Annotated in this window: 56 protein-coding genes, 1 tRNA gene and 1 pseudogene (2 of these 58 running past the window's edge); 24 read left to right on the forward strand and 34 right to left on the reverse strand. The window is 67.1% G+C overall.

What is annotated here, in order from left to right; all coding sequences use genetic code 11:
- From KXD98_RS20905 to KXD98_RS20920, 4 genes are all read left to right on the forward strand, one after another.
- A protein-coding gene (locus KXD98_RS20905; RefSeq protein WP_260760191.1) for a diguanylate cyclase crosses the window boundary here: on the forward strand, positions 1-890 show its 3' portion. Its footprint begins 232 nt before the window's first position; 890 of the gene's 1,122 nt are visible here — the last part of the coding sequence; its start codon lies beyond the left edge, outside the window; the stop codon is at positions 888-890.
- Between the two features lie 43 nt (positions 891-933).
- Positions 934-1,359, forward strand: coding sequence for a cupin domain-containing protein (locus KXD98_RS20910; RefSeq protein ID WP_260760192.1), 426 nt, complete (start codon positions 934-936; stop codon positions 1,357-1,359).
- Between the two features lie 64 nt (positions 1,360-1,423).
- Positions 1,424-1,909 carry a MarR family winged helix-turn-helix transcriptional regulator gene (locus KXD98_RS20915; protein WP_260760193.1) on the forward strand — a complete coding sequence of 162 codons (486 nt, stop codon included), beginning with the start codon at positions 1,424-1,426 and terminating at the stop codon, positions 1,907-1,909.
- A gap of 20 nt (positions 1,910-1,929) precedes the next feature.
- Entirely contained in the window at positions 1,930-2,349 is a 420-nt protein-coding gene (locus tag KXD98_RS20920; RefSeq protein ID WP_260760194.1) for a DUF5313 domain-containing protein, read from the forward strand.
- A gap of 20 nt (positions 2,350-2,369) precedes the next feature.
- Here KXD98_RS20920 and KXD98_RS20925 read toward each other — a convergent pair whose 3' ends face one another.
- The gene (locus KXD98_RS20925; RefSeq protein ID WP_260760195.1) at positions 2,370-3,590 is read right to left on the reverse strand and encodes a cytochrome P450; all 1,221 of its coding nucleotides are present in this window, start codon (positions 3,588-3,590) and stop codon (positions 2,370-2,372) included.
- Positions 3,591-3,777: 187 nt separating this feature from the next.
- On the opposite strand from KXD98_RS20925, the gene KXD98_RS20930 reads away from it, so the two are divergent.
- Positions 3,778-4,332 (forward strand): TetR/AcrR family transcriptional regulator, encoded by a 555-nt coding sequence (locus tag KXD98_RS20930; RefSeq protein WP_260760196.1) that lies wholly within the window; start codon positions 3,778-3,780, stop codon positions 4,330-4,332.
- 19 nt (positions 4,333-4,351) lie between these two features.
- Here KXD98_RS20930 and KXD98_RS20935 read toward each other — a convergent pair whose 3' ends face one another.
- Entirely contained in the window at positions 4,352-5,881 is a 1,530-nt protein-coding gene (locus KXD98_RS20935; protein ID WP_260760197.1) for an FAD-dependent monooxygenase, read from the reverse strand.
- A 193-nt stretch (positions 5,882-6,074) separates the two neighbouring features.
- Here KXD98_RS20935 and KXD98_RS28590 point away from each other — a divergent pair.
- A pseudogene (locus KXD98_RS28590) lies at positions 6,075-6,206 on the forward strand (helix-turn-helix domain-containing protein); the annotation flags it as partial.
- Positions 6,207-6,221: 15 nt separating this feature from the next.
- Positions 6,222-6,755, forward strand: coding sequence for a GbsR/MarR family transcriptional regulator (locus tag KXD98_RS20950; RefSeq protein WP_396883264.1), 534 nt, complete (start codon positions 6,222-6,224; stop codon positions 6,753-6,755).
- 8 nt (positions 6,756-6,763) lie between these two features.
- Here KXD98_RS20950 and KXD98_RS20955 read toward each other — a convergent pair whose 3' ends face one another.
- A complete protein-coding gene (locus KXD98_RS20955) occupies positions 6,764-7,423 on the reverse strand; it encodes a TIGR02206 family membrane protein (protein ID WP_260765330.1) in 660 nt (219 codons plus the stop codon).
- Positions 7,424-7,686: 263 nt separating this feature from the next.
- Between KXD98_RS20955 and KXD98_RS20960 the strand changes: the two genes are divergently transcribed.
- Positions 7,687-8,886: an IS481 family transposase gene (locus KXD98_RS20960; protein WP_260759232.1), complete on the forward strand. Its 1,200-nt coding sequence runs from the start codon at positions 7,687-7,689 to the stop codon at positions 8,884-8,886.
- 21 nt (positions 8,887-8,907) lie between these two features.
- Here the strand turns inward: KXD98_RS20960 and KXD98_RS20965 are convergent.
- The 5 genes from KXD98_RS20965 to KXD98_RS20985 all read right to left on the reverse strand — a co-directional run bounded on the left by KXD98_RS20965 (position 8,908) and on the right by KXD98_RS20985 (position 13,120).
- A tRNA-Ala gene (locus KXD98_RS20965) sits at positions 8,908-8,983 on the reverse strand.
- Positions 8,984-9,037: 54 nt separating this feature from the next.
- A complete protein-coding gene (gene glpR, locus KXD98_RS20970) occupies positions 9,038-10,045 on the reverse strand; it encodes a gephyrin-like molybdotransferase receptor GlpR (RefSeq protein WP_260760198.1) in 1,008 nt (335 codons plus the stop codon).
- Positions 10,046-10,195: 150 nt separating this feature from the next.
- Positions 10,196-10,849, reverse strand: a complete 654-nt coding sequence (locus KXD98_RS20975; RefSeq protein WP_260760199.1) for a GNAT family N-acetyltransferase — start codon at positions 10,847-10,849, stop codon at positions 10,196-10,198.
- A 6-nt stretch (positions 10,850-10,855) separates the two neighbouring features.
- On the reverse strand, positions 10,856-12,124 hold the full coding sequence (glp, locus tag KXD98_RS20980; RefSeq protein ID WP_260760200.1) for a gephyrin-like molybdotransferase Glp: 1,269 nt from the start codon (positions 12,122-12,124) through the stop codon (positions 10,856-10,858).
- Between the two features lie 72 nt (positions 12,125-12,196).
- Positions 12,197-13,120, reverse strand: a complete 924-nt coding sequence (locus KXD98_RS20985) for a UTP--glucose-1-phosphate uridylyltransferase (RefSeq protein ID WP_260760201.1) — start codon at positions 13,118-13,120, stop codon at positions 12,197-12,199.
- A 65-nt stretch (positions 13,121-13,185) separates the two neighbouring features.
- On the opposite strand from KXD98_RS20985, the gene KXD98_RS20990 reads away from it, so the two are divergent.
- The 3 genes from KXD98_RS20990 to KXD98_RS21000 all read left to right on the forward strand — a co-directional run bounded on the left by KXD98_RS20990 (position 13,186) and on the right by KXD98_RS21000 (position 14,911).
- Positions 13,186-13,776 carry a 5-formyltetrahydrofolate cyclo-ligase gene (locus tag KXD98_RS20990; protein ID WP_260760202.1) on the forward strand — a complete coding sequence of 197 codons (591 nt, stop codon included), beginning with the start codon at positions 13,186-13,188 and terminating at the stop codon, positions 13,774-13,776.
- 72 nt (positions 13,777-13,848) lie between these two features.
- On the forward strand, positions 13,849-14,193 hold the full coding sequence (locus KXD98_RS20995) for an FmdB family zinc ribbon protein (RefSeq protein ID WP_260760203.1): 345 nt from the start codon (positions 13,849-13,851) through the stop codon (positions 14,191-14,193).
- Between the two features lie 61 nt (positions 14,194-14,254).
- On the forward strand, positions 14,255-14,911 hold the full coding sequence (locus tag KXD98_RS21000; RefSeq protein ID WP_260760204.1) for an SAF domain-containing protein: 657 nt from the start codon (positions 14,255-14,257) through the stop codon (positions 14,909-14,911).
- 48 nt (positions 14,912-14,959) lie between these two features.
- Here KXD98_RS21000 and KXD98_RS21005 read toward each other — a convergent pair whose 3' ends face one another.
- Positions 14,960-15,379 (reverse strand): hypothetical protein, encoded by a 420-nt coding sequence (locus tag KXD98_RS21005; protein WP_260760205.1) that lies wholly within the window; start codon positions 15,377-15,379, stop codon positions 14,960-14,962.
- A gap of 181 nt (positions 15,380-15,560) precedes the next feature.
- A complete protein-coding gene (locus KXD98_RS21010; protein ID WP_260760206.1) occupies positions 15,561-15,851 on the reverse strand; it encodes a hypothetical protein in 291 nt (96 codons plus the stop codon).
- 214 nt (positions 15,852-16,065) lie between these two features.
- Here KXD98_RS21010 and mscL point away from each other — a divergent pair, with 214 nt between their 5' ends.
- Positions 16,066-16,500 carry a large-conductance mechanosensitive channel protein MscL gene (mscL, locus tag KXD98_RS21015; protein ID WP_260765331.1) on the forward strand — a complete coding sequence of 145 codons (435 nt, stop codon included), beginning with the start codon at positions 16,066-16,068 and terminating at the stop codon, positions 16,498-16,500.
- Positions 16,501-16,568: 68 nt separating this feature from the next.
- Here mscL and KXD98_RS21020 read toward each other — a convergent pair whose 3' ends face one another.
- The 9 genes from KXD98_RS21020 to rpmF all read right to left on the reverse strand — a co-directional run bounded on the left by KXD98_RS21020 (position 16,569) and on the right by rpmF (position 24,105).
- Entirely contained in the window at positions 16,569-17,219 is a 651-nt protein-coding gene (locus KXD98_RS21020) for an MspA family porin (protein WP_260760208.1), read from the reverse strand.
- 251 nt (positions 17,220-17,470) lie between these two features.
- Positions 17,471-18,121, reverse strand: coding sequence for an MspA family porin (locus KXD98_RS21025; RefSeq protein ID WP_260760209.1), 651 nt, complete (start codon positions 18,119-18,121; stop codon positions 17,471-17,473).
- Between the two features lie 177 nt (positions 18,122-18,298).
- Positions 18,299-18,949, reverse strand: coding sequence for an MspA family porin (locus KXD98_RS21030; protein WP_260760210.1), 651 nt, complete (start codon positions 18,947-18,949; stop codon positions 18,299-18,301).
- Between the two features lie 390 nt (positions 18,950-19,339).
- A complete protein-coding gene (locus KXD98_RS21035) occupies positions 19,340-19,498 on the reverse strand; it encodes a hypothetical protein (protein WP_260760211.1) in 159 nt (52 codons plus the stop codon).
- A 98-nt stretch (positions 19,499-19,596) separates the two neighbouring features.
- Positions 19,597-20,094, reverse strand: coding sequence for a molybdenum cofactor biosynthesis protein B (locus tag KXD98_RS21040; protein ID WP_260760212.1), 498 nt, complete (start codon positions 20,092-20,094; stop codon positions 19,597-19,599).
- 77 nt (positions 20,095-20,171) lie between these two features.
- Complete coding sequence (locus KXD98_RS21045; protein ID WP_260760213.1) at positions 20,172-21,530, reverse strand: S1C family serine protease; 1,359 nt, start codon at positions 21,528-21,530, stop codon at positions 20,172-20,174.
- Positions 21,531-21,716: 186 nt separating this feature from the next.
- Positions 21,717-23,171, reverse strand: a complete 1,455-nt coding sequence (locus KXD98_RS21050) for a cell wall metabolism sensor histidine kinase WalK (protein WP_260760214.1) — start codon at positions 23,169-23,171, stop codon at positions 21,717-21,719.
- Positions 23,171-23,860: a response regulator transcription factor gene (locus tag KXD98_RS21055; protein WP_260760215.1), complete on the reverse strand. Its 690-nt coding sequence runs from the start codon at positions 23,858-23,860 to the stop codon at positions 23,171-23,173. Before KXD98_RS21055 ends, KXD98_RS21050 begins: the two co-directional genes overlap by 1 nt.
- A gap of 71 nt (positions 23,861-23,931) precedes the next feature.
- Positions 23,932-24,105 (reverse strand): 50S ribosomal protein L32, encoded by a 174-nt coding sequence (rpmF, locus tag KXD98_RS21060; protein WP_067953617.1) that lies wholly within the window; start codon positions 24,103-24,105, stop codon positions 23,932-23,934.
- A 309-nt stretch (positions 24,106-24,414) separates the two neighbouring features.
- Here rpmF and KXD98_RS21065 point away from each other — a divergent pair, with 309 nt between their 5' ends.
- From KXD98_RS21065 to KXD98_RS21095, 7 genes are all read left to right on the forward strand, one after another.
- A complete protein-coding gene (locus KXD98_RS21065) occupies positions 24,415-26,052 on the forward strand; it encodes an acyclic terpene utilization AtuA family protein (protein ID WP_260765332.1) in 1,638 nt (545 codons plus the stop codon).
- On the forward strand, positions 26,049-27,197 hold the full coding sequence (locus tag KXD98_RS21070) for an acyl-CoA dehydrogenase family protein (RefSeq protein ID WP_260760218.1): 1,149 nt from the start codon (positions 26,049-26,051) through the stop codon (positions 27,195-27,197). Before KXD98_RS21065 ends, KXD98_RS21070 begins: the two co-directional genes overlap by 4 nt.
- Positions 27,194-28,816, forward strand: a complete 1,623-nt coding sequence (locus tag KXD98_RS21075; protein WP_260760219.1) for an acyl-CoA carboxylase subunit beta — start codon at positions 27,194-27,196, stop codon at positions 28,814-28,816. The genes KXD98_RS21070 and KXD98_RS21075 overlap by 4 nt, the downstream gene beginning before the upstream one ends.
- 92 nt (positions 28,817-28,908) lie before the next feature.
- Complete coding sequence (locus KXD98_RS21080) at positions 28,909-30,864, forward strand: biotin carboxylase N-terminal domain-containing protein (RefSeq protein WP_260765333.1); 1,956 nt, start codon at positions 28,909-28,911, stop codon at positions 30,862-30,864.
- Entirely contained in the window at positions 30,861-32,021 is a 1,161-nt protein-coding gene (locus KXD98_RS21085) for an acyl-CoA dehydrogenase family protein (protein WP_260760220.1), read from the forward strand. Before KXD98_RS21080 ends, KXD98_RS21085 begins: the two co-directional genes overlap by 4 nt.
- Positions 32,021-32,788, forward strand: coding sequence for an enoyl-CoA hydratase family protein (locus KXD98_RS21090; RefSeq protein WP_260760221.1), 768 nt, complete (start codon positions 32,021-32,023; stop codon positions 32,786-32,788). The genes KXD98_RS21085 and KXD98_RS21090 overlap by 1 nt, the downstream gene beginning before the upstream one ends.
- A 121-nt stretch (positions 32,789-32,909) precedes the next feature.
- Complete coding sequence (locus tag KXD98_RS21095; protein ID WP_260760222.1) at positions 32,910-33,488, forward strand: DUF1707 domain-containing protein; 579 nt, start codon at positions 32,910-32,912, stop codon at positions 33,486-33,488.
- A gap of 12 nt (positions 33,489-33,500) precedes the next feature.
- Here KXD98_RS21095 and KXD98_RS21100 read toward each other — a convergent pair whose 3' ends face one another.
- From KXD98_RS21100 to sfnG, 8 genes are all read right to left on the reverse strand, one after another.
- Complete coding sequence (locus KXD98_RS21100; protein WP_260760223.1) at positions 33,501-35,477, reverse strand: VWA domain-containing protein; 1,977 nt, start codon at positions 35,475-35,477, stop codon at positions 33,501-33,503.
- Positions 35,470-36,861 carry a sigma 54-interacting transcriptional regulator gene (locus KXD98_RS21105; RefSeq protein ID WP_260760224.1) on the reverse strand — a complete coding sequence of 464 codons (1,392 nt, stop codon included), beginning with the start codon at positions 36,859-36,861 and terminating at the stop codon, positions 35,470-35,472. Before KXD98_RS21105 ends, KXD98_RS21100 begins: the two co-directional genes overlap by 8 nt.
- Before the next feature lie 133 nt (positions 36,862-36,994).
- A complete protein-coding gene (locus KXD98_RS21110; protein ID WP_260760226.1) occupies positions 36,995-37,855 on the reverse strand; it encodes a DUF559 domain-containing protein in 861 nt (286 codons plus the stop codon).
- 206 nt (positions 37,856-38,061) lie between these two features.
- Complete coding sequence (gene purH, locus KXD98_RS21115; protein ID WP_260760228.1) at positions 38,062-39,633, reverse strand: bifunctional phosphoribosylaminoimidazolecarboxamide formyltransferase/IMP cyclohydrolase; 1,572 nt, start codon at positions 39,631-39,633, stop codon at positions 38,062-38,064.
- Positions 39,630-40,259: a phosphoribosylglycinamide formyltransferase gene (gene purN / locus KXD98_RS21120; RefSeq protein ID WP_260760229.1), complete on the reverse strand. Its 630-nt coding sequence runs from the start codon at positions 40,257-40,259 to the stop codon at positions 39,630-39,632. The genes purH and purN overlap by 4 nt, the downstream gene beginning before the upstream one ends.
- Positions 40,260-40,279: 20 nt before the next feature.
- Positions 40,280-41,668, reverse strand: coding sequence for a DUF6350 family protein (locus KXD98_RS21125; RefSeq protein ID WP_260760230.1), 1,389 nt, complete (start codon positions 41,666-41,668; stop codon positions 40,280-40,282).
- Between the two features lie 60 nt (positions 41,669-41,728).
- Positions 41,729-42,592, reverse strand: coding sequence for a DUF5336 domain-containing protein (locus tag KXD98_RS21130; RefSeq protein ID WP_260760232.1), 864 nt, complete (start codon positions 42,590-42,592; stop codon positions 41,729-41,731).
- Positions 42,593-42,741: 149 nt separating this feature from the next.
- Positions 42,742-43,872: a dimethylsulfone monooxygenase SfnG gene (gene sfnG / locus KXD98_RS21135; RefSeq protein ID WP_260760233.1), complete on the reverse strand. Its 1,131-nt coding sequence runs from the start codon at positions 43,870-43,872 to the stop codon at positions 42,742-42,744.
- Between the two features lie 153 nt (positions 43,873-44,025).
- Here sfnG and KXD98_RS21140 point away from each other — a divergent pair, with 153 nt between their 5' ends.
- Complete coding sequence (locus KXD98_RS21140; protein WP_260760234.1) at positions 44,026-44,874, forward strand: LLM class F420-dependent oxidoreductase; 849 nt, start codon at positions 44,026-44,028, stop codon at positions 44,872-44,874.
- Between the two features lie 7 nt (positions 44,875-44,881).
- Here the strand turns inward: KXD98_RS21140 and KXD98_RS21145 are convergent, their stop codons facing one another.
- The 3 genes from KXD98_RS21145 to sucC all read right to left on the reverse strand — a co-directional run bounded on the left by KXD98_RS21145 (position 44,882) and on the right by sucC (position 48,675).
- On the reverse strand, positions 44,882-46,414 hold the full coding sequence (locus KXD98_RS21145; protein ID WP_260760235.1) for an acetyl-CoA acetyltransferase: 1,533 nt from the start codon (positions 46,412-46,414) through the stop codon (positions 44,882-44,884).
- Positions 46,415-46,596: 182 nt separating this feature from the next.
- Positions 46,597-47,499, reverse strand: coding sequence for a succinate--CoA ligase subunit alpha (gene sucD, locus KXD98_RS21150; protein ID WP_260760236.1), 903 nt, complete (start codon positions 47,497-47,499; stop codon positions 46,597-46,599).
- 12 nt (positions 47,500-47,511) lie between these two features.
- Entirely contained in the window at positions 47,512-48,675 is a 1,164-nt protein-coding gene (sucC, locus tag KXD98_RS21155; protein ID WP_260760237.1) for an ADP-forming succinate--CoA ligase subunit beta, read from the reverse strand.
- Positions 48,676-48,928: 253 nt separating this feature from the next.
- Here sucC and KXD98_RS21160 point away from each other — a divergent pair, with 253 nt between their 5' ends.
- The 3 genes from KXD98_RS21160 (at position 48,929) to KXD98_RS21170 (ending at position 51,663) form a co-directional block, all read left to right on the forward strand.
- Positions 48,929-49,972 (forward strand): M23 family metallopeptidase, encoded by a 1,044-nt coding sequence (locus KXD98_RS21160; protein ID WP_260760238.1) that lies wholly within the window; start codon positions 48,929-48,931, stop codon positions 49,970-49,972.
- A complete protein-coding gene (locus KXD98_RS21165) occupies positions 49,973-50,545 on the forward strand; it encodes a hypothetical protein (protein ID WP_260760239.1) in 573 nt (190 codons plus the stop codon).
- A 125-nt stretch (positions 50,546-50,670) separates the two neighbouring features.
- On the forward strand, positions 50,671-51,663 hold the full coding sequence (locus KXD98_RS21170) for an IS481 family transposase (RefSeq protein ID WP_260758906.1): 993 nt from the start codon (positions 50,671-50,673) through the stop codon (positions 51,661-51,663).
- Here the strand turns inward: KXD98_RS21170 and KXD98_RS21175 are convergent.
- The gene (locus tag KXD98_RS21175) at positions 51,660-52,070 is read right to left on the reverse strand and encodes a RidA family protein (protein ID WP_260760240.1); all 411 of its coding nucleotides are present in this window, start codon (positions 52,068-52,070) and stop codon (positions 51,660-51,662) included. The two genes, KXD98_RS21170 and KXD98_RS21175, sit on opposite strands and share 4 nt — an antisense overlap.
- 33 nt (positions 52,071-52,103) lie before the next feature.
- A complete protein-coding gene (gene pcrA / locus KXD98_RS21180) occupies positions 52,104-54,434 on the reverse strand; it encodes a DNA helicase PcrA (protein ID WP_260760241.1) in 2,331 nt (776 codons plus the stop codon).
- A 242-nt stretch (positions 54,435-54,676) separates the two neighbouring features.
- Between pcrA and KXD98_RS21185 the strand changes: the two genes are divergently transcribed.
- Positions 54,677-54,943 (forward strand): chorismate mutase, encoded by a 267-nt coding sequence (locus KXD98_RS21185; RefSeq protein ID WP_260760242.1) that lies wholly within the window; start codon positions 54,677-54,679, stop codon positions 54,941-54,943.
- Positions 54,944-54,991: 48 nt separating this feature from the next.
- Here the strand turns inward: KXD98_RS21185 and KXD98_RS21190 are convergent, their stop codons facing one another.
- Both KXD98_RS21190 and KXD98_RS21195 read right to left on the reverse strand, forming a co-directional pair.
- The gene (locus KXD98_RS21190; RefSeq protein WP_260760243.1) at positions 54,992-57,007 is read right to left on the reverse strand and encodes an acyltransferase family protein; all 2,016 of its coding nucleotides are present in this window, start codon (positions 57,005-57,007) and stop codon (positions 54,992-54,994) included.
- 166 nt (positions 57,008-57,173) lie between these two features.
- A protein-coding gene (locus tag KXD98_RS21195; protein WP_260765334.1) for an NAD-dependent succinate-semialdehyde dehydrogenase crosses the window boundary here: on the reverse strand, positions 57,174-57,671 show its 3' portion. It continues 951 nt past the right edge of the window; the window shows 498 of its 1,449 coding nt (coding positions 952-1,449); its start codon lies beyond the right edge, outside the window; the stop codon is at positions 57,174-57,176.

Here is a 57,671-nt window from a genome sequence, read left to right on the forward strand (position 1 = left end):
GGTGGCCCACCCGCGCTCAGTCCATGTTGTTCGCGGCGTTGACCTCGGCGTCGATCGCGGCCATCTGTCTGGCTTATCCCGATCCGCTGGCCGCGCTCCTGGGTTGCATCGCGTTTGCGACCAACGGGGCCTACCTGGCTTTCTTCCACTCCACGCGCCTGGTGCTGATCAACTTCGTGGTGGCCGCACTGGTCGGCACCAGCAAGGCGATGATGATCGCCGCCGAGGGTCGCACCGCGCTGGCCGTGGTGGATCTTTTTCTGGTGCTGCAGATCAACATCGTGATGCCGCTGGCCATTCAGGTGCTGTTGCGCGCACTGGAAGGCGATCTGAAGTACGCCGATCTCGACCCGCTGACCGGCTTGCTCAACCGGCGCGCCTTCCGCAGGCAGACGCTGAACATGATCGCGCGGCGCGGCGACGAGGATCACTACCTGATCGTTGCGTTGGCCGACCTCGACGATTTCAAGTCCGTCAACGACACCCACGGCCACCTGGCCGGTGACCGCGCTCTGGTCGCCGTCGCAGAAGCGTTGCGGGCCAATGTGACACCGACCGCAGTGGTCGCCCGCACCGGCGGCGAGGAGTTCCTGATCGCCGATGTGGCGCCGTCTCACCGGACCGTCTCCACCTACCAGGACATCTGCGACGCCATCGCATCGTTGAGCGCGCAGATCACGGCAAGTGTCGGGACGGTCTACACCGCGCTGGACTCCGTGTCGCGACGCCCCATGGAGGCGGTGGTCGACCATCTGGTGGCCGCCGCCGACGTCGCCATGTACACCGCCAAGCGCAAGGGTGGCAACCAATGTCACCACCACGGCGCCTGGCCGGGTCCGGAGTCGGCGTGGATGGCTCCGGACCCGGCAACCGGAGCCACACCGCCCTGACGGATGATCGTCAGCAGCCCTGCACCTCTGCGGAAGGAACGCCGTGCGCACGCTGATCACCGGAACCGACGCCGCCGGCAGGTCCTGCGTGGTCAGCGACGGCGAGCTGACACTGGACGAGCTGGCGCCCGGATTTGCGATGGGCGTGCCGTACGCGACAACGGCCAGCCCGCCCCCGGCCCGGCCCGCCGGTTCCGCACCGCTCATCGATCAGGGCATCGCACCGGGGCTGGTCCGCTGGATGGTCGTCGATCTCGGCGCCGGCTCGGAGACGCCGATGCACCACACCGACACGCTCGACCTGCAGACGGTGATGTCGGGCACCGTCGAGTTGATCCTCGACGACGGCGCGCACCCGCTCGAGCCGGGCGACCTGGTGGTGCTGACGGGCGTGGACCACGCGTGGCGCGCGGGACCGGACGGGTGCCAACTGAGCGCGGTACTGGTCGGTACGCCGTCACCGCAATGACGCCCGGCCCGGTGTGAGCAACCCGATATTGTTTGTGCGCTAACTAATCGGGCACGATGGAAGCATGTCGGCCAGCCCGACGGCTGCGGCCGATCCCCTCACCCTCGAACGCCAGGTGTGCTTTGCACTGGCGGTCACCAACCGGGCAGTGCTGGCCGTGTACCGTCCGCTGCTGGAGCCGCTGGGCCTGACGCATCCGCAGTATCTGGTGATGCTCGGTCTGTGGGATCACCACCGGAAATCGCCCGGTGACGCGTTGTCGGTCAAACAGATCGCCGCGCTGTTGCAGCTGGATTCGGCCACCCTGTCCCCGATGCTCAAGCGGCTGGAAGCGTTGGGGTTGCTCAGCCGGTCCCGCAGCATCACCGACGAGCGCGCGACCGAAGTCAGACTGACCGACGCCGGGGTCGCGCTGCGCGAACGGGCTGTGGGTATTCCGGCGGCAGTCACCGAGCGCCTCGGTGTCGATGTCGAAGAACTCGAGCAGTTGCATGTGGTGCTGAGCCGAGTCAACAAGGCCGCGCTGGCCGCCGGAGCGCTACCGCCGTGAACCACAACGAAGGAGTCGTGATGAGCACCGCCGCCAAGCCGAACCTGTGGCAATACCTCACCTATTGCTACGGGCGGCGCCTGCCGGCGTCGATGAGCCGCTGGGTTGCCGAGGACCTGGCCGGGCAGGGCGCGATCCGCCGTCACATGATCCGCTATGCGATTCCGCCGGCGTTGGTGTTGGCACCGTTCTGGCTGATCCCGGTGCCGTTCTACATGCGCATGGAGATGACCGTCCCGATCTACGTGTGGGCGCTGTTGATGGCCGTCGCGTTGAACAAGGTGTGGCGTCGGCACCGGCTGGCTCAGCACGGCCTGGATCCCAATCTCGTCGACGTGATCAAACGCAAGAAGCAGGCGCGCATGCACGAGGACTACGTCCGCAAGTACGGTCCGCGACCGGCGGAGGCGCGTTACCAGTCCAACAGCAGTCCGTTCTGAGTTCGGGCCCGCGGCGGGGGTCAGGCGAACGTCAGGTCCAGACGTTCCAGCCGGCGCACGAGCAGGCTCGGTAGCCACCGTCCGATCTCGGCGGCACGGAAATCGGCGGTGGATTCCAGAAGGTGGGTGAGCACCACCCTCGCCTCGAGCCGGGCCAGCGCGGCTCCGACGCAGAAATGGATTCCCTTACCGAACGCGATGTGACTCTTGGCCGCTGGGCGGTCCAACAAGAACCGGTCGGGATCGTCGAAGTGCTGCGGGTCCCGGTTGGCAGCACCCCACAGCAGCAGCAGGCGTGAGCCGGCCGGTAGTGGCACCCCGCCCAGCTCGGTGTCGTGGCGCACATGGCGGTAGTGACCCCGGAAGGGCGGCTCGTAGCGCAGCACCTCTTCGAGGAACGAACCCACCTGCTCCGGGTGCTGACGCAGCTGCTGCTGGATCTCCGGCCGGGTCGCGAGAACCCATGCGGCCGAACCGATCAGAGATGCCGTGGACTCACCGCCGGCACTGAACAGGGTGATCATCATGGTCAACGCGGCGACATCATCGAGGACGCCGGTCGCACAGGCGGTGGCGAGGTCGCCGAGCAGGTCGTCGTGCGGGTCGGCTGCGGCCTGCCCGAACTTCTCGACGATGTAGGCGCCGAGTTCCATCACCGATACCCGGGCGATATCGAGCTGATCCTGGGTAACGAGTCCTTCCACCACCAACGTCGCCGAATACCCCCACCGGGCCAGCGTGTCGATGTCGTCGTCCGGGACACCGATGATGCGTCCGACGATCATCATCGGCAGCCGGTTGGCCATGGCGCTCATCCATTCGATCCGGCCGGACTGCGCGTGCTCGGCCCAGATGGTGCTCGCGGTCTCGCCGACGAACGGTTCGAAGGCCCGGATGCGCTTGGCCGCCAGCTGCGGGAGCAACAGCTTGCGATGCAGCGCATGGGCTGGGTCATCTGCCGTGGCCAGAGCGTGAATCGCAGCCCCTAGTTCCCCGACAGGGAACGCCTCGACGGTTCCACCCGGTTGATACGTCATCGTCGCAGTCAGATTGGACGAGAAGTCGTCACAGCGGGTGACAGCCTCGTTGACGGCCTCCCAGCTGCTCACCGCATAGAACCCGGAGGCCCCGATCCGGTGGACCGGACCGGCGTCGTGCATGCGCGCATAGAGCGGATACGGATCTTGGATGTGCTCATCGTCGAACAATGCCAATCCGAGTCCGGGGTCCACCGAGGTCATGGCTCCACGCTGGGCGGCTGTCGCTGCCAGGTCAACAGCTGACGACAGATCAGCGATCAGGCGGGCGGCGCTGGCATGCGCATCGTCTCAACTGGAGTATCTGACCTCCTATGATGTGATCTCTGAACGTCCGGATTGTCTCAAGGTTGAGAAGATGTGGTGGCTGGTGAGGAGGTGGACCGGACCGATGACTCGAGACGACTGGGTGGTGGGCGGCGACCGGCGAACGGCGGCAGCGAACCGCATCTACGCCGCGGCGACCGACCTGGTGTTACGTAAGGGACTGGAGGCTCTCGACGTCGACACCCTGGCCGAGCAGGTGCACTGTTCGCGGGCCACGATTTACCGCTATGCGGGCGGCAAGGCCCAGATCCGCGATGCGGTCCTGATTCGCCTCTCTGCGGGCATCACCGAAGCCGTCCGACACGCCGTCGAGGGACTCAACGGTCCCGAGCGTGTCGTCACCGCGGTCACGGTGGCACTGGAGAAGATCCGGACGGACCCGATGCGGCGCTTGATGCTCACGTCTCGCAACGCTCCCGGGCTCGACGAACTGCATTCGTCGCCGATGCTGGCTCACCTCGCCGCCGAGCTGACCGGCATCACCGACGACGATCCCCATGCGGCGCGGTGGATTGTGCGCCTGGTGGTGTCGTTGGCCTATTGGCCTGCCGGCAACAGCCGCACCGAACGTCAGATGCTGCAGCGCTTTGTCGCACCGGCGTTCGCAGAGCTGGCCTGAGCGCGAGCTGCCCCGGCCGTTACAGCCGGCCGCCCAGCGCATAGCTGCACGCCGTCTTCAGATCTGCCGCGGAGCCGGTCCGGGCCCACGCCACGTGCCGGTCAGGGCGCACCAGGATCCAGCCGCTGTCGGCGCCGAGCACGTCGCGCAAGGCCTGGCTCGCGTCGTGGTATCCGCTCGCACCGATGCGCAGCACTGCGGGCAGATCGTCCGCGACGCGGTCGCCGGTTCCGATGTCCAACAGCGCGGGTCCGTCCGGCAGCACGTCATAGATCCGGGTCGCCTCACCGGAGACGCCACCCAACTCGACGTTCGGCAGTCGCACGCCCGCGGCGCGCTCCCCCGACGCCAACAGCGGGGACGCGCCGTAGTCGCGGTCGAGCATTGCCAAGCTGCGCAGGGACTTTCGGCGAAGTGGTGGGATTGCCAGTGCCCACCGGATCGAGTGCAGTACGGCCGACCGGATGAACGCCGGCGCTTGGATGCCCACCCGGGTCACCCGCGTCACATAACGGGACACCTCTCCGATGACGCCTCGGCGCTCGTCGTCGTAGGAGTCGAGCAGCCGGTCGGTGTCCCCGCCGCACACTGCTCGGGCGAGCTTCCAGGCCAGGTTGTGGGCATCCTGGATTCCGGCGTTCATGCCCTGGCCCATCGCCGGCGGAAAGACGTGGGCCGCGTCTCCGGCGAGCAGGACCCGGCCGACCCGGTAGCGCGGACTACCCCGTCGCTGCAATTGAAATCGGTTCGCCCAGGTCACTTTTGCCGGTCCGGAGCCGAGCACCTCAGCGGCCCGGGCGCGGACCTCGTCGTCGGTGACCGCTTCGTCGACGTCGGCTCCACCAGGCTCGATGCCGATGATTCGCCACAGACCGGGCGCCAGGCGCATCGCGCTGGTGATGCCCTCGGCGCTGTTGCGGTTACGCGGCCAGGGCAGTGCATCGCGTTCGTCGTCGATACGGACGTCGGCAAGCATTGGACGCACCGGCAACGTCACCCCCGGGAACGGGAGGTCGAGGGCATTGCGGACGAAACTGCCCGCCCCGTCGCAGCCCACGGCGAACTGTGTGGTCAGCCGATGTTGCGCACCGTCTTCGCGGAAGGTCAGCGTCACCGCGTCGGCGTCCTGACTCACCCCGGTGACCTCGGCGCCAAACCGCACGTCGCAGAGGCCGGTGTCGCGCACCGCCTTCAGTAGCAACCGCTCGGTCTGGCCCTGCTCGAGAATCAACAGCCCGGGACGGTGCGCCTCGGAGTCCAGGCACGAGAAGTCGAACGGAATGTGCAGCGTCCGCCCGGTGGTCACCGAGTGCACGGTCATCGTCTCAAGCAGCGTGCCGGCATGCACGAGTGAATCCTCGACGCCCCACTGCCGCAGGATCTCTCGGCTGCGTTGATGGATGGCCGGCGCTTTGGATTGCGCACTGGTGGCCGCTTCGCGTTCGAACAGCACCGAGCGCACGCCGTAGCGCCCCAGGCCGAGCGCCAACGCCAATCCGACAGGTCCCGCCCCGACGATCGCGACGTGCGCTGAATCTGGTGGCGTCATGTCCGCGACGGTAGTCACCTTTTGCAAACTGGTAAACACAAATCTTCGCCGCCGGGAAACTCGAAAACGCTCAACTACCCAGTAAAACAACGATGTTTACCGGTAGCACACCACGTCGATCACGACAGAGATTGCAATGATACTCGGCTCGTCCTATGTTCATTGCAAACATCCACATCGAAGGTGAGAGTCGGTGCCGGGAGCGCGTCTGACACCCGCCGAGCGCCAGAGCATCGGCGCGGGGCTGCGGTCTGGACTCGGCTACGCCGAGATCGCGCGCCGTCTCGGCAGACCGACGTCCACCATCAGCCGTGAGGTCGCGCGCAACGGAGGACGTCACATCTACCGCGCCGGGTCGGCCGAATACGCGACGCGGCAACGGGCCCGCAGATCCGCCGACACCTCGGGTGGCCCGACGAAGCGAGCTGGCCCTCCCACGAATCCGCAAGTCCGTCAGTTCGTCGACAGGTTCGCCGAGATGATGCGAGCCACCGGTATGCCCCGGACACCGGCGCGCGTGCTGGCAGCCCTGCTGGTCAGCGACTCCGGCGCGCTCACTGCTGCCGAGCTGGGCGAGCAACTGGAAGTGAGCCCCGCTGCGGTATCCAAAGCAGTGCGCTTCTTGGAGGCGTTCGCACTGGTCAGCCGAGAACGCCCAGTCGGTCAGCGCCGCGAGGTCTACCGTTTCACCGGTGACTGGGCCGAGACGTTCGCTCGGCGCGACGCACTGTTCGCGCCCTGGGAGATGGGCGCGCGCGAGGGTGCCCGGTTGGTCGGGGCCCAGACACCAGCCGGCCACCGGCTCGCCGAGATGGCCCGATTCATGCGACACACCCGTGACACCATTCGCCGGGTCCGACGCGAATGGCGTTGACGTCCGACCTATCCGGGCACCTGTTCGGATTGGCCGCGACGCACGCGCTGCCACGGCCACGTCATCAACGCCCAGACGACCAGGACCAGTGCCGCGGCGACGAGGATGTACACCGGCCACGGCCCCAGCGCGTCCAACAGCGTCGTGGTGGCCGGCTTTTCGTTGAGGAAGCCGTAGTTGGCGCCCGTCGCCAGATTGACCAGGAAGGTGACAACCGCCCACACCACCGTGACACCGGCCACCAACCGGTAGCTGTGCCACGTCGGTCTCATCCCGCGTCCCCAGGTCAGGTAGATGGCCGCCCAGACAACCAGCAGGTGAATCGCCCAGAACGCCAGATATTCCACGCTCGGGAAATCGGGCGCGTGCAACACCGGAGACACCAGTGCCTGCGCACTGAGGACCAGCCCCCAGTAATAGGTGATCGCGAAGGCCCAATGTCGTTGTGACCACCAGGCGACAGCGGCGACGATGGTGGCGATATCGGTCAGGCGCAGCGGTATCGCGTCGGTGACACCGGGGTCGAGCACCATGTAGATCAACACCGCGGCATAGATGACCCCCGTCACCGCTCCAACGACACGCCCGAACAGCCGTGCCTGGCGTTCGCTCTGACGGCGGCCGAGCCAGATCAGGCCTACCGCGCCGACGACGAACAGGGCGATCATTGCCCAGTGCGACGGCCCATAGAGAGTGAACTCTCGTTCCACGTTCACCGCCTGCTGCGGATTGTCCGACGCACTTCCATGGTGGCTATGTTCCCCGGCGGGCCCGCCCGAAACGGACTGGCGCCGCGGCCAGCGGTGCGCACGTCACATGTGGTGGAGCTAAGGGTGTGTGAAACCACGACATAGGTGACAGATGAGTCGCGTCATGGGTTACACCTGCAAGAGTCCTCGATGAGTCGCGTCATAGGTGACAGTCGTGGTCCATGTCCAAAGCGCGTGTGGTCGTCCTCGAAGTCACCAGCGGCCACCTGACAGTCACCGAAGCGGCAAACCAGTACGGGCTGTCGCGCCAACACATCTACCGGCTGCTCGCCCGCTACCGCGACGGCGGCCTGGCGGCTGTCGACGCCCGCTCACGGCGCCCGACCAGCAACCCTCGCGCCGTGTCCGACGACGTCATCATCGCCATCGTCACGCTGCGCGAAGCGCTGACCGCCGACGGCCTCGACGCCGGACCCCTGACCCTGCAGTGGCATCTGGGCCAACGTGGGCTGCCGGTGCCCTCAACCTCGACCATCCGGCGCATCCTGCACCACCACGGCCTCATCACCGCCCAGCCGCGCAAGCGTCCTAAAAGCTCCTACCGGCGCTTTGAAGCCTCCCAGCCCAATGAATGCTGGCAATCCGACTTCACCCACTGGGCCCTGGCCGACGGCACTGACACCGAGATCTTGTCCTGGCTCGACGACTGCTCTCGCTACCTGCTGACCTGCACCGCCTACCCCCGCGTCACCGGCGCAGACGTCGTGGCCAGCTTCACCGACACCGCCGCCACCCACGGACTGCCCGCCGCCACGCTGACCGACAACGGCGCGGTCTACACCTCACGATTCACCCACGGCCACAACGACTTCGAGCGCCTCCTCAACAGCCTCGGCGTCACCCAAAAGAACGGCCGCCCAGGCCACCCGCAAACCCAAGGAAAGATCGAACGCTTCCACCGAACCCTCAAGCTCTGGCTCAGCCAACACCAGCGCCCCTCGACACTGGCTGAGCTACAACAGCTGCTCGACACCTTCGCCATGATCTACAACACCGAGCGTCCCCACCGCGCCCACCGCCACAGCGCCACACCGCACACCGTCTACCACGCCCTGCCCAAAGCCCACCCCGCCGGCGTCACCGAGCACTTCCGTATCCGCCACGACACCGTGGACCAATTCGGCAAGCTCACCCTGCGCTACAGCAGCCGCCTACACCACCTCGGCATCGGCCGCCAACACGCCCACACCCCAGTCCTGATCCTCGTGACCACCCAAACCGTCACCGTCATCAGCAAAACCAGCCACCAACTCATCGCCAGCCACCACATCGACCCCGACCGCAACTACTGGCGCAACCAACAGAAAAACCCCGGCCGATGGCCGGGGCAATCTGTCACCGATGACGCGACTCAGGTGTAACCGATGACGCGACTCATCACATGGTGGAGCTAAGGGGAATCGAACCCCTGACCTACTCGATGCGAACGAGTCGCGCTACCAACTGCGCCATAGCCCCTCCGAACCGGTACAGGTTATCAGCCTGTCCGCACCGGCAGAAATCGCGAGGTGACTACTGACCGGCTGCCCGCGGCAGGTCGTAGTGGCGGGCGAATGCGACGTAGTCGAGGTGTTCGAACTCGGGGTCTTCGTCGTCGATCTCCAGGACCGCCGCACCCGGTCGGCGCAGCCGCGACGGTACGACGTCGAACTCCCGATCACTGGTGTTCTCCACACCAAGCCGCGACCTGGCCATCCGCTGCGCCCGCCGGCGACGCACCTGCTCCTCGATGCGGGTCTGGCGGCGCAGGTAGGCCAGATACAGCGCGGCGACCACACCGACGGTGCCACACACCCACCACATCGACGACGACCACGTCATCGCCGCGACCGCGCTGGTCAGCAGCAACACCGCCATCACCGTCAGGGTGCGGGTGCGGAATCGGTACTTGCGCGCCGACACCGCTGCCGCAGTGTCGGATTCCCGCCGACGCCGGCGCGATGCTCCGATCGAATCCGCGATGCGCAGGTCGGCTTCCGAGGGCGCCTCCAGGCCGGACGAGTCGTCGACGTACTCGTAGCCTTCATCGTCGTCAGCGTCGTCTTCTGCGACAGCCTCGCCGTCACGCGCGTCATCGATGTCCTCGATCTCGTCGACGTCATCGATCTCGTCAAGTTCATCGATCTCGTCAACGTCAACGGTCTCGGCCGCCCCGCCTACCGCGAGTGCGCCCGAGTCCTCGACGACGTCGACGTCGAGATAGTCGGGCTCGTCGACGGCCGCCTTCGGCTCGGCAGCCACCATCACCACCGATCGACTCGGCTCGGCAGCGATGTCCTCGTCGTCGATCTCGTCGTCATCGGTGTCGGCAGGCTGCCAGTCCGGATCGCTGCGGTGACCTGCGGCCGGCCCTCGACGGCGCAACCGCGCGCTGCCGGCGCTGTTGAGCACTCGAGTGGCCAGCGCCACGTCACTGGTGCGGCGCACCGCGTCACGTTTGCTGATCAACATCGGCACCAGCACGAACAGCCAGAGCACGACAAGTGAGATCCAGAGGAGAGACTGGGGGATGCTTGGCATGGCGCCTGCTCCTTTCCCCTTCAGGCTAGGTCTGTCGACCAGCGCATCCGTGGGCGGCGCGCCGAGACAATTACACACCTGTAATTCATCGTGAGCAAGCACCAAACGTCACTTGTGTCACATCTGCAACACCAGTTGCGGGCGACCCTGTCACGCCCACGAGGCACGGCCCGCGCGGACCAACCTCGAGCTCACCGAACCGTCGACTTCCTCGACCGTCATCGCCACCAACAGGTGGTCCCGCCACGCGCCGTCGACGTGCAGGTAGCGCCGCAACAGCCCCTCTTCACGGAATCCCGCCCTGGCCAACACCGCACGGCTGGCGGCGTTTTCCGGGCGGACGGTCGCTTCCACCCGATGCATCATCACCGGACCGAAACAGTGGTCCAGTCCCAACGCCAATGCCGCGGTCGCCACCCCACCCCCAGTCGACCCGCTGGCCACCCAGTACCCGATCCACGCCGAACGCAGGGCCCCGTGCGTCACATTGCCGATGGTGAGCTGCCCGACGAACTGGCCGTCCACGTCGATGATGTAGGGCAGCATCCGCCCCTTACGGGCCTCGGCGCGCAGCCCCGAACACACCGAGGGCCATGCCGCCACCGAGTGGCGGACCTCCCAGGCCATCTCCGTCGACGGTTCCCACGGTTCCAGGTGCTGCCGATCGGCCAGCCTGATCCGGCTCCACTGCGCTGCGTCACGCAGTCGCACCGGACGCAGCCGCACCACCCCGCCGCGCACCCGCAGCGGACCCACGGCCATCGGCCACCCGGGATGCTGGGAACGCGGGCTCAACAGGTTCACCGCTGTTTAGCCGCGTTGGGCCAGGAACGCGACGTCGACGAGCTCACCGGTGCGAACCTGCTCGGCCTCACTGGGCACGATCACCAGACAGTTCGCCTCGGCCAGCGTCGCCAACAAGTGGGAGGCGCCCGGCGCGGCGCCGAGCGCCTGCACCAGGTACTCGCCGGTGTCCTGGTCACGCATCAGCTGCCCGCGCAGGTACCCCTTACGGCCCTGCACCGACGCGATCGGCGACAACGCCCGAGCCCGGACGATGCGCCGCATCGGCTGCCGCTTACCCAGCGAGAGCCTGATCAACGGACGGACCATCACCTCGAACACCACCAGCGCGCTGACCGGATTGGCCGGAAGCAGGAACACCGGAACCCGGTCATCCCCCAGCTGGCCAAACCCCTGCACCGAGCCCGGGTGCATCGCGATACGGGCGACCTCCATCTCACCGAGGTCGGCGAGCACCCCCCGCACGCCTTCGGCGGCCGCTCCCCCGACCGCCCCGGCGATGACGACCACCTCAGCACGGTTTAGCTGTCCTTCGACCACCTCGCGCAGCAGCTTCGGATCGGTGGGCACAATGCCGACGCGGTTCACCTCGGCGCCGGCATCGCGGCCCGCGGCGGCCAGCGCGTAGGAGTTGACGTCGTAGACCTGGCCGTTGCCGGGAGTCCGCGAGATGTCGACGAGTTCGCCGCCTACCGACATCACCGACAGCCGAGGCCGGGGATGGACCAGCACGCGCTCGCGACCGACCGCGGCCAACAATCCGACTTGTGCGGCCCCGATGATGGTGCCGGCGCGCACCGCCACGTCGCCGGGTTGCACATCGTCGCCGGTGCGACGCACGTAGGCCCCGGACCGGACGCCGCGCAGCACGCGCACCCGGGACTGACCACCGTCGGTCCAGCGCAGCGGAAGGACGGCGTCGGCGAGCGTCGGCATCGGCGCCCCGGTCTGCACCCGGGCGGCCTGGCGAGGCTGTAACCGACTCGGTGTGCGCGCACCCGCCTCGATCAGACCCATCACCGGCAGGCTGATCTCCCGGTCCCCGGTCTCAGCATCGTCCTCATGGTCCTCGTCGTCCTCACCGCCGCCGAGGACGTCGACGCTGCGCACCGCGTAACCGTCGATGGCCGCCTGGTCGAACCCCGGCAGCGGACGCTCGGTCACCACTTCTTCGGCGCACATCAAACCCTGGGCTTCGGCGATCGCGACCCGAACCGGTCGCGGTGCGACCGCAGCCGCCACTACCCGCGCCTGTTGCTCCTCCACCGAACGCACGACATGCCTTTCTCCCGTCAGACCGGCCGGCGACCACCGGCTCCGATGCGAATGCGCTCGACGCTGCAGCCGCTAGTGCTCGGTCGTCTCGGGAGCGAGCCCTAACCGCTCGACCAACCATTGACGTAGCTCGGGGCCGTAGTCGTCCCGCTCCAACGCAAAGTCAACCGCAGCCTTCAGGTAGCCCCCGGGATTTCCCAGATCGTGTCGAGACCCCCGATGGACCACCACATGCACCGGATGGCCCTCGTCGATCAACAATGCGATCGCGTCGGTGAGCTGAATTTCGCCGCCCGCCCCGCGCGGGATGCGCCGCAGCGCGTCGAAGATCGCCCGGTCGAGCAGGTAGCGACCGGCTGCGGCATACGGCGACGGCGCGTCCTCGGCCTTGGGCTTTTCCACCATGCCCTTGACCTTCAGCACATTCGGGTTCACGGCGTCGGGAACCGTCTCGACATCGAACACGCCGTAGGCGCTGATCTTGTCCGGCTCGACCTCGATCGCGCACAACACCGAACCGCCGCGCTTGGCGCGCACCTTGGCCATCGTTTCCAGCACACCGGTGGGCAGCACCAGATCGTCGGGTAACAGCACGGCAATGGCGTCCTCGTCGGGAGCCAGGCTGGCTTCCACACAGCCGACGGCGTGTCCCAGCCCCAGCGGCTCGGCCTGCACCACCGATTCCACCTTGATCAGTGCTGCAGCCCGACGCACCTTCTCCAGCATCGACTTCTTGCCGCGGGCCTCGAGAGTGCCCTCCAACACCAGGTCCTCGACGAAGTGCGCGACGACGCCGTCCTTGCCTTCGGAGGTGATGATGATCAGACGCTCGGCCCCGGCCTCGGCGGCCTCGGCGGCCACCAGCTCGATACCGGGGGTGTCGACAACGGGCAACAACTCTTTGGGGACGGTCTTGGTGGCGGGCAGAAACCGCGTTCCCAGACCCGCCGCGGGCACGACAGCGGTGTGCGGAATAGGGACGTCAGACCGACTCATCGTTCACACATTAACCTCTCTCAAGCAGTTGTTCTCCGCCTACCCGCCGTTCGGAGGCTTACCCGGTGCCACGCACGAAAACACAGGTGCGCGGCACAATTCTGGCTGCGCGGAGGTCCTTGACCGAGCAACAACGCCGGCTCGAGAGCAGCGCGCTGGGCCGCCATCTGGAGAACCTGACCGACGCTCCGTCGACGGTGTGCGCCTACGTGCCGGTGGGCACCGAACCCGGTTCGCTGGCCGCGCTGGACACCTTGACCGACCGCGGCGTGGTCATCCTGCTTCCGGTCGCCCGTGCTGACGCCGACGGCACGCCGCTGCCACTGCGCTGGGGGCGCTACCGTCCCGGCGCTCTGGTGGAGGCTCCATTCGGCCTGCGTGAGCCCGCTGCCCCGTGGTTGCCCGCCGAACACGTCGCAACCGCGTCCACGGTGCTGGTGCCGGCCCTCGCGGTGGACCGACGGGGAACCCGCCTGGGACGAGGTGCGGGCTTCTACGACCGGACGCTCCGGCTCGCCGACCCGCAGGCCCGACTGATCGCCGTGGTCCGCGACGACGAGGTGGTCGCGCAGCTGCCCGCAGAGCCGCACGACGTCGCGATGACGCACGCGCTGACGCCCGGCAGCGGTGTGATCGAGCTCGCCCACCGGGAATGACTGCGCGCGGCTGGCGGTTCTAGCACTTGAGCCGGTAGAGTGCTAATCACTTTGACCACCTCGGAGGTTTCTGTGCCCACCTATTCGTATGCATGCACCGAATGCAGCAACAAGTTCGACGTGGTGCAGGCGTTCACTGACGACTCGTTGACCGCGTGCCCGCAGTGCAACGGCCGGCTGCGCAAGGTGTTCGGCAAGGTCGGCGTGGTGTTCAAGGGCAGCGGGTTCTACCGCACCGACAGTCGCGAGTCGGCCAAGAGTTCGAGCGGCTCCAACGGCAGTTCGGTCGCCGCGTCGGCTTCCTCGTCCGACTCGTCCGCGACCTCGTCCGACTCCTCGGCGTCAGCGTCATCATCGTCGTCGTCGAGTTCGTCGAGTTCGTCGAGTGCCCCCGCGACCGCCGCCGCGTCCAGCTGAGTTATCCACAGGCCGCTGATCATCTTCTGACCAGCCGCTCGCGCGGCAATACCGTGTCCGCATGGGGGATTCGCTGAGTCCGTCGGCCATCAGCCGTCTGGCCATCGCACTTCGGCCGGACTGGTCGCGGACCGTGGCGGCCCGACGGGCGCTGGCCGCGGTACTGGTCGTATTGGCCGCAGTCGCGGCATGGCGTGACGATCCCCATGCCGATCGCGCCGACGTGGTGATCGCCGTGCACGATCTGGGCCCGGGCGTGCAACTGAGCGCGGCCGACGTTCGACGCGAAAGTCGCAGGGCCCGTGACCTTCCCGAAGGTGCACTGATCCGGGTCGACGAGGTCGTCGGCGCCACGCTGGCCGGCCCAATGCGTCAGGGAGAGATCGTGACCGATGTCCGGGTGCTGGGGCCGCGGCTGGCCGAAGCCACTCTCGGTCCGGACACTCGCATCGTGCCGTTGCCGCTGGCCGATGCGGCCGTGGTCGAGTTGGTCCGCGTCGGTGACGTCGTGGATATCGTGGCCGCACCGCCGTCCGCCGACGTCGGAACCCAGGCGCGGCTGATCGCCACCGACGCGGTGGTCGTGCTGGTATCTCCTGAGGGCAGCGGGCCCACCTCGCGCAGTAATCGAGTCGTCCTCGTCGCTCTGCCCGCCGCCGCGGCCCGGACGGTCGCGGGAGCTGCTCTGGTTCAGGCCGTCACGGTGACGTTGCATTGACACGAAAAACCCCGGTGCCAGGCACCGGGGTTTCTTCGTTTATGTCTGTCAGAAGCCGCTGGCAGTGACCGGCGAGCATTGCGGACCCGTTCCCACGTTGCGTGGGTCGAAGGCGCCACCCCAAGCGTTGGAACGCGAGGTGCCTTGCGCCTGCCAGCCTTGCGAACCCACCCACGAGGGGCCGGCTTCGGTCGCGGTCTGCTTGGGCGTGCTGACGTCGGCGACCCGCACGTCGGAGGTGCCTGAGGTACCCGTGGACGTGACGCACCGGTCGCCACCCGCGATGCTGGCAGCCTGCCCCGACCGGACCACGCCATCGGGGGCGAACTGCTGATGCGCCGGGTCGTTCGGATCGGCACCGGCGGTCCCCGCGCCGAAGGTCAGAGCGGCTGCGGCGAGGGCGACTGCGCCCACTCCGAAAACACCGTATCTCGCCTTGCGAGTGACGGTGCGGGCATCTACGGCCATGCGGCTGCTTCTTTCTGTGACGGTTGTAGTCCAGCGAACTGGAAGTGGGGGTGAAGCTGATAGCAGATTATCAGCACGACCCCTACCACGCACGGCATAGCAACCACGAGATAGCTAACACTGAGCTGTCCGGCAAGCGAAGGGCGGCGAGCAAGCCGGTGGACTCAGTTCAGCGCATCTGTCAACAGAATTGGCCCCAATCCTCCCGGCATCGATAGTCGTTCTCACCCATTCCGCCGAACGCGGACGCCCTGGTCTTCGGGGCCGCCTTCAGTGAGGACCGAACCTGGCCCTGCAACCCGTCTGCGCGCACCTCACCTTGCCCGGCGCTGGACCCGCCGACCCCGGTCGAACTGGGCGTTTCGGCGCCGGCCGCAGTGGCCGTCACGATCGACACGACCGCCGCGGCAACTCCGACGACGACCCGCATCGTCGGACCGAGCCGGACTGTCGTCCGCGTTCCCACACCCACGAAACACCTTCTCTCACAACTTTTCCGCAACCGGCTGCCGCTGCCTCGATCCTACGATCTGTTCGCGGTGCGGTGCCGCCCACGACAGCATGCTGTGATCGGCCCAGAAGGAAATTCACAGGCTAGGAGCCTTTCTCCCGATGCGGCGGTTACCGTCTGATCCAGAACGGACGAACCATTCACCAGGACTTCACCCGAGAAAGGACGCGTGACCATGCTGAAGGGATTCAAAGAGTTCATCTCCCGAGGAAACGTCATCGATCTGGCGGTTGCGGTGGTCATCGGCGCCGCATTCACCGGATTGGTCACGGCGTTCACACAGAATGTCATTCAGCCACTCGTCGACCGGATCGGCGCGGGGCCCGACGCCGAATACGGCATTCTGCGGATTCCGCTGGGCGGCGATCAATTCGTCGACCTCAACGCCGTGCTGTCAGCAGCGATCAACTTCCTGATCGTGGCCGCAGTGATCTACTTCGTCATCGTGGTGCCGTTCAAGAAGCTGAAGGAACGCGACACCAAGGTGGAAACCGAAGAGACCGAACTGACGCTGCTGACCGAGATCCGCGACCTGCTCCGAGCAGAAGCCGCACCGACCAGCGCCGGACGGCACGGCATTACGGACACGGACACCGATACGAGGCAGTGAGCGGCCCGCCCAACGACAGCGGCCCCCGGCTGATGCCGGGGGCCGCTGTTCGTAAAGACGACGTGAGGTCAGTTCATGTTCCAGGGCTCGCCGTAGGTGGTGACGCTGTCACCGGTCGAGGAGACCAGCCGGGCGAACGGACGCAGCAACACACCACCGGCCGCACCGGTGACCGTGCCGTGCGCGTTGGACACCACCACCGAACCACCGGGACCTTCGACATCCACCGAGAACGTCGCGACCTCCTGGATACCCGGACCATTGCCCAGGTCCGCGCTGATCGACACACCCGGGAACAGCGGCGGGGTCACGATGCCGGAGAACTCGTTACCGAACACCGGGTCGAAGAAACCGACACCCTGTAGGCCGTCGAAGGCGATGTTGGGGGTGGTGTAGCTGAAGTTGATACCCACACCCAGCGACCACGGGAAGCCCACCTGGTAACCGAGCTCCATGGTGCCTTGGAAGTCGTCGGCGCCCTCGCCATCGACGATGTAGCTGGCCTTGCCCGAGTGGAACCACTCACGGGTCAGCCGGTTGCGGTCCAGCGGGAACACCCCGTTGAGGAAGGTGTCCCACTGCTGAATGGTCAACGTCCGGCCCTGGCCGTCGACCACACTCAACTCGTTGTCCAGACCTGCATTCGACGTGCCAGTGCTCACGAACAATGCGGCGATCGACGCAATCATCACGATCAATATCCGACTGATGGTTTTCATCTTCTCCCTAGCTTCAGACGGCACCCCCCGGGAGGGCCACCGATCATGCGTGCGCCTGGCTTTCATGGTTCATCGTCAACACCGCAGACTTTATTAGCACGAGAAACATATCGGGACCGAACCTGGACCGGCAACGCACCCCTGGAGAGCGGCCGCCGCCCGCGAACACGGAGTCACGGCATTCAGGCGCAAAAAGTTGGCCCCCGGCGTACGCCGGGGGCCAACGAATACTGCAGCGAATCGCAGGCAGATCAGTTCATGTTCCAGGGCTCGCCGTAGGTGGTGACGCTGTCACCGGTCGAGGAGACCAGCCGGGCGAACGGACGCAGCAACACACCACCGGCCGCACCGGTGACCGTGCCGTGCGCGTTGGACACCACCACCGAACCACCGGGACCCGCGACATCCACCGAGAACGTCGCGACCTCCTGGATACCCGGACCATTGCCCAGGTCCGCGCTGATCGACACACCCGGGAACAGCGGCGGGGTCACGATGCCGGCGAACTCGTTACCGAACACCGGGTCGAAGAAACCGACACCCTCCAGGCCGTCGAAGGCGATATTGGGGGTGGTGTAGCTGAAGTTGATACCCACACCCAGCGACCACGGGAAGCCCACCTGGTAACCGAGCTCCAAGGTGCCCTCGAAATCGTCGGCACCCTCACCGGCGACGATGTAGCTGGCCTTGCCCGAGTGGAACCACTCACGGGTCAGCCGGTTGCGGTCCAGCGGGAACACCCCATTGAGGAAGGTGTCCCACTGCTGAACGGTCAACGTCCGGCCCTGGCCGTCAACCACACTCAACTCGTTGTCCAGACCAGCGTGAGACGTGCCAGTGCTCACGAACAACGCCGCGATGGACGCCACCATCGCGATCAATACCCGACTGATGGTTTTCATGTTCTCCCTAGCGGTTCGGCGGCGACCCGGAGGCGAGTCACCGACTGTCTCTTCTGTGCCTGGTTGCTTTTTCGTTCGCGGAGCTATCGCGCCGACGACTGCGTCAAGCAAGTGCAGTCATGGCATCTGCGACGTGGTGGCCCGGCCTCGGCCGGGCCACCACGTCCTGCTAAGACATCAGTTCATGTTCCAGGGCTCGCCGTAGGTGGTGACGCTGTCACCGGTCGAGGAGACCAGCCGGGCGAACGGACGCAGCAACACACCACCGGCCGCACCGGTGACCGTGCCGTGCGCGTTGGACACCACCACCGAACCAGCGGGACCCGCGACATCCACCGAGAACGTCGCGACTTCCTGGATACCCGGACCGTTGCCCAGGTCCGCGCTGATCGACACACCCGGGAACAGCGGCGGGGTCACGATGCCGGCGAACTCGTCACCCAGACCGGGCGTGAAGAAGCCCGCACTCTCCAGGCCGTCGAAGGCGATATTGGGGGTGGTGTAGCTGAAGTTGATACCCACACCCAGCGACCACGGGAAGCCCACCTGGTAACCGAGCTCCAAGGTGCCCTCGAAATCGTCGGCACCCTCACCGGCGACGATGTAGCTGGCCTTGCCCGAGTGGAACCACTCACGGGTCAGCCGGTTGCGGTCCAGCGGGAACACCCCATTGAGGAAGGTGTCCCACTGCTGAACGGTCAACGTCCGGCCCTGGCCGTCAACCACACTCAACTCGTTGTCCAGACCAGCGTGAGACGTGCCAGTGCTCACGAACAACGCCGCGATGGACGCCACCATCGCGACGAGCACCCGACTGATGGTTTTCATGTTCTCCCTAGAGATCTAGAGGTGTCCCGGGGGCGGGTCACCGGTGGTCGTCCATGCCTGGCACTGCCACACCACACACTTGGCAAGAGCCGGATGTGAAGGGAATTAGGAACCTCACACCCTTGTCTTACGAAACACTCATCGTCTTGACCAGAGGAACATAACGGTGGGGCTTCAGACCGGCAACGCGAACGCTGGGTGGTGTTGGGCAGCGCACAGGGTACCGGCCGTCCGCATGATGGGATTCGTGGTTGCCGACCCCCTCGAAGGTGCGACGGCGGGGCTGCCGGAAAAACGTCGCTGATCTCGATCCCGCAGACAGTTGTTCGCAAACGGTGTGAGGTCCGTTACAGCTGAGCCGGAAGTGAAAACCCCGGGCGAAGCCACAGGTCAGTCGTGGTGCGGCGGAACATTGTCACGCAGCCAGCGCTCATGGGCAGCCGCGTCGCGGGATGACGGGTGCTCGCGCTCGTCGGCCGTGGTGTCCGGCAACGGCGCCCCGAAGATCGCATCGAGCTCGTCCTTCGAAGGCTCATGCTGCTCGCTCAACGCACCCTGCCTTGTGATCAAGATCACGAGATTGACGTACTAAGAGTTCACCTGATTTTAACTTTGCAGGTCAGGTGCATTTCCGGAAACGCTGGAGGTCAGATTTCCAGACTGGAGAGCTGACCGATCACCTGAGCCGCAAGCGGGCCCAGGGTGGCCATCCCGTCGCGGACCGCGGCGCGCGATCCCGCCAGGTTCACCACCAGCGTGCTGCCTGAGACACCCGCCAGCCCGCGGGAGACTCCTGCTTCACCGATGCCGGCGGACAGCGCCGAGGAACGGAGCGCCTCGGCGATGCCCAGCAGCTCACGATCCAGCAGGTCCCGGGTGGCCTCGGGCGTCACATCGCGAGGGGTCACCCCGGTGCCGCCCACCGAGACCACGAGGTCGACACCGCCGATGACCGCCGTGTTGAGGGCGTTGCGGATCTCGACCTCGTCGGAAGACACCACCACGACACCGTCGACGACAAACCCGGCCTCACCGAGAAGCTCCGTGACCAACGGGCCGCTGTGGTCCTCTTCGTCGCCGTGAGCGGCTCGGTCATCGACGACCACGACCAGGGCGCGACCCACCAACGCATGCGGCTGTTCCATGAGCTCAACCGTATATGTCGGATCGGACACGGCTACAGCCAGACGTAGCACGGTCGGCGTCGGCTCACTGATCGACGTCACTGCGCCGCCCTGCCCAAGGTGACCTCGAGGGTCTGTTCGCGGCCGCCGGCGTCCCGGTAAGTCAGCGTCACCTTGTCCCCGGGCGCTTTGGAGCGGACCGCGGCCACCAATGCGTCGGCGCTGCTGATGACGCGGTCATCGAGGCGGGTCACCACGACGTCGCTGGGCAGCCCGGCCGCAGCCGCCGCCCCGTCGCCGGACACTTCGACGATCCTGGCGCCGTCGACGTCCGCGTCGTTGCCGACCTGCACACCGAGCGAAGCGCGCGACGCGGTGCCGGTCTGGATCAACTCGTCGGCGATGCGCTTGGCCTGATCGACCGGAATCGCAAAGCCCAGGCCGATCGAGCCGCCCTGCGGGCCGCCGGCACTGGCTCCGAGCGTGGCGATCGCGGAGTTGATGCCGACCAGCTCACCGTTCATGTTGACCAACGCACCACCGGAGTTGCCCGGGTTGATGGCCGCGTCGGTCTGGATCGCGTCGAGCACCGTGTTCTGGTTGCGCGCGTCACCGCCGGCCGCGACCGGCCGGTTCAGGGCGCTGATGATGCCGGTGGTCACAGTGCCTGCCAGGCCCAGCGGCGAGCCGATCGCGACCACATCCTGGCCGACCCGCAGGTCCGCCGAGGACCCCACGGTGATCGGCGTCAGCTCGGATACGTTGCGTGCCCGCACCACCGCGATGTCGCTGCCGGGATCGGTACCGATGACCGTGAACTCGGCATTGCGTCCGTCGTGGAAGGTGACCTTGGTGACCGCACGGCTGGCGGCGCCACCCGGGGCGGCCGGATCGGCCGCACCGGCCACGACATGGTTGTTGGTCAGGATCAGCCCGTCGGCGGACAGGATCACCCCGGAGCCCTCTTCGGTCGAGCGGCCCTGCTTGACTTCCAGCTTGACCACACTGGGAACCACCTTCATGGCCACCTGCTCGACCGAGCCTGCGGGTACCGAAGCCGCGGGCCGGCTGGGAGCGGCCCCGAGCGCACCGATGCCCGCGGCGCCGTTGTGATCCGGGTGCACGAGCATCGCCACGCCGCCGCCGACTCCCGCCGACAGCATCGCCAAGACCGTCGCACCCACCACGAGCGCCCCTGCGCGCGAACGCTTTCGGGGCTGCGCCGGACCACCTGGGACACCCGGCTGCGGGTACTGGCCGGGGCCGGTCGGTATCGGGGCGCCAGGGTAAGGGTCATAGGAGGCCCGAAACGCCTGGCGCTGTTGCTCTGTCGCGTAGCGCCAGTCATAGCCCTGCCGGTCGTAGAAGCCCGACCGCTGTGGGTCGACATGTCCCCCGGGCATACCGGATTGACGACCCTCGTGGGGGTTCGGCGAGTACCTCGGGTGGTTGGTCATTTGCTGTGGCGCTCTCTCCCTGAGAAAGTTCGGTGTCGCTCGGTCCAACGATCGGTGCTGCTCCAGAGTGCCCAGTAGGACTGAGAATCCCCTTAGAGATGCCTCGGGATACCCGCACACTGTGCATCACCATCGTCGCTGGTGTCGCCGTTCGGCGCAGATATCAGCGACCGCGTGTCGCCCGCGTCACGCCTCGGGCACTGCGTTCTGGCCGGCATTGCCGCCGGACGCACGGCCCGGCAGCAGCACATGCATGGCGGTCCCCGGCGGTTGCCCGCCGGGCTCGGCCTCGTTGACATACAGGGCGCCGCCGTGGCGGAGCACCACCTGTTTGACGATCGCCAATCCCAGACCGGATCCGGGCATCGCCCGGGCCGCTGCCGAACGGTAGAAGCGCTCGAAGACCAGATGGCGCTCCTGCGGAGCGATGCCGGGACCCTGATCGGACACCACCAGCTCGGCGCGCAGCGGGTCCACCTGGGTCAACCGGACCGTCACCCGCCCACCGGGAGGACTCCACTTCGCCGCGTTGTCCAACAGGTTGAGCACCGCCCGCGCCAGCCCGGCGGCATCGCCGTACACCTGCCACGGTGTGACCTCGACGTCGAACTCGATGTCGTTGCGGCGCCGACGAACTCGCTCCAGCGACCGCTCGATGACGTCGCCCAGCTCGACGATTTCGTGGATCACGCCGCCGGCGTCGGCGCGGGTGAGGTCGACCAGATCCCCGACCAACGTGGACAGTTCCTCGATCTGGGCGATCACGTCGGACTGCAGCTCAGCCATCTCCTCTGCGGGCAGCCGCGGAGCGCCCGGCTTCTGCGAGGCCATCAGCAGTTCGACATTGGTGCGCAGCGAGGTCAGCGGGGTGCGCAATTCGTGGCCGGCGTCGGCCACCAAACGTGATTGCCGGTCGCGTGACTCGGCCAGCGCTCCGAGCATCATGTTGAAGGTCTCGGTCATCCGCGCCAGCTCGTCGCTGCCGAATACCGGGATGGGTCGCAGGTCGCTGGTCCGGGCGACCCGTTCGGCCGCCTCGGTCAGCCGGGCCACCGGTCGCAGCGCTGCTCGGGCGACCATCCCGCCGGCGATCGCCGCGACCGCCACGCCCAGACCACCGATGATCAGCAAAACACTGCTCAACCGCTGCAGGATCACGCCGGTGGGTTCTCGGCTCTTGGACAACAGCAGCGAGGCCCCGGTGTTCTGGATGTGCAACGCAAGCACCCGCTGGTCCTTCACGGTGCGCAGCGACATCAGCAGCCGGCCCTCCATCACGTCGCGCTCCGGGCCGCCGATGGGGAGCGTCTGCCCCGGCTGCTGATAAGTGAACTTCACCCGGCCAGGCACGTAGTAGATCGCGTTGATGTCCGAAAACGCGGTGCCCTCGATCGCCTTGGCCGGATCGATCGACAACGAGCCGCTCTCGAACAGCAGCTGGGCGCGGGCGCGCAGCTGGTTGTCGATGTCGTCGTAGAGGGCGCGCGACACCACGGCATACACCGCGACGGCCATCGGCAGGACCACCATCACGACCATCGACATCGCCAGCAACATCACCCGCCAACGCACCGACAAGGAGCTGGCAGCAGGGGGTGGGCCGAACCGGGGCGGCCAGGTCGCGACGTTGCCGTGAGCCATCAGGGTGGGGTCTCACGCAGCACGTAACCCACTCCGCGCACGGTGTGGATGAGCCGCGGTTCGCCTTCGGCCTCGGTCTTGCGCCGCAGGTAGCCGACGTAAACCTCCAGGGCGTTGCCCGAGGTGGGAAAGTCGAAACCCCACACCTCTTCCAGGATCCGGCTGCGGGTCAGCACTCGGCGCGGGTTGGCGATCAGCATCTCCAGCAGCGCGAACTCGGTGCGGGTCAGGCTGATCTGGCGGTCCCCGCGGGTGACCTCACGGGTGACCGGGTCCAAGGACAGGTCCGAGAAGGTCATCGCCGCCGATTCGGCCGAGCCGTCGTCGGGCGTGGTGCGTCGCAACAGCGCGCGCATCCGGGCCAGCAGCTCCTCCAACGCGAACGGCTTCGGCAAATAGTCATCGGCACCGGCATCCAGGCCGGCGACGCGCTCGGACACCGAGTCGCGGGCGGTCAGCACCAGAATCGGCAGGTCGTCACCGGTGCTGCGAAGCTGCCGACACACTTCCAGACCGTCCAGTCGCGGCATCATCACATCCAGGACGACGGCGTCGGGGCGGTTGCTGGCGATCATGTCCAGCGCTTCGCGACCGTCCTGAGCCAGTTCGACCGCGTACCCGTTGAAAGCCAGGGAGCGCCGAAGGGATTCGCGGACCGCGCGGTCATCGTCTACGACAAGTATGCGCACTGGCACAGTGTCGGCCCCGCGACTGAGAGTGACCTGAGAGGCGCGCCGCTCATGCGGCGGGTTTCAGAGAATCAGCGGCGGTCGAGGTCGATCAGACCCAGCCGGGCGGCCTTGAGTAGGCGGCGCGGCACCTTGCGCTGCTGACCTGCGACGGTGACGCCGACCAGGTTGGTGGGGGTGGCTTTCCACTGCGCGCGCCGGCTACGGGTGTTCGCGCGCGACATTCTGCGCTTGGGCACAGCCATGATCGAGCTCCATCGTTCGGGGTTCTCCGGCAGGGGCAACGCCCCCGAGCCTGGACTACCGGGTACCGGCAATTGGTGATCAGGATAGCTGTTGCGGGCGGCGGGCTCCAAACCCCGGCCCGCGACCGACCTGGCTGGACCGCAGCGATCTGGCCAAAGGGCTATCCGATACCCGCGGTAGCCGCTAACCTACCGACTGGTTGGGAGACGGACGAGACGGGAGTGTGTGTGACGGACCGCCGCGAGGTCGGGGGTGCCCCTGTCCGCATCGGCAATTGTTCAGGGTTCTACGGCGACCGGTTCTCGGCGATGTCCGAGATGCTCACCGACGGCGACCTCGACTACCTGACCGGTGACTATCTCGCCGAGCTGACCATGCTGATCCTGGGCCGCGACCGGATGAAGAACCCCGACCGCGGGTACGCCAAGACCTTCCTACGTCAGCTGGAGGAATCCCTCGGGCTGGCCCTGGACCGCGGCGTGCGCATCGTCGCCAATGCCGGTGGCGTCAACCCCGCGGGACTGGCCGACGCCGTCCGTGCGCTGGCCGACCGGCTCGGCCTGGCCGTCACGGTCGCCCACGTCGAGGGAGACGATCTGCTGTCCCGCGCCGACGAACTCGGCCTGGGCACGCCGCTGACCGCCAACGCCTACCTCGGTGCGTGGGGCATCGTCGAATGCCTCGACGCCGGCGCCGACGTGGTGGTCACCGGTCGGGTGACCGACGCATCGGTGGTCGTCGGGCCGGCGGCCGCCCACTTCGGTTGGCAGCGCACCGAGCACGACAAGATCGCCGGTGCCGTGGCAGCCGGCCATGTCATCGAATGCGGAACCCAGGCCACCGGCGGCAACTACGCCTTCTTCACCGAGATCGCCGACCTGGTACGACCCGGGTTCCCGATCGCCGAGATCCACGCCGACGGCTCGTCGGTGATCACCAAGCACTCCGGCACCGGCGGTGCGGTGACCGTGGACACCATCACCGCGCAGTTGCTCTACGAGATCGCCGGCGCTCGCTACGCCAACCCCGACGCGACATTGCGGGTCGACACCGTGGAGCTGACCGACGTCGGCGCCAACCGGGTACGCCTGAGCGGTGTGCGCGGCGAACCTCCCCCGTCGACGCTGAAAGTCTCGCTCAACAGCCTCGGCGGCTTTCGCAACGAGATGACATTCGTGCTGACCGGCCTGGATATCGACGAGAAGTCCGCCCTGGTGCGGCGGCAGCTGGAGTCCAGCCTGTCCGCCCGCCCCGCCGAGCTGCAGTGGACCCTGGCCCGCACCGACCATACCGACGCCGACACCGAACAGACAGCCAGCGCGCTGCTGCGATGCGTGGTGCGTGACCCTGATCCAGCTGTGGTGGGACGCCAGTTCTCTTCGGCTGCCGTGGAGCTGGCGCTGGCCAGCTATCCGGGATTCACCACCACCGCGCCCCCGGGTGACGGGCAGGTCTACGGCGTGTTCACCGCCGCCCACGTCCCGGCCGACCGAGTACCCCACGTCGCGGTCCTGCCCGACGGCACCCGCACGGATGTGGCACCCGCACCCACGACCTGCGACCTGGAACCGGTGCCCGCACCGGCAGCACCGTCACCCCGAATATGGGGCACCACCCGGCGGCTACCGCTGGGCACCATCGCAGGGGCCCGCAGCGGTGACAAGGGTGGCAGCGCCAACATCGGGCTCTGGGTCCGCACAGACGATCAATGGCGTTGGCTTGCCGAGGTTCTGACAGTCGACAGACTGCGGGAACTGCTGCCCGAGACTGCCCGGCTGCCGGTGACCCGACACCTGCTCCCCAACCTGCGTGCGGTCAACTTCGTCGTCGACGAGATTCTCGGTGCCGGCGTGGCCTATCAGGCGCGCTTCGACCCGCAGGCCAAGGGGCTCGGAGAATGGCTGCGCAGCCGCCATCTGGACATACCCGAGGAGTTGTTGCTGTGAGCATCTGGACCACACCGGAGCGCGACGAACTGCGAAAAACGGTGCGCTCCTTCGTCGAACGGGAGATCCTGCCCCACGTCGAGCAGTGGGAACACCACGGTGAGCTGCCGCGTGAGCTGCACCGCAAGGCCGCAGACGCCGGCCTGCTGGGCGCCGGTTTCGCAGAGTCGGTCGGCGGCGAGGGCGGGGACGCGGCCGACGCCGTCGTCATCTGCGAGGAAATGCACCGGTGCGGCTGCCCCGGCGGTGTCTATGCCTCATTGTTCACCTGCGGGATCGCCGTTCCCCACATGATCGCCTCGGGTGATGCCCACCTGATCGACAACTATGTGCGACCGACCCTGCGCGGCAACAAGATCGGAGCGCTGGCCATCACCGAACCGGGTGGCGGGTCCGATGTCGGACACTTGCGCACCCGTGCCGAACGCGACGGCGACGACTTCGTCGTCAACGGCGCCAAGACCTACATCACCTCGGGCGTCCGCGCCGACTACGTGATCACCGCGGTACGCACCGGAGGCCCGGGAGCCGCCGGAGTTTCTCTGCTCGTCGTCGACAAGGACAGTGCTGGATTCACCGTCACCCGTAAGCTCGACAAGATGGGCTGGCGCAGCTCGGACACCGCGGAACTGTCCTACTCCGATGTCCGGGTGCCCGCCAGCCACCTCGTCGGCCCGGAGAACAGTGGCTTTCTGCAGATCGCTGCGGCCTTCGTCAGTGAACGTGTCGGCCTTGCCGCCCAAGCGTATTCGAGCGCGCAACGGTGCCTGGACCTGACAGTGGACTGGTGCCGGCAACGCGAGACGTTCGGCAAGCCGCTGATATCGCGGCAGTCGGTACAGAACACGCTGGCCCAGATGGCCCAACGCGTCGATGTGGCCCGCGTCTACACCCGCCACGTCGTCGAACGCGAACTGGCCGGCGAGACTGACCTGATCACCGAGGTGTGCTTCGCCAAGAACACTGCCGTCGAGACTGGCGAATGGGTGGCTCACCAGGCGGTGCAACTGTTCGGCGGCATGGGCTACATGACCGGCACCGAGGTGGAACGCCAGTACCGCGACATGCGCATCCTCGGCATCGGTGGAGGCACGACCGAGATCTTGACCTCACTCGCCGCCAAGACCCTGGGATATCAGACATGACATCAGCGAGAAGCGCAGCGCCCGCATCGGCTCTGACGTCCACCCTCGACGTCCGGTCCGCCGCCTACCGGGACGCGGCTGAAGCCATGACGGCCAAAGTCGCCGAACTCGACGCCGAACACCTCAAGGCACTCGCCGGCGGCGGCGCCAAATACGTCGCGCGCCATCATGATCGCGGCAAGATGACAGCGCGTGAACGGATCGAGGCGCTCGTCGACCCTGATTCGCCATTCCTGGAGCTGAGCCCGCTCGCGGCGTGGGGCACCGACTTCACCGTGGGAGCCAGCGTGGTTACCGGCATCGGCGTGGTCAGCGGAGTGGAATGTCTGCTGGTCGCCAACGACCCCACCGTCAAAGGCGGCACCAGCAACCCATGGACACTTCGCAAGATTCTGCGCGCCAACCAGATTGCACTGGAGAACCGGCTGCCGGTGGTCTCGTTGGTGGAATCGGGCGGTGCCGATCTCCCCACTCAGAAGGAGATTTTCATCCCGGGCGGCCAGATGTTCCGCGACCTGACGCGATTGTCGGCGGCCGGGATCCCGACCGTGGCCATCGTGTTCGGTAACTCGACCGCCGGCGGCGCCTACATTCCCGGCATGTCCGACCACGTGGTGATGATCCGGGAACGCTCCAAGGTGTTTCTGGCCGGGCCGCCACTGGTCAAGATGGCCACCGGCGAGGAGTCCGACGACGAGTCGTTGGGTGGGGCCGACATGCACGCCCGGACCTCCGGCCTGGCCGACTATTTCGCCGTCGACGAACTCGACGCCCTGCGCATCGGCCGGCGCATCGTCGCCCGGCTCAACTGGCGCAAGCGGGGCCCGGCCCCCGCACCGGTCAGGGCGCCGATGTTCGACGAGAACGAACTTCTCGGAATCGTGCCCGCCGATCTACGCATCCCCTTCGACCCGCGTGAAGTGATCGCCCGGATCGTCGACGGCTCGGAGTTCGACGAGTTCAAACCGCTCTACGGCGGCTCACTGGTGACCGGCTGGGCGACCCTGCACGGTTACCCGCTGGGCATCCTGGCCAACGCGCGCGGCGTGCTGTTCAGCCAGGAGTCGCAGAAGGCGACCCAGTTCATCCAGCTGGCGAACCGTTCGGACACCCCACTGTTGTTCCTGCACAACACAACCGGCTACATGGTGGGTCGCGACTACGAAGAGGGCGGGATGATCAAGCACGGCTCGATGATGATCAACGCAGTATCCAACTCGACCGTGCCACACATCAGCGTCTTGATCGGGGCGTCCTATGGGGCGGGCCACTACGGCATGTGCGGACGCGCCTACGACCCGCGGTTCCTGTTCGCCTGGCCGAGCGCGAAGTCGGCGGTGATGGGCGGTCCACAGCTGGCCGGCGTACTGTCGATCGTCAGCAGAGCCGCTGCCGAGGCCCGTGGACAGGCCGTGGACGAGGATGCCGATGCGGCGCTGCGCGCAGCGGTCGAGGCGCAGATCGAAGCGGAGTCGCTGCCGATGTTTCTGTCCGGGCGGCTCTACGACGACGGGGTGATCGACCCACGCGACACCCGCACCGTGCTGGGGCTGTGTCTTTCGGCGATCGCCAGCGGCCCGATCGAGGGGACGTCGAACTTCGGCGTCTTCCGGATGTGAGCGCCCCGATGCCGCCCGAATCCGCGATTACGGCGCGCTCGGCGACGCTGAGCGGCCGAAATCGCGCCGAAATCGCGCCGATCAGCCGGGTGATGGTCGCCAACCGGGGAGAGATCGCCCGTCGCGTGTTCGCCACCTGCCGACGGCTGGGCATCGGTACCGTGGCGGTCTACACCGAACCCGACGCCGACTCCCCGCACGTCGCCGAGGCCGACGCCCGAGTGCGGCTGTCCGGCACCCGCGGCTACCTGGACGCCACCGCGCTGATCGCAGCGGCGCAGGCAGCCGGCGCCGACGCCGTGCATCCGGGCTACGGATTCCTCTCGGAAAACCCGGATTTCGCCGCAGCCGTGCAACAGGCGGGACTGACCTGGATCGGTCCGCCGGTAGCCGCGGTCGCGGCCATGGGATCCAAGATCGAGGCCAAGAAGCTGATGGCTGCGGCCGGAGTTCCGGTGCTCGACGAGCTGGATCCCGATACCGTCACCGCGGACATGCTGCCGGTGCTTGTCAAGGCGTCCGCCGGGGGCGGGGGCCGCGGGATGCGGGTGGTGCGCGAGCTCTCCGAGTTGCCCGCGCAGGTGGCCGCCGCGCGCCGGGAAGCGCAGTCCGCGTTCGGAGACCCGACGGTGTTCTGTGAGCGCTACCTCGAGACCGGCCACCATGTAGAGGTGCAGGTGCTCGCCGATCAGCACGGCACGGTATGGGCGGTCGGCGAGCGGGAGTGCTCGATCCAGCGCCGACACCAGAAGATCATCGAGGAAGCGCCCTCGCTACTGGTACAGCGACATTCGGGCATGCGCGACCGACTCTTCGATGCGGCTCGGCTGGCCGCCACCGCCATCGCCTACACCGGCGCGGGCACCGTGGAGTTCATGGCCGCCGAGGACGGATCGTTCTTCTTCCTGGAGATGAACACCCGGCTTCAGGTCGAGCATCCGGTCACCGAGTTGACCACTGGGCTCGACCTGGTGGAACTACAGATCGCCGTGGCTGGGGGTGCACCCCTGGCTGCGGCGCCCCCACCGATGCGCGGATGCTCGATCGAGGCCAGGCTGTATGCCGAGAATCCGGCCTTGGATTGGCAACCGCAGCCGGGACCGGTGCACCGGTTGACGGTCCCGCAGGTCGCCGGCGAGTTCGGGCTCATCGACCGGCTCGGCGTGCGGCTGGACTCGGGAGTGTCCGACGGATCGCAGATCTCGGTGTTCTACGACCCGATGATCGCCAAGGTCATCTCGGTTGCGCCCACCCGAGCCCAGGCGGCGATGCTGTTGGCCGACACCTTGATCCGCACCCGGATCCACGGCGTTCGCACCAACCGCGACCTCCTGGTCAATGTCTTGCGCCACCGCGCCTTCCTCGACGGTGCCACCGACACGGCGTTCCTGGACCGCCATGGCTTGGCCGAGCTGGCCGCACCCACTGCCGACGCCGCCACCGTCGCATTGTCGGCGGTCGCGGCCGCGCTGGCCGACGCCGCGCACAACCGTGCCGACGCACCCGTTCTCGCTGGGCTGCCCGCCGGTTGGCGCAATCTCGTCTCGGGGTATCAGACCAAACTCTTCCGCGACGACGGCGGTGCGGTTCACGAGGTGCAGTACCGGCACCGTCGGGACGGGATGCACATCGCAGGACGCGACGACGTCACAGTGGTCGATGCCACGCCACATCGAGTGGTCCTGAGCATCTCCGGTGTCGACCGACCCTTTGACGTGGCCCGCTACGGTTCCGATGTCTTCGTGGATTCGCCCAGCGGTGCAGTGCATCTCGCGTCGCTGCCACGTTTCCCCGATCCGTCCCAAGCGCTCGCCCAAGGCTCGCTGTTGGCCCCGATGCCTGGTTCGGTGCTGCGGGTCGGGGCCGCGGTCGGTGACGAGGTCACCGCGGGCCAGCCTCTGGTGTGGCTGGAGGCGATGAAGATGGAACACACCATCAGCGCGCCCGCTGCCGGGGTGCTGACCGAACTGCACGTCGAACCGGGCCGCCAGGTCGAACTCGGCGCGGTGCTGGCCCGCGTCGAACAACCCCAAGGAGATACTGCATGAGCAGCTTCATCGAAACCGACGAGCAGCAAGCGCTACGACAGGCGGTGGCCGCGATGGCCGCCAACTACGGGCAGGACTACTACCTGGAGAAGGCCCGCGCCGGACAGCACACCGACGAACTGTGGTCTGAGGCAGGCAAACTCGGTTTCATTGGGGTGAATCTGCCCGAGCAGTACGGTGGCGGCGGCGCCGGCATGTACGAGTTGAGCCTGGTGATGGAGGAGATGGCCGCAGCCGGTTCAGCGCTGCTGATGATGGTCGTCTCCCCCGCCATCAACGGCACCATCATCGCCAAGTTCGGCACCGAGGAGCAGAAGCAGCGGTGGCTGCCCGGCATCGCCGACGGGTCGGTCACGATGGCGTTCGCCATCACCGAGCCCGACGCCGGGTCCAATTCCCACAAGATCACCACGACCGCCCGCCGCGACGGCAGCGACTGGATCCTGTCCGGCCAGAAGGTCTACATCTCCGGCGTGGACCAGGCCCAGGCGGTGCTGGTCGTCGGCCGCACGGAAGATCACAAGACCGGAAACCTCAAACCCGCGCTGTTCATCGTGCCGACCGACGCCAAAGGCTTGAGCTACACCAAGATCGACATGGAGATCGTCAGCCCGGAATTCCAGTTCCAGCTGTTCCTCGACGAGGTGCGCCTGCCCGCCGACGCATTGGTGGGGTCCGAGGACGCCGCGATCGCGCAGCTGTTCGCGGGACTGAACCCGGAACGCATCATGGGCGCTGCCAGCGCGGTCGGCATGGGCCGCTTCGCGATCAACAAGGCCGTCGACTACGTCAAGACGCGCCAGGTGTGGAAAACACCGATCGGCGCCCACCAAGGTCTGTCGCATCCGCTGGCACAGAATCACATCGAGATCGAACTGGCCAAGCTGATGATGCAGAAAGCCGCAGCGCTCTACGACAGCGGGGACGACGCGGGGGCGGCCGAAGCCGCCAACATGGCCAAGTACGCCGCCGGTGAGGCATCGGTGCGCGCCGTCGACCAGGCCGTGCAGTCGCTGGGCGGCAACGGTCTGACCAAGGAGTACGGCATCGCCTCGGTGCTCACCGCGTCGCGGTTGGCCCGCATCGCCCCGGTCAGCCGGGAGATGGTCTTGAACTTCGTGGCACAGACCTCGCTCGGTCTGCCGCGGTCGTACTGATGAGCACGCTGGTCGACTACCGCGTCGACGGGTGCGCGGCGTGGTTGAAGCTCAACTCACCGCACAACCGCAACGCGCTGTCCACCGCGCTGGTCGAGCAACTCCACGACGGGTTCAGCCGAGCGTCGGCGGATCCGGCTGTGCGGGTGGTCATTCTCTCCCACACCGGTTCGACGTTCTGCGCGGGCGCGGACCTGGGTGAGACCGCAGGCGCCGGTGTCGCAGAGACGGCGCTGGCCCGGGCCGGCGAGATGACCCGTCTGTTGCGTCGCATCCTCGAATGTCCGATGCCGGTGATCGCGGCGGTCGACGGACATGTGCGCGCCGGCGGTATGGGGTTGGTGGGTGCATGTGACATCGCAGTGGCCGGCGCTGCGAGCTCCTTCGCATTGACCGAGGCGCGCATCGGGGTCGCGCCGTCGATCATCTCGCTCACGCTCATCCCCAAACTGACGGCGCGGGCGGCCGCTCGCTACTTCCTCACCGGGGAGAAGTTCGACGCCGATGTCGCCGCAGAGATCGGTCTGATCACCGTCGCCACCGACGACGTCGCAGCGTCGGTCTCGACGTTCGTCTCGGCGGTGCAGCGGGGTTCGCCGCAAGGGCTGGCGGCGTCGAAGGCGTTGACCACCGCGGCCATCCTCGCTGACTTCGATCGGCGCGCCGAGAAATTGACGCAGGAGTCGGCGGCGTTGTTCGATTCAGCGGAGGCGCGCGAGGGGATGTTGGCGTTCTTGGAGAAGCGGCCTCCACACTGGGCGGTCTGAGCGCTTACAGTTTGGTGAACGGGCTTGCGTGTTTCAGCGTTGGCCGTACCCTCATAGGCGATGTATGGGTGCGCAGCGGCGAGCTCCCAGGCCAGGGACCGTCGATGAGAAGATGGCCACAATGAACCGGCCCGCCTCGGGCAACGGGGCGATGCGTGCCGCTGACACCGATCGGATTCAGGTGGCCCAGCTGCTCACCGAAGCGGCGGCGTCGGGAAAGCTCGGCGTCACCGAGTACGAGCAGCGGCTGACCAAGGCCTACGCTGCCGAGACCCTCGACGAATTGGACCGGTTGTCGGCCGACCTTCCCGGTGCGACGCCCCGCACTCGACGCGGACCCTGCCGGCCGGCTCCCTCGAGTCTGCTACTGGCGATCTTGAGTGGGTTCGAGCGTCGCGGCCGGTGGAACATCCCGAAGAAGCTGACCACGTTCGCGCTGTGGGGCGGCGGCGTGGTCGACCTGCGCTACGCCGACTTCACCGCCCATGACGTCGAGATCCGCGCCTATTCCATCATGGGCGGACAGACCATATTGGTCCCGCCAGAGGTCAATCTCGACGTCCACGGACGCGCGGCGATGGGCACCTTCGAGCACCACATCAACAGTGACGGATCGCCAGGTGCACCCTGTGTGCGGATCGGCGGGTTCTCGCTGTGGGGCAGCGTCGCCGTCAAGCGCAAGAAGCGTAAAGGCTCCTAACGCCGACGTCGGTCATCGGCGACGCCGCTTGGCGCCGAGGTAATCTCCGACCACCGCTGCACCGAGGCCGTCGAGGTCGGGCACCACGACCCGACCGCCGACCCGGCGAGCCACCTGATCGATGAACCGGGCCAGTCCGGGGTCATTACCCAGCCGGAAGATCGTGACCTGCGCGCCCAGCCGGGTGATCTCGTCGAATCCGCGCACGGTGTGAGCGATGGTCCGCGGGTGTGGCGGGTAGTCAAAAAAGACAGCAGAACGTCCATTCCCGTCGAAGTCCTCCAGGTGAGCCGTCGGCTCCCCGTCGGTGACGATGAGCACCACCGGCTGGGCGTTGGGGTGCCGGCGCAGATGCCGCGACGCCAGTGCCAACGCGTGGTGCAGGTTGGTGCCCTGCTCGTAGACGCCCTCCAACCCGGTCAGCTCCGCAGAGGTCACCGTCCGCGCGTAACGCCCGAACGCGATGATCTGCAGATCATCGGAGCGGAAGCGGGTGCCGACCAGGTGGCTGAGCGCCAGCGCGGTCCGCTTCATCGGCAGCCAGCGATTCTCCATCACCATCGAGAACGACGTGTCGACCAGCAATGCCACCGCGGCCTGGGTGCGGGTCTCGGTCTCGGAGATCTCGACGTCGTCGACGGTGATGCTCAACGGCGCCGACGGCTGCCCAGTGCCGGCCTCCCGCAGCACCGCGTTGGTCAGTGTCCGGGTGACATTCCACGGCTCGGTGTCACCGAACTGCCAGGGCCGCGTCGCGCCGGTCAGTTCCCCTGCCGCACCGGCCCGACGGGTTTCGCGCTCGCCGTGGCGCCCGGAAAGCTGTTGGGCGACATCGCGTAACACAGCTTGCCCGAGTTGACGCATGGCTTTCGGAGACAGCCGCCACTGCCCGTCGGCACCGCGGTCCAGGAATCCCTCGTTCATCAGCGCGCGTTCCAGCTCAGCCAGCGTGCGCGCGTCGACGGCGGCCTCGTCGCCGAGCTGGCGGGCCAGCATATCGAGGTCGACATCGTCCATGGTCGCCCCGGCGTAACTCTGCGACAGCTGCTCGGCGAGCTGTTCGAGTTCGGCGATGTCGGCCAGTGCCTGCGCACCCTCGCCCATGCCCAGCGGATCGTCGCCGGAGAACCGCTGTGATCCGTCCCAGTCTTCTCCGGGGCGGGCGGCCTGCAGGTGCGAGTCGAGCCGGTCCAGTGCGTTCATCAGCGACGGGGAGCCGAACGCCTGCTGGGCCAGCGAATCCAGCTCGGCGCGCTGTTGTTCGGACAGGCTGTTGCGGAACCGCTGCGCGGCGGCCGCGCGCTTGGCCAACGAGTCGAGCAGCTCGTCGATGTTGCCCGGGTTCTCGGGAAAGAACTGGCCGTGTTTTGCCATGAAATCCCGGAAGTCCTGCTCGGTATCTTCGCCTTCGGCGTGCTTGTCGAGCAGGTCGTTGAGGTCATCGAGCATGTCGTTGACCCGCTGACGGTCCTCGTCGGTGGCGTTCTGCAACGCCTCCTTCATGCCGGCGAACCGCTGATCGAGCATCTCGCGACCGAGCAGATCCTTGATCTGCTCATACTTTTGGTGGGCCTCCGGCGAGCGCCACTGGTACTCCGACAACTCCTGGACCGCCTTGGCCGGCGAGGGCGACAACGACTCCAGCTGCAATTCGCCGAATCGAGCATCGTCGTCCAGCGCGCGGGCCAGCTCCTTGCGTTCGGCCAGCACCGCCTCGTCGAGCAACTTCTTGATGTCGGCCAAGGTGCCGTCAAGGTTGTTGCGCTGCAACAGCTCCCGCCGCCGACGGTTGGCCTGCGCAGCCAGCTTGTCAGCGCCGGGCATGTTCTTCGAGCCGCGGCGTAGCAGTTCGGAGAGCGCACGGCGCGGCGAGGTGCCCTCCATCACGTCCTGCCCGATCGCCTCCAGCGCCTCGCGCAGGTCCACCGGTGGGGCCAACGGGTCGGGCCCACCGGTGTAGCGCGAATATCGCGCCTGGCGTCTAGCCATAGACCGTCTCGCCCTCACCCGTCACCTTGTCGATGCGCTTGGCCAGATACAGCGCCTCCAGCGCCAACTCCACCGCTGCCGCGCGTTGTCCCTCCGAGTTCGCGCCGAGCCGGCGCTGGATCTCGGCGACGGCAGGCACCTCGGGAAGCGCGCTCAGCACGTCGCGCGCCGACACCCGCTCACCGGTGGTGACCGGCGAGCCGTTCTCCACGGCGGTGACGATCGGGCCGACATCGATACCGCCGAGCAGCCGCTGGGCGGTCTCGGCGGTGGCGCGACGCAGCAGGTGCTCGAGCACCGCCTGCTCGCGGCCCTCTTCGCCGGACTCGAACTCCAACTTGCCGCGCAGCACATCGATCACCGTCGCAAGATCGACGACCCGAGCGACCGGCTCGTCCTCACCGAGCACTGCGGCCCGATGCCGCGCTGAGGCGGCCACCGTCTCGGCGGCGGCGATCGCGAAGCGCGCCGACACACCGGAACGCTGGTCGATGGACGAAGACTCCCGCAAGCTGCGCGCGAAGCGCGCCAGTACCTGCAGCAGGTACTCCGGCACCTCGGCGGCCAGGTGCGCTTCCTGGGTGATGACGCCCACCTCGGCGTCGAGTTCCAGCGGGTAGTGCGTGCGGATCTCGGCGCCGAAGCGGTCCTTCAGCGGGGTGATGATCCGGCCGCGGTTGGTGTAGTCCTCCGGGTTGGCGCTGGCGACCACGAGCACGTCCAGCGGCAACCGCAGCGTGTAGCCACGCACCTGGATGTCGCGTTCCTCCATCACGTTGAGCATCGCAACCTGGATCCGCTCGGCGAGGTCGGGAAGTTCGTTGACCGCCACGATGCCGCGGTGGGCACGCGGGATCAGACCGTAGGCGATGGTCTCCGGATCACCCAGGCTGCGACCTTCGGCCACCTTGATCGGGTCGATGTCACCGACCAGGTCGGCCACGCTGGTGTCAGGGGTGGCCAGCTTCTCGGTGTAACGCTCGCTACGGTGCCGCCACGTGACGGGCAGATCGTCGCCGGAGTCGGCGGCCCGGCGAATGGACTCGGGGGTGATGGGGCTATAGGGATGCTCGCCGAGTTCGGCGCCGGCGATCACCGGCGTCCACTCGTCGAGCATGCCGTTCAGTGCCCGCAGCAACCGGGTCTTGCCCTGCCCGCGCTCGCCGAGCAGCACGATGTCGTGACCGGCGATCAGGGCCCGCTCCAGCTGGGGGATCACGGTCTCATCGAAACCGAGGATGCCGGGCCACAACTGTTCGGCGTCGGCTCCGGAGCTCAACGCGGCCAGCAGATTCTCCCGGATCTCAGCCTTGACGCTACGTTCCTGGTGTCCCGAAGCCCGCAGTTCGCCGACGGTCCTGGGCAGGTCGTTGGGTGAAGTCACCACACCACGCTACGACGCCTGTGCCTCATAGGGTGTGACGGTTCGCCTGATCAGCCCGCACGCTGGCATTTTGCGCACACACCATCGTGGCGGACGTTGGGTTTCGGCACGCGTATCGCCGCTCAACCGAGTCTCAACCCAACACCGGACCGCCGGTCGACGCATCGACGCGCACGCGCTCGTGATCAGACCACCCGGCCGCGGCCATCGCGTTGCGGACTCGCGTCAAGAACACCTCAGGGCGGTATTTGAGGATGTCCCGGCTCAGCCTGATGATCGTCCAGCCGTGCGCCTGCAGTTCGGCGGACCGATCGATGTCGCGGGCACGCACCGACGGATCGGTCCAGTGCTGGGGCCCGTCGTACTCGATGCCGACCTTCCACTGCTGCCAACCCATGTCCAGGCGTCCGATGAAGTATCCGTGGTCGTCGCAGACCAGGATCTGCGTCTTAGGACCTGGGAAACCTGCCGCGACCAACAACAGCCGCGTTCTGGTCTCCTGCGGAGATTCCGCCCCGCCGTCCATCAGGTCGAGCGCAGCCCGCAGTCGCTCAAGGCCACGTGCACCGCGGTGGCGCCGCACCAGAGGTTCAACCTGCGAGCTCGTCAACCGGGTCGCGTGAGCGAGAGCGTCCAGGCTGACAACCGCGTCCACGAGCGGGTTCCACCTCCCGAGATCGAACGCGGTGCGCGCCGGAGTCGTCGCGGGGACGCCGCGGACCACACACACTTCGTCATCGGCCAGCGTGTCCCTATAAATCACGATCCCGTCTACGCCGCCGGCCTGCATACGGATCAACTCCGCCGGGGCCTGCGCGTCGATCCACCGTGCGCCGTGCAGTGCCGAAGCCGACCGTCCCGCGACGGTTGCAGCGCGCCCGGACCACAGCCACGCGGCGGCGGCGCGTATCACGGGCGTGACCGCAATGCCCTGCGCTAGATAGACATTGCGATACAGCCGCTGATGGCGACTGCGCAACGCGCGGCGGCTCACGTCGCGTTCAGTACCGAGAAACGGCCCGCCACTCTCCACCCAGGCACCGTGACACCACGTCCCGACACAATTCCCGCGTCAACTGCCTCACGGCCTTCAATCTGGGGATAACGTGACTGCTGGGCGTCACCGAACGTTGGCTTTTGGCACGCTTAGCCGCTCGACGCGTACATCAACCCAACATTCGACCGGTCGGGTCCGCGCGCTCAGTGTGCGAAGTGCCGTGCCCCGGTCAGGTACAGGGTGATCCCCGCCGCCTCGGCCGCTGCGGTCACCTCGTCGTCGCGCACCGAACCGCCCGGGTGCACAACCGCGGTGACCCCTGCCTGAATCAGAGTTTCGAGACCGTCGGGGAACGGGAAGAACGCATCGGAGGCAGCGACCGCGTCGCGGGTGCGCTCCCCGGCCCGCTCCACGGCCAGCCTTGCCGCGTCGACGCGGTTGACCTGACCCATACCCACCCCGACGGTCGCGCCGTCCTTGGCGACGACGATCGCGTTGGACTTCACCGCGCGGCAGGTCCGCCACGCGAAGGCCAGATCGGCCAGCGTCTGCGGGTCGGCAGGCGCACCGGTGGCCAGCGTCCAGTTGTTGGGGTCGTCGCCCGCGGCGTCCAGCGCGTCGCGCTGCTGCACCAGCAATCCGCCACTGACCTGACGGAACTCGGAGCCACCGCGCGGCGGCTCGGAGGCCACCAGGACGCGGATGTTCTTCTTACGGGCCAACACCTCCACCGCTCCGGGGTCATAGGCCGGCGCCACGATCACCTCGGTGAAGATCTCCGACACCGTCTCGGCCATCTCCACCGACACCGCGGTATTGGCAGCGATCACGCCCCCGAACGCCGACAACGGGTCGCATTCATGGGCCTTGCGATGGGCTTCGGCCACCGAGACCGAGGACACCGCAATGCCGCACGGGTTGGCGTGCTTGATGATCGCCACGCAGATGTCGTCCTGATCGAAGGCCGCGCGCCAGGCGGCGTCGGCGTCGGTGTAGTTGTTGTAGGACATCTCCTTGCCGTGCAACTGCTCGGCCTGGGCAAGTCCGGGCCACCCCGCATCGTCGCGGTAGAGCGCCGCCTTCTGGTGGGGGTTCTCGCCGTAGCGCAGCACCGCGGCACGCCGGAACGTCGCGCCGAACCACGGTGGCAGCTCAGCACCACCGTCTTGAGGGGCCAGCACCGACTCCATCCACGATGCCACCGCCACGTCGTATTCGGCGGTATGCCGGAATGCCAACGCCGCCAGCTTCTTGCGCTCGGCCAGGGTGAATCCACCGGCGCGCACCGCCGCCAGCACCCCGTCGTAGCCCAGCGGGTCGACCACGACCGCGACGCTGGGATGGTTCTTCGCGGCAGCGCGCACCATCGACGGCCCGCCGATGTCGATCTGTTCCACACACTCGTCGACGGCGGCGCCGGAGTTGACGGTCTGGGTGAACGGATACAGGTTCACCACAACCAGTTCGAACGCGTCGACGCCGAGCTCCTCCAGTGCCGAGACGTGCTCGGGTTTGCGCTGATCAGCCAGCAGCCCGGCATGCACCCGCGGGTGCAGAGTCTTGACCCGACCGTCGAGGACTTCGGGAAACCCCGTGACGTCCTCGACCGGTGTCACCGGAACACCAGCCCCGGCAATGGTTTTCGCCGTCGATCCGGTCGACACGATGGACACGCCGGCCTCGTGTAGCCCCTGGGCCAGCGAGACCAGTCCGGTCTTGTCGTAGACGCTGATCAGTGCGCGGCGGATATGTCGCCGGCTCTCGGTCGCACTCATCCTATGGTCGCCTTTCTTCCCGTCCAGGTCACACCGCGGGTAGCCAGCGCTGCCAGGACATCTACCAGGAGCTGTCGTTCGATCACCTTGATACGTTCATGCAGGGTGGCCTCGTCGTCATCGTCGAGCACCGGCACGGCCTGCTGGGCGATGATGGGTCCGGTGTCCGTACCCGCGTCGACCAGGTGCACGGTGCATCCGGTGACGCGCACGCCGTAGTCCAAAGCATCGGCCACCGCGTGCGCACCCGAGAACGCCGGCAGCAGCGCCGGATGGGTGTTGACCACCCGGCCCGGGAATCGGGAAAGAAACGCCGGGCCAAGGATTTTCATGAAGCCGGCCGAGACCACCAGGTCAGGCTGGTGCGCGGCGGTGGCCTCGGTGATGGCGACGTCCCATGCGGCGCGGTCGGGGTGATCACCGACGCGCACGGTGAACGTCGGGATCGACGCCGCAGCGGCGACGTCCAGCGCGGGGCAGGCACGGTCGGTGCCGACGGCCACGACGCGGGCCGGATACTCACCGATCGCCGAGCGCAGCAGCGAGGCCAGCAGTGATCCGGTACCCGAGGCCAAGACGACCACCCGCGCCGGCACACTCGGGGGCACGCGGACGTCGGGCTGCACGCCAGCAGCCTAATGCGTGCTCATTCGGCGCCGCGGGGACGGTTGTCCGGGGAAACGTCATCCCCGCCGTCGTCGACGACGAAGTGTTCTTCGGGGTCGAACTCGACCGCCGGGGCCACGTCGTCGTCCGTCGCCACGACAGGTTCGGATTCGGGCTCGACCTCGACCGGGGCCGTCACCGGGTCGGCATCGACGATCTCGGCATCGATGATCTCGGTGTCGGCGTCCACGAAGTCCTCGCCGGCGTCGGGTGCGGGTTCGGCGCTGACCGTCGCCGCCCGCACCCGCGGTTGCAGACCCCCCGACATCACCACGGTGAGTCCGCCGATACCGGCGAACCACAGGAACACCGCGGGGCCGAAGGTGGTCTGGTCGACGCCGACGTTGCCGAAGTTACCGAGCTCGCCACCGCCGGCCAAGCCCAGCAGGGCCATCGCGAGAGCCGCTGCACCTGCGGCGGCCACCAGCTTCGCTGTCGCCTGCAGAGCGGGCAGCGGACGCCGCGCGCACTGTTGGCCCAGTGCCACCGCGGCCACCGCGGCCACGATCAGCAACGCCACCCACACCGGCCCCAACGGCGGCGTCGGGGCCGCTGCCAGCACCGGCAGCGCAGGTACCTCACCGCCGAAGACGGTGAACGCGCTGAACGTCGCCAATCCGACGTGGGCGCTGGAGCCGACCGCGACCGCGGCGGCCCCGACCATCACGTTGGGCACGTAGAGCACGCTCAGCGCAGCCAGGCTGAACTGCCCGAACGCCGAATCGGTGATCGAGAACAGCTCGTGCATGGTCGACCAGTGCACGATCAGGGAACCGGCGACCACCACACCGGACAGGCCCAGCAGTGCCAACACTCCCGCTGCAGCCGCGCGCGCCGCGTCGGGCAACCAGGAGGGCAACGGCGTGGCCGCCAGCAGAGTCCGCCCGGTTCGCGTCATGACACCGACGCCGGCGCCGATTGCGTGAACGACCAACACTGCGCCGAAAGCGCGCAGCGCATCCGGGGTCTGTAGCTCGGTGAGCACCGAGGCGGCGTCGTGGATCACCGCCAGGCAGATCGCGGCGACCAGCACTGGACCGCCCAACGCCGAAGCCACCACCCAGCGGGTGACGAACCAAGAAGAACTGCTGGTCGCCGCAGCGGTGACACGCGCCGTGCCGTAGATCATCGCCAGCACGGGCAGCAACGGCATCACGCCCAACGCACTGCCCGCAATCGAGACCGGAACCAGGTGAACGCCCAGCCACATGCTGGCGATGGCGCCCAACGCGCCGGTCATGTCGCTGTTGGCGATCAGCAGCTGCAGCAGCACGACGGCAGCGATGACCACCAGCGCCACCAACGACGGGCCGAAGGCCACCCGTAACAGCTCACGCGCCTGGCGTGTCCCGGCTGGTGGACTGTTCACGGGTAGAGCCGCTCCTCGCACACGCTGGGTGGCGCGACCTTCGCGCACGCGCGGCTCAGACTACGACGACGACTGACCCGACTGCGAGGATGACGACGGCGGGTTTTGCGTGCCGGGTCCGTTCCCTGACGGCGGCTGACCATAGGTCGGGAAGCCGGTGGGCGGGGTGGGCGGGCCGGACTGCTGCGTCGAAGGCTGCGCAGACGGCGGCGACGTCGCGGGGAAGCCCCCGGTCGAAGGACCCGCTGCCGGATAGCCGCCGGGTGCGCCGTACGGAGTCGGGTACCCGGGTCGCTGCTGCTGCGGGCCACCGTGCTGTGGCTGACCGGGGGGCTGGCCGTAGTAACCGCCCGGGTAGCCGCCGTACTGCGCGCCTTGGTCGTAACGCGGCCGCGGTGCGGGCGCGTTGACGACTCCGGTAACGAACAGCAGGGCCAGCACGGCAATGCCCGCCTGCAACAGTGTGAACGCGATGACGAGGTAGAGCCCCCAGCCCACCGAGGCGTTGCTGGGCTTGTTGACCAGCTCGGCCACCACGAGCAGGAAACTCAGCACTGCGGCGACTGCGGCCAGGTTGATCAGGCTGGGCTGTCTGGGCAGCAGTCCCAGACCGGCCACCAGGGCAGCGGTCACCGACGCGATGACGGCCAGGATGAGTCCGATCGAGCTACCGGTGATCTCGCCCAGGATCGGGAACTCTGCCGACGAGACCGTGAACTGCGGGGCGAAGCTGGCCAGGTAGACGAGCAGACCGAGCACGGCCACCGCTGCGCTGAGATATCCGGGCAGCTTGCTCGCACCGGAGGCACCGACATCTTGATCGGGCACCTTGGCGAACTGCTGGGTCGGGGCGGTGAACTGGGTCGTGGGCTGCTGAGCACCCGGGTAACCGGGGCCTCCGGGCGGGCCTTGTGGGTACGACATGACCTCTCCTGTGCTGTGCGGGCGCCGCATCGGATTCAACGACGTGGTCGACTGCGATCGCGATGGACCGCCTGAGTTCGTTGAACCACGCTAGCGCACCGCCGCGGCGGTGCGTCACGCCTCGGGGACCGGCCACGCCGTCCGCGCCGTCACACGGTCGTGAGTTCTGCCGCCGAGAGCGTGCCTTTTTCCGCCTCCTCGATGTCACGGACCAACGGCAGCACCCGCGATCCGAAGTACTCGATCTCCTCCTGGAAGTGCAGGAAGCCGCCCAGAATGAGATCGACGCCGAGTTTGCGGTAGGCCGCGATGCGCTCGGCGATCTGCTCAGGTGTGCCGATCAGCTGGGTCCGGAAGCCGTCGTTGTACTGGACCAGGTCTTCGAAGCTGGAGTCGGCCCACATTCCCTTCTTGTCCGCGGTCGAGTTGCCGGCCTGCTGGACGGCGTCCCGGAATCCTTCGACGGCGGGCCGGTTCGCCTTGGCGATGATCTCCCGCAGGACTTCCTTTGCTTCTTTCTCGCTGTCTCTGGCGATGATGAAACCGTTGAGCCCGAATTTGACCTCCCGCCCGGCGCTGCGGGCATGGCTGCGCAGCTCCACGATCTGATCGGTGACCCCGTCGAAGTCCTTGCCGTTGGAGAAGTACCAGTCGGCGTGGCGCCCGCCGTTGCGCAACGCGGCGGTGGAGTTGCCACCCTGGAAGATCTCCGGGTTGGGACGTTGCGGGGTGTTGACGGGCTTGGGTTTGAGGGTGAAGTCGTGGATCCGGTAGAAGTCGCCGCGGAAATCCACCTCGTCCTCGGTCCAGATCTTGCGCAGGACCTGCAGAAACTCCGCGCTGCGGCGGTAGCGCTCATCGTGTTCGAGCCACGGCTCGCCCAGGTGGGTGAACTCGTCCTTGAACCAGCCGCTGACGACGTTGACGGCGAAGCGGCCGCCGGAGAGCTGATCTGCGGTGGCGCCGAGCTTGGCCAGCACGCCTGGCTGCCACAGCCCGGGATGGACCGCGGCGATGACCTTGAGCCGCTGGGTGGCCAGCAACAGGGCCTGGCTGAAGCTGGTGGATTCGTGTTGGTACTCGGCGCCGTAGCTGGCCTCGTAACGCACCTGGCTCAGGGCATAGTCGAACCCGTTGTTCTCGGCGGTCTGGGCGAGCCTGACGTTGTACTCGTAGTTCCAGTCGGTGCGCTGCTCGATATCGCTGGTTACCAGCCCACCACTGACGTTGGGCACCCAGTAGGCGAACGTGACGTGGTCGGCGATGTGTTCGGTCGTCATGTCTGTGGATCGAACCCTCGCCCGGTTGCCGGGTCACGGGTATCGATCGGCGTGAGGTAAACGCGTACCCAGCCCACCGATGCGCGGCTCCGCACGAGAGACCGACCGGCCCCCACTTGCCACGACAGACTGAAACACGTTCTAATTCACCCCATGGACTACGGGTTGGTGCTGTTCACCTCAGATCGCGGGATCACGCCGGCGGCCGCAGCCAAGTTGGCCGACGACCACGGATTCACCACGTTCTACGTTCCGGAGCACACCCACATCCCGATCAAGCGCCAGGCCGCCCACCCGACCACCGGCGACGAGACACTGCCCGACGACCGCTACATGCGGACCCTGGATCCGTGGGTCTCGCTGGGCACCGCCGCTGCCGTCACCTCCCGGGTCAGGTTGTCCACCGCGGTGGCACTGCCGGTCGAACACGACCCGATCACGTTGGCCAAGTCGATCGCCACGCTCGACCACCTATCTGGGGGCCGGGTGTCGCTCGGTGTCGGATTCGGCTGGAACACCGATGAACTGGCTGACCACAAGGTGCCCCCGGGACGCCGTCGGACCATGCTGCGGGAATACCTGGAAGCGATGCGTGCGCTGTGGACCGAGGAAGAGGCCGAGTACGACGGCGAGTTCGTGTCCTTCGGCCCCTCGTGGGCCTGGCCCAAACCGGTGCAGTCCCACATTCCCGTCCTGGTGGGTGCCGCCGGCACCGAAAAGAACTTCAAATGGATCGCCCGCTCCGCCGACGGCTGGATCACCACGCCGCGGGACTTCGTCATCGACGAGCCGGTGAAGCTGCTGCAGGACACCTGGGCCGCCGCGGGACGCGACGGCGCCCCGCAGATCGTGGCGCTGGACTTCAAGCCCGACCCCGACAAGCTGGCCCACTGGCGCGACATCGGGGTCACCGAAGTGCTCTTCGGTCTGCCCGACAAGTCCGACTCCGAGGTCGCCGCCTATGTCGAGCGACTGGCCGGAAAGCTCAGCGCGCTCGTCTGATCGGCGTTCAGGCCAGCACCGCGCGGTTGACGTTGCCGTCGCGCGTCACCGAGATCGCCGCCGCCAACGGATCGCCGTCGGCCATCAACGCCACCAACTCCGCGTCCTCGGTGATGGCCATGAACCGGGAGCCGTCGGCGTCGAGCCGCCCGACGATGACGCCGGTACGCACCGGCCAGTCGTAACGGACCGAATAGGTCTCGACGGTGCCGCGGCCGTCGACGTGGCGAGTCACCGGCACCTTCGGCAGCGCGGCGATTTCGGCCTGCAACTGCTTGCTCCGGTCGGCCACCCATTCGGCGGGTTCAGTGGAGTACACACCTACCGAATATTTGCTCATCACACCACCATTGGCGCCCACGAGACCGAATGCCGCTGGCTTGTCACGCATCGCGGCGACGGTCTCGGCGATCCCGTGCAACGAGTAGCTGTTGCCGGGACCACCGAAGTAGGGCAGGCCGCCCGTCAACGTCAGTCCGCGCGGATCGTCTGCAGCCAAACCGAATTCGTCACAGACGGCGAACACCGGGAACGGGAAGCAGCTGTACAGGTCGAAGGTCGCGATGTCGTCGATGCCGATGCCGGCGACCCGAAGAGCTTCTGTCACAGCCTGTCTGGCCGAGACGCTGACGCCGAGCTGCTCACGGTCGAGCAGGTCCTGTTCGGTCTGGTCGGCATGCCCGCGTAGATACACCCACTTGTGTTCGGGGACCTTGAGCCGGCGCGCGGCCGCCACCGACATGACGATTGCCGCAGCGCCCTGGTTCACTGTGTCACGCGCGACGAGCAGGCGAGGGTACGGGTCGCAGATCATCCGGTTTTCGTCGGTGACGGTGACGATGTCATCGACCGACCGCTCCACCGGGGACGACGAATACGGATTCTTCGCGGCCACCGCCGAGAACGGTGCGAACAGTTCGGCCATCGCCCGGCGGTACTCGCCGACACCGAGTCCCAGCGCTGCGCGGCGCGCATTGTCGAGCAAGCCGTACTGCACGGGCGCGCCGGTCAGACCGTGCGCGACGGTGTAGTCGCTCATGTACTGCTCGAAGCCGTAGCCGCGGTCCTCGAGCTGACCACCGACGTGCTCGGTGAAATCCGGCTTGTCGGGTCTATTGGAGAAGTACTTCGCCGTCGACCCCGGCTCCGAGCCGACGATCAGCGCCACCTCGATGTCGCCGGCCGCGATGGCGCCGGCGAACTCGGTCATCAGCTTCTGCGGGCCATTGCCACCAATCGGTTCCAGCACCGCGCGGGCAGGCTCGGCGCCCACCCGCTGCGCCACCGAGCGCAGGTAGTTGTCCGAGGCGCCCAGCGGCGGGTCGGCGAACGGCGTGCAGATTTCGAACTGTCGCAGGCCGGCGAAGACCTCGATGGCCTGCGCGACCGAGGCGACCTCGGCGCCGGTGTCGGTCAGCGCGGCACGCGTCGCCTCAGCGGCAAGCTGGACCGCCGACATCCCGCGGTAGCCGTCGTCGTCTACGCGCTCGGTGAACTGGCCGACACCGACTATGACCGGCGTGCGCGGGTCGATACCCATGACAGACCTCCTGCCCACTGTTAATTCGTCAGGCTAACCGAAAACTGGAACGCGTTACACATCGGATCCCACCGAGCTGGGCCCACCTCCCCTGAGGAGACGCGAAAGCCCCCTGAAACTCGCGGGCGGTTTCAGGGGGCTTTGGCGACTTCTCGCGCAAACCCTTGCTCGGGCGCGGAGAGCTACAGGCTCTCGAAGACCTCTCGGGCCAGCCGGGCGGTCTCCGACGGCGTCTTGCCGACCTTGACCCCGGCCGCCTCCAGCGCGTCCTTCTTGGCCGATGCGGTGCCCGACGAGCCCGACACGATGGCGCCGGCGTGGCCCATGGTCTTGCCCTCCGGGGCGGTGAAGCCCGCGACGTAGCCGACCACCGGCTTGGAGACGTTGGCCTTGATGTAGTCGGCCGCCCGCTCCTCGGCGTCGCCGCCGATCTCGCCGATCATCACGATGACCTTGGTCTCGGGGTCCTTCTCGAACGCCTCGATGGCATCGATATGGGTGGTGCCGATGACCGGGTCGCCGCCGATGCCGATGGCGGTGGAGAAGCCCAGATCACGCAGCTCGTACATCATCTGGTAGGTCAGCGTGCCCGATTTCGACACCAACCCGATCGGCCCCTTACCGGTGATGTTGTTCGGCGTGATGCCCACCAGCGCCTCACCCGGGGTGATGATGCCGGGACAGTTGGGGCCGATGATGCGGGTCTTCTCGCCTTTGGCAACGTTGTAGGCCCACGCATAGGCGGTGTCCTGCACCGGAATGCCTTCGGTGATGACCACGAGCAGCGGGATCTCGGCGTCGATGGCCTCGATGATGGCATCCTTGGCGAACTTCGGCGGCACGAAGGCGATCGACACATCGGCGCCGGTCTCCTTCATCGCCTCGGCGACGCTGCCGAACACCGGCAACTCGATGTCCTTGCCGTCCTTGTCCTGATGACTGACGGTCGTGCCCGCCTTACGGGCGTTCACACCGCCGACGATCTGGGTGCCGGCCTTGAGCATCAGCTTGGTGTGCTTGGTGCCCTCGCCGCCGGTAATTCCCTGGACGATGACCTTGGAGTCCTTGTTCAGAAAGATAGACATTGGTTGCGTCCCTTACTTGTTCGCCAGCTCGGCGGCCTTGTCGGCGCCGGAGTCCATGGTGTCCGCCTGGATCACCAGCGGGTGGTTGGCCTCGGCGAGGATGCGCCGGCCCTCCTCGACGTTGTTGCCGTCCAAGCGCACGACCAGCGGCTTGTTCGCCTCGTCGCCCAGGATCTTCAGCGCGTTGACGATGCCGTTGGCGACCGCGTCGCAGGCGGTAATACCGCCGAACACGTTGACGAACACGCTCTTGACCTGCTCGTCGTTGAGGATGACGTCGAGCCCGTTGGCCATCACCTCAGCCGACGCGCCACCACCGATGTCGAGGAAGTTCGCCGGCTTGACGCCGTCGTGCTTCTCGCCGGCATAGGCCACCACGTCCAGCGTCGACATCACCAGACCGGCACCGTTACCGATGATGCCGACCTGACCGTCGAGCTTGACGTAGTTCAGGTCGTTCTCCTTGGCCTTGAGCTCCAGGGGATCGGTGGCGTCCTTGTCCTCGAACTGGGCGTGGTCGGGCTGGCGGAAGTCGGCGTTGGCGTCCAGGGTCACCTTGCCGTCGAGGGCGAGAATCTGATCATCGGGCGTACGCACCAGCGGGTTCACCTCTACCAGCGTGGCGTCCTCCTTGACGAAGACCTCCCACAACTTGGCGATGGTCACCGCCGCGGCGTCGAGCACCTCGGCGGGCAAGTGGCCCTGCTCAGCGATCTCGCGCGCGAAGGCCTCGTCCACACCCTTGGTGGCGTCAACCGGAATCCGGGCCAACCGGTCGGGCTTGGTGGCGGCGACCTCTTCGATCTCAACGCCACCCTCCACCGAGCACATGGCCAGGTAGGTGCGGTTGGCGCGATCGAGCAGGAAGGAGATGTAGTACTCCTCGGCGATGTCACTGGCCTCGGCGACCAGCAGCTTCTTGACGACGTGGCCCTTGATGTCGAGGCCCAGGATGTTCGACGCGTGCGTGAATGCGTCGTCGGGCGTGGCGGCGTACTTCACGCCGCCGGCCTTTCCGCGACCACCGGTCTTGACCTGCGCCTTGACCATCACCGGCCGGCCGATCTCCTCGGCGATCGCCTTGGCGTCCTCGGCGGAATCGGTCACCCGGCCCGGGGTGGTGGGTACGTTGTGCTTGGCGAAGAGTTCTTTCGCCTGATACTCGAAGAGGTCCATGGACTCCGAAACATTCTGTCTGTCTGCGGCTAGAAACTTGCGGCCCGACGGGCTCGTGGGGAACTGTATCCACCCGGGTGGGACCCGTTGTTACCGCCCACCGCTCATGTGGTCGATCTCACCGAGTACCCATTGGTGATTCAAGTCACATTCGGAGGGTGATCGAGCGCTCGGGTTGCCTCAAGGATTGGAATTTGGTTAACGTCCACTGGTCTTAGTAACGGTCTGATCACGACGACAAGGACTTTTCAGGTTGCCTCAGCATTGCTCGCCTCGGTCATCCGAAGCCGTCGCGGCACCTGGTCCCAGTGAGATCACCGACATCATTCCGTTCAACGAGTTCGGCCCGATCGATGATTTCTCCGATCTGGACGTGTTGCCCCACGCGGCGTTCGACCGCGAAGCGCAGGTGATGCATGCCCCTGAGCTCGACGACCTGAACGACACCGACGACCTGACGCCGTTGCACCTGGTGGTGCCCGTCGAGTTCCGCACCGATGCCCAGCACTCATCGGCCCGCGCCTACCGCGACAGCCACACCGACCTCAGCGATGGCGCCGCGAAGACCGACGTCATCGACCTGCGCGGCCGCAAGGGTGCACACCGCAAGCAGGAGGTCCCGGTCAAGGGTCGCCTGATGGTCGCCGCCATGGCCGTGGGAGCCACCGCCGCCGGTGCGTACACCGTCACCACCACCACCCCGAAAGATCCCGCCGACACGGTGTTGGCGTCCGCCGAGACCATGACCGGCGCCGCCGGCATCACCACCGGCTCGATGGACGGTGTGCAGATCGTCACGGTCGCACCGGCCGCGTCGTCGTCGGTGCACGCCGAGGAGATCACCAAAGCGGCCGCGTTCGCACAGGAGCGTGCCGAGCGTGAGGCACGGCTGGTACGTCCGCAGTACGCCATGCCGACGCGCGGCGTGTGGACCTCCGGCTTCGGTTACCGCTGGGGTGTCCTGCATGCCGGCATCGACATCGCCAACGCCATCGGCACACCGATCCTGGCCGCGGCGGACGGTGTGGTCATCGCCGCCGGCGCCGAAGGTGGTTACGGGAACGTGGTCAAGCTGCGCCACGCCGATGGCACGGTCACCCTCTACGGGCACAACAGCTCGATCCTGGTCAATGTCGGCGACCGGGTGATGGCCGGCGACCAGATCGCCAAGATGGGCAACACCGGCAATTCGACCGGACCGCACCTGCATTTCGAGGTCCACATCGGCGGCACCCGGGTCGACCCGGTCGGATGGTTGTCGAAGCGGGGGTTGACCCCCGGCAGCTACTTTGGCTGAGTGGCCCGAGACGACATCCCGTCTGCCGACGCGTCCGACTCCGACGCGCACACCCGCATTCTGCGCCGCGCACCGCGCACCACGGACGGCGAACCGCCCACCGGCATCATCCGGCGCCACCCGACCGGCGAGGTGCCGGTCCCGACCGATGATGCGCCCACCAGCCTGGTCGGATCGGTAGCCGGCGGACCGCCTGCGCCGGCCCCGGTCAGGCCTGGCGCCGCGATCGCCACCGCAGTGGTCAGCATCGTGTCGGGCTGGGCGACAGCGGTGATCGCGACAGACCTGATCACCGGCTGGTGGCGCACCGATCCGCTGTTCTGTGTCGCGATCGGGTTCCTCGCCGCGATCTCGGCTGCCGCGAGCATCAGCGGGGTCATCGCGCTGCTGCTGCGCCGTCGCACCGCACGTCTGCTGGTCATCGTGGGAGCGGTCATCGCGCTGCTCATCTTCGCCAGCCTGTTCATCGCCGGCGCAACGTTGCCGACGGCGGTCTACGCGCTTCCGTTGCTGCCGGCGGCCACCGTCGCGCTGGCGGCCTTGCCCCAGACCGGGCGTTGGGAACGGTCCTAGGTGTACTGCCCAGGCAGGTTGGTTGAGAAAGTGTGACGACGCGCTATAGCGATCGTTGATCGGCGAAGGTCTCCTGTCGTGGAGTGGAGCTGCTACCACTTCACTTCAACGAACAGGAGACCTTCGTGGTCCACGCTAACGCTGTTCTGACTCCGCGCGGGCGCTTGATGCTCGCTCGTCTGATCGTCGACGAGGGCTGGCCGATCGTTCGGGCCGCCGAGCACTTCCACGTGTCCTGGCCGACGGCCAAACGCTGGGCGGTCCGTTATCTGGAAATGGGTCCGGCGGGCATGGCAGATCGATCCAGCCGGCCCCATCACTGCCCCCATCGCACACCTTCGGCAATTGTGCGCAAGATCGTTGAGCTGCGATGGAGACATCGGCTCTCACCGCTGGCGATCGCGTCGCGACTGTCGATGGCCGCGTCTACCGTGCATGCCGTACTGGTGCGGTGCCGCCTGAACCATCTGTCACACGTCGATATTCGCACCGGCGAGATGATCCGTCGGTACGAACATGGCCAGCCCGGCGCAATGATTCACGTTGATGTCAAGAAGCTCGGCAACATCCCCTTCGGCGGCGGATGGCGCTTCGTCGGTCGCGCGCAAGGCGGGAAGAATCGACGCCTAACCCCGGGCAAGGCTCGCAGCAAGTACCACCACGAGCTGATCGGACATGCATTCGTGCACACCGTGATCGACGATCACTCACGGGTTGCTTACGCCGAGATTCACGACGATGAAACGGCCACTACAGCCGCCGCGGTATTACGACGCGCCGTGGGGTGGTTCGCCGCTCGCGGAGTCACGGTCAGTCGAGTGCTCTCCGACAATGGTGGCTGCTACCGCTCCTTCGTCTGGCGCGATACCTGCGCCGAGCTGCAGATCAAACACGTCCGCACTCGGCCCTACCGGCCGCAGACCAACGGCAAGATCGAGAGATTTCACCGCACGATGGCCAACGAATGGGCGTTTGCCCGCCACTACCGCGACGAACGCACCCGTCGCTCAGCACTGCCAGGCTGGCTACACACCTACAATCACCATCGGCAACACTCGGCGATCGGCAAGGTCCCACCCATCACCCGATTGATCAACCTGCCTGGGCAGTACACCTAGGAGTCGACGACGGCGGCGACGGCCTCGATCTCGACGAGCTGGTCGTCGTAGCCCAGCACCGTGACCCCGAGCAGCGTGCTGGGCACGTCGTGGTCGCCGAACGCGTCGCGGACGACTTCCCATGCGGTCACCAGGTCGGCCTGCTGGTCGGACGCGACGAGCACCCGGGTGCTGATCACGTCCTGCAGCGTCGCGCCGGCGTCGGCGAGCGCCCGCGTCAAGGTGTCCACACACGCCGCGGCCTGACCCGCGTGGTCGCCGACCGCTGCGGTGGTGCCGTCGTCATTGAGCGGACAGGCACCGGCCAGGAAAATCAGCCGCGCATCCGCGGGAGCAGTTGCCGCATAGGCGTACTCGGCGGCGTCGGAAAGTGTGGACGATCGGATGAGTTGGACAGCGGTCGGCATGGTTCGATCTTGGCCCGGCAGGCGACGGATTGGCTAGAGCTTTTGTATCGGGGCGTGGTTGTGCATCAGCTTCACCCGCCCGGCGCTGCCGAAGTCGATCAGCGACATGGCCGACTCGCCGGCTCCGGACACTTCCTCGACCCGGCCCAGCCCGTACTTGTCGTGGTTGACCCGGTCGCCGGGTTCGAGCACCACCATCGGGCGCTTACCCGCTGCCGAGCGTGCCGGTGACGGTCGCGGCGTGCCGTACCGGCCCGCATTGCCGACCGGCGCGGCGAACCGCGATTGCGGCGTCTCCGTGCGGCGCCAGTTGATCAGGTCTTCGGGGATCTCCCGCAGAAAGCGTGATTCCGGGTTGAGCATCGGCTGGCCCCAGGACGAGCGCACCTTCGCACGGCTGAGGTACAGACGCTGACGGGCCCGGGTGATGCCGACATAGGCCAGGCGCCGCTCCTCGGACAACTCGACGGGATCGCCGAGGGCGCGCATGTGCGGAAACATGCCGTCCTCCCACCCGGTGACGAACACGATCGGGAACTCCAGGCCCTTGGCGGTGTGCAGGGTCATCATGGTGACCACCCCGGCGCCGTGCTCGGGGATGTCGTCGGCGTCGGCGACCAGGGACACCCGCTCCAGGAACGCCGCCAGCACCCCGGTGTCGGGGACGTCTTCGTCCTGTTGCTGTGCGCCGTCCTCGTCGGCCAGGGCCCGAAGGTTGGCCAGGTCGGTGGCGAATTCGTGTGCCACCGAGACCAATTCATTGAGGTTGTCCAACCGGGCGAGGTCCTGGGCGTCGGTGGAGGACTCGAGTTCGGCGCGGTAGCCGGTACGGTCGAGCACCGCTTCGACGAGTTCGCCGAGTTCGCCGTCGAGGCCGGCCCGCAGATCGTCGAGCAGCGCGACGAAGCTCGCGATGGCCTTCTCCGAGCGGGAGTTCAGCATCGGCACCTTGCCCTCGGCAGCTGCGACGAGGGCGTCGGCGAAACTGGCGCCGGTGTTCTCGGCGTAGACCGCCACACATGCTTCGGCCCGGTCGCCGATGCCGCGGCGCGGGGTGTTGAGGATGCGCCGCATACTGACCGCGTCGCCGGGGTTGTCGAGCACCCGCAGATAGGCCACGATGTCGCGAATCTCCCTGCGTTCGTAGAACCGAACGCCGCCGACGACCTTGTAGGGAATGCCGGCGCGGATGAACACCTCCTCGATCGCGCGGGAGGAGTTGTTGGTGCGATAGAACACCGCGACGTCGTTATAGCTGAATGCGCTGCTGGAATCGGCGAGTGCGTCGATCTCCTGGGCGATGAAGCGCGCCTCGTCGTGCTCGTTCTCCGCGACATAGCCGACGATCAGTTCGCCTTCACCGGCATCGGTCCACAGCCTCTTCTCCCGCCGTCCAGCGTTGCGAGCGATGACCGCGTTGGCGGCGTTGAGAATGGTCTGCGTGGAGCGGTAGTTCTGTTCGAGCAGAATCGTGGTGGCGTTCGGGAAGTCGCGTTCGAAATCTTCGATGTTGCGGATCGTCGCCCCGCGGAAGGCGTAGATGGACTGGTCGGCGTCACCGACGACGCACAACTCGGCCGGGGCTACCGCATCGTCGGACTCGGTGGCCCCGCCTCCGACGAGCTCGCGCACCAGGACGTACTGCGCGTGGTTGGTGTCCTGGTACTCGTCGACGAGGATGTGGCGGAACCGGCGACGGTAATACTGAGCGATCTGGGGAAACGCCTGCAGCACCGCGACCGTCTCGCCGATCAGGTCGTCGAAGTCCAGCGCGTTGGACGCGCGCAGCCTGCGCTGGTACTCGCCGTACACCTCGGCGATGATGCGGGCCAGGTCATCGGCGGCCTCCGAAGCTTCCGCGGCGGCCTGCTCGGGGCCGATCAGCTCGTTCTTCAGGTTCGAGATGCCGTTGGCCAGCAGCCGGGGAGAGTGCTTCTTGGTGTCGAGCCCCAAGTCCTTGCCGATCATCAACAGCAGCCGCCGTGAATCGTCGGCGTCGTAGATCGAGAAGTTGGAGTTCAACCCCGGCAGTAGCGACGCCTGGTTGCGCAGGATGCGCACACACGAGGAGTGGAAGGTGGAGATCCACATGTTGCGAGCCCGAGGACCCACAAGTCCGGCGACTCGCTCGCGCATCTCGGCGGCGGCCTTGTTGGTGAACGTGATGGCCAGCACCTGCCCGACCCCGACCTCCCGGGCGGCCAGCAGGTAGGCGATGCGGCGGGTCAACACCGCGGTCTTGCCCGAGCCCGCGCCGGCGACGATGAGCAGCGGCGAGCCCTCGTGCAACACAGCCTGGCGCTGCTGCGGGTTGAGCCCGTCCAGGAGTTCGTCGGTGCCGGTGGCGGGGTACAGCGATGTCATATCGTTACCAACCTACCGCTGCGGTGCGACACTCTTTGCGCTGGCACGGCGGGTAGTGGCACACTCGTTGAGTGCTTTGTGCGCAGTGGCGATTTTTCTACGGGTACCGGCCTGCGGTGCCCGTGGTCTAGCTGCTTCCCCTACAGCCCCGCGGTCCGCTTCGGCGATCCGGGGCTCGTCTCTTGTGTGAGGCCCGAAGCCGGATGAGACCTTCACACAACGAGAATTCGGAGGACCGAGAGATGACGACGACGGAGACCACCCAGGTGCCCGATATCGACGAGCTGCGCAAGGAGATCGACCGCCTCGACGCGGAGATCCTCGCAGCGGTCAAGCGGCGCACCGAGGTGTCGCAGACCATCGGCAAGGCCCGCATGGCCTCCGGAGGCACCCGACTGGTGCACAGCCGCGAGATGAAGGTCATCGAGCGCTACAGCGAGCTGGGCATCGAGGGCAAGAACCTGGCGATGCTGCTGCTGCGCCTGGGCCGCGGCCGGCTCGGCTACTAGTGATTTCGGCGCGCTGAAGCACCCTCAGCGTCGTTTACCGCGCCGAAGTCACTGCTGAGGTTTGAGCGCCTCCACCAACCACGGCGTCAGCCACTTGACCGCCTCCGGGGTGGGATGCACCCCATCACTGCGCAACCGGATGCCGTCGAGTTTGGTCTGGTAGTAGCCGTTCGGGCTGAGCTTGGCGTTGAGGTCGAGCACCGCGGCATTCGGGCGCTCGGCAACAACGCTGCGCAGGAGCGAGTTCCAGGTCTCGACGCGGGTGGGCTGATCCTCGGGATACAAGCTGCCGTCCGGCTTCTCAGCGCGCCGGTTGTACGGTTCGGTCGTCGCGACGATGCGTGCTCCGGTCGAGCCCAGGATGTCGAGCGCACGGCGCAGCTCGGCGCGCAGGTAGGCGTTGTACCCCGGTTCACCGATGTGCGTCCACCTGCCTTCGTTCATCCGGTCGACGACCTCCCACCGCCCGACGACCAGCAGCACGACGTCGGGTTGGGCGTGGGCGATGCGTTGGGCCCACCGGCTGGGCCAAGCGTCGCACTCGGGCTTCTGGTTGAGCTCCTGACCGACGTATTCATAGGGTCCACCGCGGGCGATGCCGCAGCCGATCGTGGTGTAGTCGGCGAACTCCACTCCCGGGGTCTCGGGCAGGTAGCGCATCAGCGTCCATGCGATCGAGTCACCGAACACCGCGACCTGCAGGTCCCCCGGGGCCCGCTGACGCGCCGGCCGGGTGACCTCCACCGGTATCTCGGGCGCGACCAGCGCGGCTGAATTGATCAGCGGGTCCGGCGTCCTGAGTGGCGTGACCCCGGCCGGCATCACGGTCAACGTCACCACCGCCGCCGTGGCTGCGGTCGCCCCGGCCAACGGCAGCATCGGCACCAGCCGCGGGCGCCATTCCCGGATCGGTTGCTCGATCAGCCACCACGACACCGCCGCGACGGCGATGGTGGCCGCGCAGCGCAGCGCGAACAGTCGCCACCCCTCGGCGCCGGTGCGTTCACCATTGAGCACCAGGAAGATCGGCCAGTGCCACAGGTACACGCCGTAGGAGATCGCACCGAGGCCGACCAGCGGCGCCATCGACAGCACCTTGGCGACCGGACCGTCCTGCGCCAGCGCGACCGGCGCGATGATGAGTACCGCGGCCACCGCGACGATGATCAGCAATCCGCTGCGGAACTCCTGCGCGGTGCCGGTGGCAAAGCGCGCCGCCATCACCAGCATCACCAGCCCGACGACCGGAAGAGCGCGGCACAGCCAACGCGCCCACCTGGTGCGCAGTATCTCCAGGCCGGCGGTCATCCCACGCCAATCCCGGACCAGCAGCGCCGCGGCCGCGGCGCCCAACAGCAGCGCCTGCGCGCGGGTGTCGGTCCCGAAGTAGACGCGGTTGAGTGACTCCTCGGTGGTCCACCGCATGGTCGCCGCCGCCGATGCCAGGCATCCGAGGATCGCGATCGCCAGCACCGTCCGCCGCACCGCGCGGCTCGACAGTGGCACGCCGCGGCGGTAGGCGATGGCGGCCAGCGCGGCCACCACCGCGGCCAGCAACAGCGGCCACAGCACGTAGTACTGCTCTTCGACACCCAACGACCAGGTGTGCTGCAGCGGCGACGGCGGAGCGCCCTGCGAGAAGTAGTCGGTGTGTCCGGCAACGAAGACCCAGTTCGACACCCAGAACAGCGCCGCCACCGCTTCGGTGCGCAGGCCCGCGGTGGACTCGGAGGCGAACAGCTCGCGCACCAACACCACGGTCAGCACCATCACCAGCAGCGCCGGAAGCAACCGGCGAGCACGGCGAATCCAGAAGTTCCGCAGCCCGATTCGGCCGGTACGACCGATCTCGTCGAGCAACAGCGAGGTGATGAGAAACCCGCTGAGCACGAAGAAGACGTCGACGCCGAGGAACCCGCCGGAAAAGCCGGGCACCCCGCCGTGGGCCGCCAGCACCAGCGCGACGGCGACCGCCCGCACCCCGTCGAGCGCCGGAATGGCCTGGCCGGGACCGACATACTGGCGCGGCCCCACCCGGATCGGCGCCGCACTCACGGCAGTCACGTCCCGAGGCCCTCCTCGTTGTCCATCCGGCTACGAGCAAGGGAGTCTATGGCCGCGGCGACGCCGGACCCGGGAGGCGCGCGCGCCATCCGGCGAGCAGACGCGAACTCCCCCAATGTGGGCGCTGGTGAGGGGTTTGCGCGTCTGCTCGCGCAAACCGGTGATGCTATTTCGTCAGGGCTATGTACTTGGTTTCCAGGTATTCCTCGATGCCCTCGGTGCCACCCTCGCGGCCGAAACCTGATTCCTTGATGCCGCCGAACGGGGCGGCCGCATCAGAGATGACCCCGCGATTGATGCCGACGATGCCGGACTCAAGGCTTTCGGCGACGCGCAGGGCGCGGTCCAGTGACTGCGTATAAATGTAGGCGGCCAGGCCGTACTCGGTGTCGTTGGCCGCGGCGATGCCCTCTTCTTCGGTGTCGAACCCGGCGATCGGGGCGACCGGTCCGAACACCTCTTCCTTGAGGATCCGGGCGCCGGCAGGCACGTCGGTCAGCACGGTGGCCGGGTAGAAGTTGCCGGGACCGTCGGAAGCGACGCCGCCGACGGCCACGGTCGCCCCGCGCGAGACAGCATCACTGACCAGTTCGGTCACGGTGCCGACCTGCTTGGCGCTGATCAGCGGCCCGAGCTTGGAGTCGTCGTCGAGCCCGTTGCCGAG

Origin of the sequence: Mycobacterium sp. SMC-4, from assembly GCF_025263265.1 — a bacterium.
Lineage (GTDB): Bacteria > Actinomycetota > Actinomycetes > Mycobacteriales > Mycobacteriaceae > Mycobacterium.

Coding starts and splice junctions, on each gene's coding strand:
- KXD98_RS21020 (WP_260760208.1), bottom strand. CDS start 17,219: ATGAAAACCATCAGTCGGATATTGATCGTGATGATTGCGTCGATCGCC.
- sucD (WP_260760236.1), bottom strand. CDS start 47,499: ATGTCTATCTTTCTGAACAAGGACTCCAAGGTCATCGTCCAGGGAATT.
- KXD98_RS21085 (WP_260760220.1), top strand. CDS start 30,861: ATGAGCAGCTTCATCGAAACCGACGAGCAGCAAGCGCTACGACAGGCG.
- KXD98_RS21040 (WP_260760212.1), bottom strand. CDS start 20,094: ATGGAACAGCCGCATGCGTTGGTGGGTCGCGCCCTGGTCGTGGTCGTC.
- pcrA (WP_260760241.1), bottom strand. CDS start 54,434: ATGACATCGCTGTACCCCGCCACCGGCACCGACGAACTCCTGGACGGG.
- rpmF (WP_067953617.1), bottom strand. CDS start 24,105: ATGGCTGTGCCCAAGCGCAGAATGTCGCGCGCGAACACCCGTAGCCGG.
- KXD98_RS21075 (WP_260760219.1), top strand. CDS start 27,194: ATGACATCAGCGAGAAGCGCAGCGCCCGCATCGGCTCTGACGTCCACC.
- KXD98_RS21045 (WP_260760213.1), bottom strand. CDS start 21,530: ATGACCAACCACCCGAGGTACTCGCCGAACCCCCACGAGGGTCGTCAA.
- KXD98_RS20915 (WP_260760193.1), top strand. CDS start 1,424: ATGTCGGCCAGCCCGACGGCTGCGGCCGATCCCCTCACCCTCGAACGC.
- KXD98_RS21080 (WP_260765333.1), top strand. CDS start 28,909: ATGGTCGCCAACCGGGGAGAGATCGCCCGTCGCGTGTTCGCCACCTGC.
- KXD98_RS20925 (WP_260760195.1), bottom strand. CDS start 3,590: ATGACCTCGGTGGACCCCGGACTCGGATTGGCATTGTTCGACGATGAG.
- KXD98_RS21090 (WP_260760221.1), top strand. CDS start 32,021: ATGAGCACGCTGGTCGACTACCGCGTCGACGGGTGCGCGGCGTGGTTG.
- KXD98_RS21130 (WP_260760232.1), bottom strand. CDS start 42,592: ATGTCGTACCCACAAGGCCCGCCCGGAGGCCCCGGTTACCCGGGTGCT.
- KXD98_RS21095 (WP_260760222.1), top strand. CDS start 32,910: ATGAACCGGCCCGCCTCGGGCAACGGGGCGATGCGTGCCGCTGACACC.
- KXD98_RS21000 (WP_260760204.1), top strand. CDS start 14,255: ATGGGGGATTCGCTGAGTCCGTCGGCCATCAGCCGTCTGGCCATCGCA.
- KXD98_RS21065 (WP_260765332.1), top strand. CDS start 24,415: ATGTCCGAGATGCTCACCGACGGCGACCTCGACTACCTGACCGGTGAC.
- sfnG (WP_260760233.1), bottom strand. CDS start 43,872: ATGACGACCGAACACATCGCCGACCACGTCACGTTCGCCTACTGGGTG.
- KXD98_RS20960 (WP_260759232.1), top strand. CDS start 7,687: ATGTCCAAAGCGCGTGTGGTCGTCCTCGAAGTCACCAGCGGCCACCTG.
- KXD98_RS20935 (WP_260760197.1), bottom strand. CDS start 5,881: ATGACGCCACCAGATTCAGCGCACGTCGCGATCGTCGGGGCGGGACCT.
- KXD98_RS21145 (WP_260760235.1), bottom strand. CDS start 46,414: ATGGGTATCGACCCGCGCACGCCGGTCATAGTCGGTGTCGGCCAGTTC.
- purH (WP_260760228.1), bottom strand. CDS start 39,633: ATGAGTGCGACCGAGAGCCGGCGACATATCCGCCGCGCACTGATCAGC.
- KXD98_RS21030 (WP_260760210.1), bottom strand. CDS start 18,949: ATGAAAACCATCAGTCGGGTGCTCGTCGCGATGGTGGCGTCCATCGCG.
- sucC (WP_260760237.1), bottom strand. CDS start 48,675: ATGGACCTCTTCGAGTATCAGGCGAAAGAACTCTTCGCCAAGCACAAC.
- KXD98_RS20985 (WP_260760201.1), bottom strand. CDS start 13,120: ATGAGTCGGTCTGACGTCCCTATTCCGCACACCGCTGTCGTGCCCGCG.
- glpR (WP_260760198.1), bottom strand. CDS start 10,045: ATGCCAAGCATCCCCCAGTCTCTCCTCTGGATCTCACTTGTCGTGCTC.
- KXD98_RS21175 (WP_260760240.1), bottom strand. CDS start 52,070: ATGCCGACCGCTGTCCAACTCATCCGATCGTCCACACTTTCCGACGCC.
- KXD98_RS21185 (WP_260760242.1), top strand. CDS start 54,677: ATGACGACGACGGAGACCACCCAGGTGCCCGATATCGACGAGCTGCGC.
- KXD98_RS21100 (WP_260760223.1), bottom strand. CDS start 35,477: ATGGCTAGACGCCAGGCGCGATATTCGCGCTACACCGGTGGGCCCGAC.
- KXD98_RS21050 (WP_260760214.1), bottom strand. CDS start 23,171: ATGGCTCACGGCAACGTCGCGACCTGGCCGCCCCGGTTCGGCCCACCC.
- KXD98_RS20955 (WP_260765330.1), bottom strand. CDS start 7,423: ATGATCGCCCTGTTCGTCGTCGGCGCGGTAGGCCTGATCTGGCTCGGC.
- KXD98_RS20930 (WP_260760196.1), top strand. CDS start 3,778: ATGACTCGAGACGACTGGGTGGTGGGCGGCGACCGGCGAACGGCGGCA.
- mscL (WP_260765331.1), top strand. CDS start 16,066: ATGCTGAAGGGATTCAAAGAGTTCATCTCCCGAGGAAACGTCATCGAT.
- KXD98_RS21025 (WP_260760209.1), bottom strand. CDS start 18,121: ATGAAAACCATCAGTCGGGTATTGATCGCGATGGTGGCGTCCATCGCG.
- KXD98_RS21005 (WP_260760205.1), bottom strand. CDS start 15,379: ATGGCCGTAGATGCCCGCACCGTCACTCGCAAGGCGAGATACGGTGTT.
- KXD98_RS21140 (WP_260760234.1), top strand. CDS start 44,026: ATGGACTACGGGTTGGTGCTGTTCACCTCAGATCGCGGGATCACGCCG.
- KXD98_RS20920 (WP_260760194.1), top strand. CDS start 1,930: ATGAGCACCGCCGCCAAGCCGAACCTGTGGCAATACCTCACCTATTGC.